Source organism: Enterobacter sp. HK-058-C-ECC (genome assembly GCF_047531125.1).
GTDB classification, from domain to species: Bacteria; Pseudomonadota; Gammaproteobacteria; order Enterobacterales; family Enterobacteriaceae; genus Enterobacter; species Enterobacter quasiroggenkampii.
The window spans coordinates 57,672-114,442 of record NZ_JBLKCH010000011.1; the positions used below are offsets into that span (position 1 = coordinate 57,672).

The window sequence follows — 56,771 nt, forward strand, 5'->3', positions numbered from 1 at the left end:
GCCTGAGACGGTCTACGCTCAGGTGCTCTACCAGATCGGCGCGCTGGAGGCGATGGTTCGCGCCGGGAAGGGCGTGCTGCGCCACGTGAAGCCGCACGGCATGCTCTATAACCAGGCGGCAAAAGATCCGGCGCTGGCGGAGGCGATTGCCCGCGCGGTACGCGATTGCAACCCGCAGCTGATCCTTGTGGGGCTGGCAGGCAGCGAGCTTATTCGCGCCGGCGAGCGTCTGGGGTTAAGCACGCGGCAGGAGGTCTTTGCCGACCGGGGTTATCAACCCGATGGCAGTCTTGTACCGCGTACGCAAGCTGGAGCGTTGATAACGGACGAAGGTCAAGCGCTGGCGCAGACGCTGGAGATGGTGCGCGCCGGGCGAGTGACCGCCGTGGATGGCACATCGGCGCACGTTCAGGCTGATACGGTATGTTTACATGGTGATGGCGAGCATGCGCTCCAGTTCGCGCGCCGCTTGCGCGCAGCGTTCTCTGAAGAGGGCATTCTTGTCAGCGCAGACTAATCATGAAAGGACAGAAAAATGCCAGAAGGCCCGGAGATCCGCCGCGCGGCGGATAGCCTCGAGGCGGCGATAAAGGGCAAACCCCTGACGGAGGTCTGGTTTGCTTTTCCTCAACTGAAACCGTTTGAATCACAGCTGGTGGGGCAGTCGGTAACGCATATTGAAACGCGCGGCAAAGCGCTGCTCACGCATTTTTCCCATAACCTGACGTTATATAGCCATAACCAGCTTTACGGCGTCTGGCGAGTAGTGGAGGCGGGTGAACAGCCGCAGACTACCCGCGTGCTGCGCGTCAGGCTGCAAACGGCCGATAAAGCGATCCTGCTCTATAGCGCCTCTGATATCGAAATGTTAACGCCGGAGCAACTCCTCACGCACCCGTTTCTACAGCGAGTGGGGCCGGACGTGCTGGATATGCGTCTGACGGCGAGCGATGTGAAGGCCCGACTGCTATCGCCCACATTCCGCAACCGGCAGTTTTCCGGCCTGTTTCTTGACCAGGCGTTTCTGGCCGGGCTTGGCAACTACCTGCGGGTGGAAATCCTCTGGGAAGTCGGGCTGGCGCCGCAGCATAAAGCCTCTCAGCTGAGCGATGAACAGCTGGAGGCGCTGTCCCACGCGCTGCTGGACATCCCGCGGCTGTCGTACAACACGCGCGGCATCGTAGATGAAAACAAGCACCACGGGGCGCTGTTCCGGTTCAAGGTGTTTCATCGGGCGGGGAAAAAGTGCGAGCGGTGCGGCGGCGTGATTGAGAAGGCTACGATCTCTTCCAGACCGTTTTACTGGTGTCCAGGGTGCCAGGTGTAAAAAAGCCGGGTGGCGGCTACGCCTTACCCGGCCTACGTTTCGCATTTAATTGTAGGCCCGGTAAGCGGTAGCGCCACCGGGCTTAACTTTTAGCGCTTCAGGTCAGACTTAAAATCACGCTGCTCGTAGCCGGTATACAGCTGACGAGGACGGGCGATCTTCATGCCTTCGCTGTGCATTTCGTTCCAGTGCGCAATCCAGCCTACGGTACGGGCCATCGCGAAGATGACGGTGAACATGGAAGACGGAATGCCCATCGCTTTCAGAATAATGCCAGAGTAGAAATCGACGTTCGGGTAGAGTTTCTTCTCGATGAAGTACGGGTCGTTCAGCGCGATGTGTTCCAGCTCCATCGCCACTTCCAGCAGGTCATCTTTGGTACCCAGCTCTTTCAGCACTTCGTGGCAGGTCTCACGCATCACGGTGGCGCGTGGGTCGTAGTTTTTGTAAACACGGTGACCGAAGCCCATCAGGCGGAAGGAGTCATTCTTGTCTTTCGCGCGACGCACGAACTCAGGAATATGCTCAACGGTGCTGATCTCTTCCAGCATCTTCAGCGCCGCTTCGTTCGCGCCGCCGTGCGCCGGTCCCCACAGGGAGGCGATGCCCGCAGCGATACAGGCGAACGGGTTCGCGCCTGAAGAGCCTGCGGTACGGACGGTGGAGGTCGAGGCGTTCTGTTCGTGGTCAGCGTGCAGGATCAGAATACGGTCCATCGCGCGTTCCAGAACCGGGTTCACTTCGTACTCTTCGCACGGCGTGGAGAACATCATGCGCAGGAAGTTGCCCGCGTAGGAGAGGTCGTTGCGCGGATACACAAACGGCTGACCGATGGAGTATTTGTAACACATCGCCGCCATGGTAGGCATTTTGGACAGCAGACGGTAAGCGGCGATTTCACGGTGACGCGGGTTATTCACGTCAAGGGAGTCGTGGTAGAACGCTGCCAGCGCACCGGTAATCCCGCACATCACCGCCATTGGGTGAGAGTCACGACGGAACGCATGGAACAGACGGGTAATCTGCTCATGGATCATGGTGTGACGGGTCACGGTGGTTTTAAATTCATCGAACTGGGCCTGCGTCGGTTTTTCGCCGTTCAGCAGGATGTAGCACACTTCCAGGTAGTTGGATTCGGTGGCTAACTGATCGATAGGGAAGCCGCGATGGAGCAGGATACCTTCGTCACCGTCGATAAAGGTGATTTTGGATTCGCAAGATGCGGTAGAGGTAAATCCAGGGTCAAAGGTAAACATCCCTTTGGAACCCAGCGTACGGATATCAATAACATCCTGACCGAGCGTGCCTTTTAGCACATCCAGTTCAATAGCAGTGTCACCATTTAGGGTGAGCGTTGCCTTTGTATCAGCCATTTACGGTCTCCTTAGCGCCTTATGCTTAAGACTGCGCTTTACCGGATTTGCTTTCAGCTGTTAATCACCGTTACCAGATTGTTATTTGGCTTACCGCTCAGCTCACGAGGACAAACCAGGGTACAGAGCTATGGCGCCTTGCAGGTAAACGAATGAAATATCAGTGAAACAACAGCAAATCAGCGTTTTTGCAGTCCGAATTATTCAAACCTGTATATCACTAATAACTGTCCTGATAACTTCGGTCAATACCATCACACTGTTACATAACTATTTGTCAGGTGAAAGAGAGACCTCATAACTTTTGCGCATTATATGCCTTTTCTGATGACGTTTGTAACAATATTGTTTAACATTTGTCAAATCAGATGATTAAAAATTAAAAAGATGTTGTTATCGTGACCCTGATCACTGTTCCAGAGAAAACCCGACAAACTGTATGTAGGTTAATTGTAATGATTTTGTGAACGGCCTATACTGCCGCCAGGTCTCCGGAACACCCTGCAATCCCGAGCCACCCAGCGTTGTAATGTGTCGTTTAAGCATCTGGAAGCACTGTTTTGCATGACGCGCAGTTATAGAAAAGGAACGCTGTCTGACCCGCATCGCAGTCCGGAGGAAGGAAACAATAAGAACAGCATGTGGGCGTTATTCATGATAAGAAATGTGAAAAAACAAAGACCTGTCAATCTGGATCTCAAAACGATCCGGTTCCCCGTAACAGCAATAGCGTCCATTCTGCACCGTGTTTCTGGTGTGATTACGTTTGTGGCGGTCGGTATTCTGCTGTGGTTACTGGGCACCAGCCTCTCTTCCCCTGAAGGATTCCTCCAGGCCTCAGCCATCATGAACAGCTTCTTCGTGAAATTCATCATGTGGGGCATTCTGACCGCACTGGCGTACCACGTTGTGGTGGGTGTTCGCCATATGCTGATGGACTTTGGCTACCTGGAAGAGACCTTCGAAGTAGGGATTCGCTCCGCTAACATTTCATTTGTGATTACAGTCGTGCTTTCACTTCTCGCAGGAGTTCTCGTATGGTAAGCAACGCCTCCGCATTAGGACGCAACGGCGTACATGACTTCATTCTGGTCCGTGCTACCGCCATCGTTCTCACCCTCTACATCATCTATATGATCGGTTTCTTCGCGACCAGCGGCACGCTGACGTGGGAAATCTGGAGTGGGTTCTTCGGATCCGCCTTCACCAAAGTGTTCACCCTGCTGGCCCTGTTCTCCATCCTTATTCATGCCTGGATTGGCATGTGGCAGGTGTTGACCGATTACGTTAAACCGCTGGCGATTCGCCTCCCACTGCAGTTGGCCATTGTCGTTGCACTGGTGGTTTACGTTATTTATGGATTCGTTGTGGTGTGGGGTGTGTAATGAAACTGCCAGTCAGAGAATTTGATGCTGTTGTGATTGGTGCCGGTGGCGCAGGTATGCGTGCCGCACTGCAAATTTCCCAGAGCGGCCAGAGCTGTGCGCTGCTCTCTAAAGTTTTCCCGACCCGTTCCCACACTGTGTCCGCGCAGGGCGGTATCACCGTTGCGCTGGGTAACTCCCATGAAGATAACTGGGAATGGCACATGTATGACACGGTAAAAGGTTCCGATTACATCGGCGACCAGGATGCCATCGAATATATGTGTAAAACCGGCCCGGAAGCGATTCTGGAGCTGGACCATATGGGTCTGCCGTTCTCCCGTCTGGAAAATGGCACCATCTATCAGCGTCCGTTTGGCGGCCAGTCGAAAAACTTCGGCGGTGAGCAGGCGGCACGCACCGCGGCGGCGGCTGACCGTACCGGTCACGCGCTGCTACACACCCTGTATCAGCAGAACCTGAAAAACCACACCACCATCTTCTCCGAGTGGTATGCGCTGGATCTGGTGAAAAACGCCGATGGCGCCATTGTTGGTTGTACCGCGCTGTGTATCGAAACCGGTGAAGTGGTTTACTTCAAAGCCCGCGCTACCGTGCTCGCGACTGGTGGTGCAGGCCGTATTTACCAGTCCACCACCAACGCCCACATCAACACCGGTGACGGTGTCGGTATGGCTATCCGCGCGGGCGTGCCGGTGCAGGATATGGAGATGTGGCAGTTCCACCCAACCGGTATCGCCGGTGCGGGCGTCCTGGTGACGGAAGGCTGCCGTGGTGAAGGTGGCTACCTGCTTAACAAACACGGCGAGCGCTTCATGGAGCGTTATGCTCCGAATGCGAAAGATCTGGCGGGTCGTGACGTGGTGGCGCGTTCCATCATGATCGAAATCCGTGAAGGCCGCGGCTGCGACGGCCCATGGGGTCCACACGCGAAGCTGAAACTCGACCATCTGGGTAAAGAAGTGCTGGAGTCCCGTCTGCCGGGCATCCTGGAACTGTCCCGCACCTTCGCGCACGTCGATCCGGTGAAAGAGCCGATTCCGGTTATCCCAACCTGCCACTACATGATGGGCGGTATTCCGACCAAAGTGACCGGTCAGGCGCTGACCGTGAACGAGCAGGGCGAAGACGTGGTCATTCCTGGCCTGTTCGCGGTGGGCGAAATTGCCTGCGTATCCGTACACGGCGCAAACCGTCTGGGCGGCAACTCGCTGCTGGATCTGGTGGTGTTTGGTCGTGCGGTGGGTCTGCATCTGCAGGAATCCATTGCCGAGCAGGGCGCGCTGCGTGACGCAACCGACGACGAAATTGATGCCTCTCTTGAGCGCCTCAACCGCTGGAACGGCAACCGTAACGGCGAAGATCCGGTGGAAATCCGCAAAGCGCTGCAGGAGTGCATGCAGCACAACTTCTCGGTATTCCGTGAAGGCGACGCGATGGCCAAAGGTCTTGAGCAGCTGAAAGCGATCCGCGAGCGTCTGAAAAATGCCCGTCTGGACGATACCTCCAGCGAGTTCAACACCCAGCGCGTTGAGTGCCTGGAGCTGGATAACCTGATGGAAACCGCGTTCGCGACCGCGATGTCGGCAAACTTCCGTACCGAAAGCCGTGGCGCGCATAGCCGCTTCGACTTCCCGGAGCGTGATGACGAAAACTGGCTGTGCCATTCCCTGTATCTGCCAGAGTCGGAAACCATGACGCGTCGTAGCGTCAATATGGAACCGAAACTGCGTCCGGCGTTCCCGCCGAAGATTCGTACTTACTAATGCGGAGACAGGATAATGAAACTCGAATTCTCAGTTTATCGTTATAACCCGGATGTAGACGACGCTCCGCGCATGCAGGATTACACGCTGGAAGCGGAAGAAGGTCGTGACATGATGCTGCTGGATGCCTTAATCCAGCTGAAAGAAAAAGATCCAACCCTGTCGTTCCGCCGCTCCTGCCGTGAAGGGGTATGTGGCTCTGACGGTGTGAACATGAACGGCAAAAATGGCCTGGCCTGCATCACGCCAATTTCAGCGTTGCAGCGTCCTGGTCAGAAAATTGTTATCCGTCCTCTGCCAGGCCTGCCGGTCGTGCGTGATTTGGTGGTAGACATGGGGCAATTCTATGCACAATATGAGAAGATTAAGCCTTACTTATTGAATAATGGGCAAAATCCACCGGCTCGTGAGCACTTACAGTCTCCTGAGCAGCGTGAAAAACTCGATGGTCTGTACGAGTGTATTCTCTGCGCATGCTGTTCTACGTCCTGCCCGTCGTTCTGGTGGAACCCGGACAAGTTTATCGGCCCGGCCGGTCTGCTGGCTGCCTATCGCTTCCTGATCGATAGCCGTGACACCGAAACCGACAGCCGTCTGGAAGGACTGAGTGACGCTTTCAGCGTATTCCGCTGCCATAGCATCATGAACTGCGTCAGTGTGTGTCCGAAGGGGCTGAACCCGACGCGCGCCATCGGCCATATTAAGTCGATGCTGCTGCAGCGCAGTGCGTAAGTAAATTTGCCGGATGGCGCTCGCTTATCCGGCCTACGAAACTGTAGGCCCGGTAAGCGTAGCGCCACCGGGCAAAATGCAGAAACCTTTAAAAACTGCCCTGAAGTCTAGACAGTTTCTAAAGGTTCCTTCGCGGGCCACAAAGAGCTCGCAGGTGAACCCCGGCACGTACACGTGGTGTGCGTGGTAGTTTCTACGGCGAAAGTAAGCATAAAAATGCTTAAGGGATCACGATGCAGAACGGCGCAATGAAAGCCTGGCTGGACTCTTCTTACCTCTCTGGTGCCAACCAGAGCTGGATAGAACAGCTCTATGAAGACTTCTTAACCGATCCTGACTCAGTGGACGCAAACTGGCGTTCCATGTTCCAGCAGTTGCCTGGTACAGGGGTCAAACCGGATCAATTCCATTCCAAAACACGTGATTATTTCCGTCGTCTGGCGAAGGATGCCTCACGTTACTCTTCTGCGATTTCCGACCCTGACACCAATGCGAAGCAGGTTAAAGTCCTGCAGCTTATCAACGCTTATCGCTTCCGTGGTCACCAGCATGCGAATCTCGATCCGCTGGGACTGTGGAAACAAGACCGTGTGGCCGATCTCGATCCGGCGTATCACGATCTGACCGAGGCCGATTTCCAGGAAAGCTTTAACGTAGGTTCCTTTGCCATCGGCAAAGACACGATGAAGCTGGGCGATCTGATTGACGCGCTCAAGCAAACCTACTGCGGCTCCATCGGCGCGGAATACATGCACATTACCTCTACCGAAGAGAAGCGCTGGATCCAACAGCGCATCGAATCCGTAGCGGGCCACGCGACCTTCTCGGCTGACGAGAAAAAACGCTTCCTCAGCGAACTGACCGCAGCGGAAGGCCTTGAGCGCTATCTGGGCGCGAAGTTCCCGGGCGCAAAACGCTTCTCGCTGGAAGGTGGTGACGCCCTGGTGCCGATGCTGAAAGAGCTGATTCGTCACGCAGGCAAGAGCGGCACCCGTGAAGTGGTGCTGGGCATGGCACACCGTGGTCGTCTGAACGTACTGGTCAACGTGCTGGGTAAAAAACCGCAGGACCTGTTCGACGAATTCGCGGGCAAACATAAAGAACACCTCGGCACCGGCGACGTGAAGTACCACATGGGCTTCTCGTCTGATATCGAAACCGAAGGCGGTCTGGTTCACCTGGCGCTGGCGTTTAACCCGTCACACCTGGAAATCGTCAGCCCGGTGGTTATCGGTTCCGTGCGCGCGCGTCTGGATCGTCTGGACGAGCCGAGCAGCAACAAAGTTCTGCCAATCACCATCCACGGTGATGCGGCGGTCACAGGGCAGGGCGTGGTGCAGGAAACCCTGAACATGTCGAAAGCGCGTGGTTATGAAGTGGGCGGTACCGTTCGCATCGTAATCAACAACCAGGTGGGCTTCACCACCTCTAACCCGCTGGATGCGCGTTCTACCCCGTACTGCACCGACATCGGTAAGATGGTGCAGGCGCCGATCTTCCACGTTAACGCGGATGACCCGGAAGCCGTGGCTTTCGTTACCCGTCTGGCGCTGGACTTCCGTAACACCTTCAAACGCGATGTGTTCATTGATCTCTTCTGCTACCGCCGTCACGGCCACAACGAAGCGGATGAGCCAAGTGCAACCCAGCCGCTGATGTACCAGAAAATCAAAAAACACCCGACCCCGCGCAAAATCTATGCTGACAAGCTGGAGAGCGACAAAGTGGCGACGCTGGAAGATGCGACCGAAATGGTCAACCTCTACCGCGACGCGCTGGATGCGGGTGAGTGCGTAGTGAAAGAGCTGCGCCCGATGAACATGCACTCCTTTACCTGGTCGCCGTACCTCAACCACGAGTGGGATGAGAGCTACCCGAACAAGGTGGAGATGAAGCGCCTGCAGGAGCTGGCTAAACGCATCAGCACCGTGCCGGACGCTATCGAGATGCAGTCTCGCGTAGCAAAAATTTATGCTGACCGTCAGGCCATGGCGGCAGGCGAGAAGCTGTTCGACTGGGGCGGCGCGGAAACGCTGGCTTACGCGACGCTGGTTGACGAAGGCATTCCTGTGCGTCTGTCCGGTGAAGATGCGGGCCGTGGAACCTTCTTCCACCGTCACGCGGTCGTTCACAACCAGTCTAACGGTTCAACCTACACCCCGCTGCAGCACGTGCACAACGGTCAGGGCCAGTTCAAGGTCTGGGACTCCGTGCTGTCTGAAGAAGCGGTACTGGCTTTCGAGTACGGTTACGCCACGGCAGAACCGCGCACCCTGACCATCTGGGAAGCGCAGTTCGGCGACTTCGCCAACGGTGCGCAGGTGGTTATCGACCAGTTCATCTCCTCCGGCGAGCAGAAGTGGGGCCGTATGTGTGGCCTGGTGATGCTGCTGCCGCACGGCTATGAAGGCCAGGGTCCGGAGCACTCCTCCGCGCGTCTGGAACGTTATCTGCAGCTCTGCGCCGAGCAGAACATGCAGGTTTGCGTGCCGTCGACCCCGGCGCAGGTTTACCACATGCTGCGTCGTCAGGCGCTGCGCGGTATGCGTCGTCCGCTGGTGGTCATGTCGCCGAAATCCCTGCTGCGTCACCCGCTGGCGGTGTCCAGCCTGGAAGAGCTGGCGAACGGTACCTTCCTGCCAGCCATCGGTGAAATTGACGAGCTGGATCCGCAGGCCGTGAAGCGTGTGGTGATGTGTTCTGGTAAGGTTTATTACGACCTGCTGGAACAGCGCCGTAAGAACGATCAGAAAGATGTCGCCATCGTGCGTATCGAACAGCTTTATCCGTTCCCGCACCAGGCGGTGCAGGAAGCGCTGAAACCGTACGCTCACGTTCATGATTTTGTCTGGTGCCAGGAAGAGCCGCTCAACCAGGGCGCATGGTACTGCAGCCAGCATCATTTCCGTGAAGTGATTCCATTTGGGTCAGCCCTGCGCTATGCAGGTCGCCCGGCCTCCGCCTCTCCGGCGGTAGGGTATATGTCCGTTCACCAGAAGCAGCAACAAGATCTGGTCAATGACGCGCTGAACGTCGATTAATTAAAGGATACATAATGAGTAGCGTAGATATTCTTGTTCCCGACCTGCCTGAATCTGTAGCAGATGCGACCGTCGCTACCTGGCACAAAAAACCAGGCGATGCCGTTAAGCGCGATGAAGTGCTGGTAGAAATCGAAACTGACAAAGTGGTACTGGAAGTACCGGCTTCGGCGGATGGCGTTCTGGACGCGGTGCTGGAAGATGAAGGTACCACCGTGACTTCTCGTCAGATCCTGGGTCGCCTGCGTGAAGGCAACAGCGCGGGCAAAGAGTCCAGCGCGAAATCTGAAGAGAAAGCGTCTACGCCAGCGCAGCGCCAGCAGGCCTCTCTGGAAGAGCAGTCCAACGACGCCCTCAGCCCGGCGATCCGTCGCCTGCTGGCGGAACACAGCCTTGACCCGGCAGCCATTAAAGGCACCGGTGTGGGCGGTCGTCTGACCCGCGAAGACATCGACAAGCATCTGGCGAAAGCGCCTGCTCAGGCAGAAGCGAAAGCCCCTGCGGCAGCACCGGCAGCACAGCCTGCGCTGGGCGCACGCAGCGAAAAACGCGTGCCAATGACCCGCCTGCGTAAGCGCGTGGCCGAGCGTCTGCTGGAAGCGAAAAACTCTACCGCGATGCTGACCACCTTCAACGAAGTAAACATGAAGCCAATCATGGACCTGCGTAAGCAGTACGGTGACGCGTTTGAAAAACGTCACGGTATCCGTCTGGGCTTTATGTCCTTCTACGTGAAGGCGGTGGTTGAAGCGCTGAAACGCTACCCGGAAGTGAACGCGTCCATCGATGGCGATGACGTGGTTTACCACAACTACTTCGACGTCAGCATGGCGGTTTCCACCCCACGTGGCCTGGTGACCCCGGTTCTGCGTGATGTGGATACCCTGGGTATGGCTGACATCGAGAAAAACATTAAAGAGCTGGCTGTGAAAGGCCGCGACGGCAAGCTGACCGTAGACGACCTGACCGGCGGTAACTTCACCATTACCAACGGCGGCGTATTCGGCTCGCTGATGTCTACCCCGATCATTAACCCGCCGCAGAGCGCGATCCTGGGTATGCATGCCATTAAAGATCGTCCTATGGCGGTAGACGGTAAAGTTGAGATCCTGCCGATGATGTACCTGGCGCTCTCTTACGACCACCGTCTGATCGACGGCCGCGAGTCCGTGGGCTTCCTGGTTGCCATTAAAGAGCTGCTGGAAGATCCAACGCGTCTGCTGCTGGACGTCTAGTCACGATTTAGCATCACCTGCCCCGTGGACCGGCACACGCTGCGCCGGTCTACAGGTTTGAAGATAACGATTACCCTGAAGGATGGATAGAACACATGAACTTACATGAATATCAGGCCAAACAGCTGTTTGCCCGGTATGGCTTACCGGCTCCGGTGGGTTATGCCTGTACTACCCCGCGTGAAGCAGAAGAAGCCGCATCTAAAATCGGTTCCGGCCCGTGGGTAGTTAAGTGTCAGGTTCACGCTGGTGGCCGTGGTAAAGCGGGCGGTGTGAAGGTTGTTAAGAGCAAAGAAGAGATTCGTGCGTTTGCTGAACATTGGCTCGGCAAGCGTCTGGTAACGTACCAGACAGATGCGAACGGCCAGCCGGTTAACCAGATCCTGGTTGAAGCGGCGACCGATATCGCGAAAGAACTTTATCTGGGCGCGGTGGTTGACCGTAGCTCCCGTCGCGTGGTGTTCATGGCGTCTACCGAAGGCGGCGTGGAAATCGAAAAAGTGGCGGAAGAAACCCCACACCTGATCCACAAAGTGGCTATCGATCCGCTGGCAGGCCCAATGCCTTACCAGGGTCGCGAGCTGGCGTTCAAGCTGGGTCTGGAAGGTAAACTGGTTCAGCAGTTCACCAAGATCTTCATGGGTCTGGCGACCATCTTCCTGGAGCGCGATCTGGCGCTGATCGAGATCAACCCGCTGGTGATCACGACCCAGGGCGATCTGATCTGCCTCGACGGCAAGCTGGGCGCTGACGGCAACGCGCTGTTCCGCCAGCCGGATCTGCGCGAAATGCGCGACCAGTCTCAGGAAGACCCGCGTGAAGCGCAGGCGGCACAGTGGGAACTGAACTATGTGGCGCTGGACGGTAACATCGGCTGCATGGTTAACGGTGCGGGCCTGGCAATGGGCACCATGGACATCGTTAAGCTGCACGGCGGTGAGCCAGCAAACTTCCTCGACGTGGGCGGTGGCGCAACCAAAGAGCGCGTAACCGAAGCGTTCAAAATCATTCTCTCCGACGACAACGTGAAGGCCGTTCTGGTTAACATCTTCGGCGGTATCGTCCGTTGTGACCTGATCGCCGACGGTATCATCGGCGCGGTAGAAGAAGTAGGTGTTAACGTTCCGGTGGTTGTGCGTCTGGAAGGTAACAACGCTGAACTCGGCGCGAAAAAACTGGCTGACAGCGGCCTGAATATTATTGCAGCGAAAAGTCTGACGGATGCAGCTCAGCAGGTTGTTGCCGCAGTGGAGGGGAAATAATGTCAGTTTTAATTAATAAAGATACCAAGGTTATCTGCCAGGGCTTCACCGGTAGCCAGGGGACTTTCCACTCCGAACAGGCGATTGCCTACGGCACGCAGATGGTTGGCGGCGTAACGCCAGGTAAAGGCGGCACCACGCATCTGGGCCTGCCGGTGTTCAACACCGTGCGTGAAGCCGTAGAAGCGACGGGCGCAACCGCGACCGTGATCTACGTTCCGGCGCCGTTCTGCAAAGACTCTATTCTGGAAGCGATCGACGCAGGCATCAAACTGATCATCACCATCACTGAAGGCATCCCGACGCTGGATATGCTGACCGTGAAGGTGAAGCTGGATGAAGCTGGCGTACGTATGATCGGCCCGAACTGCCCAGGCGTTATCACCCCGGGCGAATGCAAAATCGGCATCATGCCGGGCCACATTCACAAGCCGGGTAAAGTGGGCATCGTGTCCCGTTCCGGTACCCTGACCTATGAAGCGGTTAAGCAGACCACCGACTACGGTTTCGGCCAGTCCACCTGCGTGGGCATCGGCGGTGACCCAATCCCGGGTTCTAACTTCATCGACATCCTGAAGCTGTTCCAGGAAGATCCACAGACCGAGGCGATCGTGATGATCGGTGAGATCGGTGGTAGCGCGGAAGAAGAAGCGGCTGCTTACATCAAAGAACACGTGACCAAGCCAGTTGTGGGCTACATCGCGGGTGTGACCGCGCCGAAAGGCAAGCGTATGGGTCACGCAGGTGCGATCATTGCCGGTGGTAAAGGTACGGCTGATGAGAAATTCGCAGCGCTGGAAGCCGCAGGCGTGAAGACCGTTCGCAGCCTGGCGGACATCGGCGAAGCACTGAAATCCATCATTAAGTAAGTCCTCTCTGCTCCCCGAAAGGGGGGCGTTGCAGTATAAAAATGTCCGTTTCGACATGGTTGGCCGCTGTAAAGCGGCCTTTTTTATTGCCTGCCGGGTGTCATGCAATAGTCACAAAGTGGTGTTAATTACAGAGGATGCAAAAGTAAAATAATTGTTATTTATTTGCCTTTAAGAGGGCAGATGGAAAAAAATGAAAAACGCACTAAAATTTATGTCCTGAATAAATCAGTCATTAAGCGCTACTGAGTTAATAAAAATCACTTCTGTTTATATTCATCATTCGATTCGATAACCTTACTTGTATTTCATATACATATCTTTAACATGGTTTTTACCATGTTCACCACATCAAAACACAATTAACATAACGGATTGTTTTTGATTTAAATCAATGTTTAATCCTTGGAAAAAGGTGCTGAAAAGCGCTAAATTGTCCCCGATCAAAATGGCCGAAAAGTGGTAATTTTGCTATAAATTGATCACCGTCGAAAAACGTAAATGTGACTCTATAAAAACCTGTTTATTGTAAGGGTTTTGCAGCGTATTATATTTGCGGGATCAATTTGAGTTTTTTATTAACGTATTTGTAACCTCACGTCATCGTTTTTATCCTCCTTCAGGGTAATAACGACGACAAGGATGCGAATAATTTGTATTGGGGCATGCGTGTGGATCGCTTTGATGGGGTTCACTCTCGGAGTCTTCATGCGATGAGCAAGGAGTCATAATGTTAGATATAGTCGAACTGTCGCGCTTACAGTTTGCCTTGACCGCGATGTACCACTTCCTGTTTGTGCCACTGACGCTCGGTATGGCGTTCCTGCTGGCCATCATGGAAACGGTATACGTTCTCTCCGGCAAACAGATTTATAAAGATATGACCAAGTTCTGGGGCAAGTTGTTTGGTATCAACTTCGCACTGGGCGTGGCAACCGGTCTGACCATGGAGTTCCAGTTCGGGACTAACTGGTCTTACTATTCCCACTATGTCGGGGATATCTTCGGTGCGCCGCTGGCCATTGAAGGTCTGATGGCATTCTTCCTCGAATCCACCTTTGTAGGTCTGTTCTTCTTCGGTTGGGACCGTCTGGGTAAAGTCCAGCATATGGCGGTGACCTGGCTGGTGGCATTAGGTTCGAACCTGTCCGCGCTGTGGATCCTGGTCGCGAACGGCTGGATGCAGAACCCTATCGCGTCTGATTTTAACTTCGAAACCATGCGTATGGAGATGGTCAGCTTTGCCGAGCTGGTCCTGAACCCGGTTGCTCAGGTTAAATTCGTTCACACCGTCGCTTCTGGCTATGTGTGCGGCGCGATGTTTGTACTGGGCATCAGTTCTTACTATATGCTGCGCGGTCGTGACTTCGCGTTTGCTAAGCGCTCCTTTGCTATCGCTGCAAGCTTCGGTATGGCTGCCATCCTCTCCGTTATCGTTCTGGGTGATGAATCCGGTTACGAAATGGGTGACGTGCAGAAAACCAAACTGGCCGCCATCGAAGCCGAATGGGAAACCCAGCCGGCGCCTGCTGCCTTTACGCTGTTCGGTATTCCCGATCAGGACGCGCAGGAAAACCGCTTCGCCATTCAAATCCCTTACGCGCTGGGTATCATTGCCACCCGTTCTGTTGATAAGCAGGTGACGGGTCTGAAAGAGCTGATGGTGCAGCACGAAGAGCGTATCCGTAACGGTATGAAAGCCTACTCGCTGCTGGAACAGCTGCGTGCCGGTTCTACCGACCAGGCCGTTCGCGACCAGTTCAACGATGTGAAGAAAGATCTGGGTTACGGTCTGCTGCTCAAGCGTTATACCCCGAACGTGTCTGATGCGACGGAAGCGCAGATCCAGATGGCAACCAAAGACTCGATTCCTCGCGTTGCGCCACTGTACTTCGCATTCCGTATCATGGTGGGCTGCGGCATCATCATGCTGCTGATCATTGCGGCGTCCTTCTGGTCCGTGATTCGCAACCGTATCGGCGAGAAAAAATGGCTGCTGCGCACTGCGCTGTACGGTATTCCACTGCCGTGGATCGCAATTGAATCCGGCTGGTTTGTGGCGGAGTATGGCCGTCAGCCATGGGCGATCGGTGAGGTGCTGCCAACGGCGGTAGCGAACTCGTCCCTGACCGCAGGTGACCTGATCTTCTCCATGCTGCTGATTTGTGGTCTGTACACCCTGTTCCTGGTGGCTGAACTGTTCCTGATGTTCAAGTTCGCGCGCCTTGGCCCAAGCAGCCTGAAAACCGGTCGCTATCACTACGAGCAGTCCACTGCGACTACTCAGCCGGCACGCTAAGACAGGAGTCATCAAATGATCGATTATGAAGTATTGCGTTTTATCTGGTGGCTGCTGGTTGGCGTTCTGCTGATCGGTTTCGCCGTCACGGATGGTTTCGACATGGGGGTGGGGATGCTCACCCGTTTCCTCGGTCGTAATGACACCGAGCGTCGAATCATGATCAACTCCATCGCCCCACACTGGGACGGTAACCAGGTGTGGCTGATCACCGCAGGCGGCGCGCTGTTCGCTGCCTGGCCGATGGTCTACGCGGCTGCGTTCTCCGGTTTCTATGTGGCGATGATTCTGGTGCTGGCCTCTTTATTCTTCCGTCCGGTCGGTTTCGACTACCGTTCCAAGATTGAAGATACCCGCTGGCGCAACATGTGGGACTGGGGCATCTTCATCGGTAGCTTCGTTCCACCGCTGGTGATTGGCGTGGCGTTCGGTAACCTGCTGCAGGGTGTGCCGTTCCACCTGGACGAATACATGCGTCTTTATTACACCGGAAACTTCTTCCAGCTGCTGAATCCGTTTGGTCTGCTGGCCGGTGTCGTGAGCGTGGCGATGATCATCACTCAGGGTGCAACCTATCTGCAGATGCGTACCGTGGGTGAGCTGCATCTGCGTTCGCGCGCGACGGCTCAGGTTGCTGCGCTGGTTACGCTGGTCTGCTTCGCGCTGGCCGGTGTGTGGGTGGTGTACGGCATTGATGGTTACGTGGTGACGTCAGCGATCAACCACACCGCACCGTCTAACCCGCTGACCAAAGAAGTGGCGCGTCAGGCGGGGGCATGGCTGGTGAACTTCAACAATACCCCTGTGCTGTGGGCGATCCCGGCGCTGGGCGTGTTGCTGCCGCTGCTGACCGTGCTGACGTCTCGTCTGGAAAAAGGCGCGCTGGCGTTCGTGTTCTCTTCACTGACCCTGGCATGCATTATCCTGACGGCGGGTATTGCGATGTTCCCATTCGTTATGCCATCCAGCACCATGCTGAATGCTAGCCTGACCATGTGGGATGCAACGTCCAGCCATATGACGCTGAACCTGATGACGTATGTTGCTTGCGTGTTCGTTCCGATCGTTCTGGCCTACACCATCTGGTGTTACTGGAAAATGTTCGGTCGTATCACGAAAGAACATATCGAAAGCAACACCCACTCTATGTACTAAGTAAGGAGCTGAATATGTGGTATTTCGCATGGATTTTAGGGACGCTTCTTGCCTGTGCATTTGGTGTCATCACTGCCCTGGCGCTTGAGCACGTAGAAGCGACCAAAGCGGGTGAAGAAAAACACTGATGAATATTATCGCGAAACTTTACGCGGTAATGGACAAGCGCCCGTTACGGGCGCTTTCTTTAGTGATGGCATTACTGCTGGCAGGTTGTATCTTCTGGGACCCTTCGCGCTTTGCAGCGAAAACCAGCGAGCTTGAAATCTGGCACGGCTTCCTCATTATGTGGGCGGTGTGCGCAGGTGTGATCCACGGCGTGGGCTTTCGTCCGAAAGCCGTTCACTGGCAGGGAATTTTCTGCCCGCTGATTGCCGATCTGGTGCTTCTCGCCGGTTTGATTTTCTTCTTCTTCTGAATAAGAAATGTCCGTTAACGTTATGGGCTTACCCGAGCCCATAAAAATTTACTCTCCGTTTACTTTCCCCCATTCCAAACCATCTTTCCCGCGCGTATAGTAGCGAAGTTTAAAAGCTCTAACTTTTGTTGCATTACTGGGATGTAAAGTGAATACAACGCTGTTTCGATGGCCGGTTCGTGTCTATTACGAAGATACCGATGCCGGTGGTGTGGTTTACCACGCCAGCTACGTTGCTTTTTATGAACGGGCACGCACAGAGATGCTGCGCCATCATCACTTTAGTCAACAGGTGCTGTTGGCTGAGCGAGTTGCCTTTGTGGTACGCAAGATGACGCTTGAGTATTTTGCGCCTGCCAGACTCGACGATATGCTCGAAGTCCAAACTGAAATTACATCAATGCGCGGAACCTCACTGGTTTTCACGCAGCGGATAGTCAACGCAGAGAACACCGTACTGAACTCAGCTGAAGTACTGATTGTTTGTGTTGATCCAACCATAATGAAGCCTCGTGCGCTTCCTAAGTCTATTGTCGCGGAGTTTAAGCAGTGACTGACATGAATATCCTTGATTTGTTCCTGAAGGCAAGCCTTCTGGTTAAACTTATCATGTTGATTTTGATTGGTTTTTCAATCGCATCCTGGGCCATCATCATCCAGAGAACGCGTATCCTCAATGCCGCTGGCCGTGAAGCAGAAGCGTTCGAAGATAAGTTCTGGTCGGGCATTGAGCTTTCTCGTCTGTATCAGGAGAGCCAGGGACGTCGTGAAAACCTGACCGGCTCCGAGCAAATTTTCTATAGCGGTTTCAAAGAGTTCGCCCGTCTGCATCGTGCAAACAATCATGCGCCGGAAGCGGTGGTGGAAGGTGCCTCGCGTGCGATGCGCATCTCGATGAACCGCGAGCTGGAAAACCTTGAAACGCATATTCCTTTCCTCGGTACTGTCGGTTCCATCAGCCCGTATATTGGTCTGTTTGGGACAGTGTGGGGGATCATGCACGCCTTTATCGCGCTGGGCGCGGTGAAGCAGGCGACGTTGCAGATGGTTGCACCGGGTATCGCTGAAGCACTGATTGCGACCGCTATCGGTCTGTTTGCGGCAATTCCGGCAGTTATGGCCTATAACCGTCTGAACCAGCGCGTGAACAAACTGGAACTGAACTACGACAACTTTATGGAAGAGTTCACTGCGATTCTGCACCGTCAGGCGTTTACCAGCACCGAGAGCAACAAGGGGTAAACCATGGCCAGATCGCGTGGACGAGGTCGTCGCGAGCTCAAGTCCGAAATCAATATCGTTCCACTGCTGGACGTCCTGCTGGTACTGCTGCTGATCTTCATGGCAACAGCGCCAATTATTACCCAGAGCGTGGAAGTGGATCTGCCGGATGCGACAGAATCACAGGCGGTGAGCACCAATGACGATCCTCCGGTTATCATTGAGGTTTCCGGCGTAGGGCAATACAGCGTCGTGGTAGAGAAGGATCGTATGGATCAGCTGCCACCTGAGCAGGTTATTGCCGAAGCGCAGCGTCGCCTGGAGTCAAATCCGAAAACGGTCTTCTTAATCGGTGGCGCGAAAGACGTACCCTACGATGAAATTATTAAAGCGCTGAACTTGCTACATAGTGCGGGTGTTAAGTCAGTTGGCTTAATGACCCAACCTATTTGATCATCCGCGTAGTTTTTGGGAACCGATAGTGTCAAAGGCAACCGAACAGAACGACAAGCTTAAGCGAGCGATAATCGTCTCCGCAGTGCTGCACGTTATTCTTTTTGCAGCGCTGATCTGGAGTTCGTTCGACGAGCATATTGATGCATCAGCCGGCGGCGGTGGAGGGTCTTCCATTGACGCCGTGATGGTGGATCCCGGTGCGGTAGTACAGAACTATAATCGCCAACAACAGCAGAAGGCGAGTGCAAAACGGGCTGAAGAGCAGCGTGAAAAACAGGCGCAACAGCAAGCGGAAGAGCTGCGTGAAAAGCAGGCCGCAGAGCAGGAGCGTCTGAAGCTGCTCGAGAAAGAACGTTTGCAGGCGCAGGAAGCCGCGAAAGCGCAGGCAGAACAGCAGAAACAAGCCGAAGAGGCCGCGAAAAAAGCACAGGAACAGCAAAAGCAGGCGGAAGAGGCGGCAGCAAAAGCCGCAGCGGACGCGAAAGCACAGGCTGATGCCCAGGCGAAATTAGCGGCAGAAGCGGCGAAGAAAGCGGCTGCTGATGCCCAGAAGAAAGCGGAAGCCGAAGCCGCGAAGAAAGCCGCCGCTGATGCTCAGAAGAAAGCGGAAGCCGAAGTCGCTAAGAAAGCCGCAACTGATGCTCAGAAGAAAGCAGAAGCGGAAGCCGCGAAGAAGGCCGCTCAGGAAGCAGAGAAGAAAGCTGCTGCCGAGGCCGCGAAGAAAGCGGCTGCTGCCGAGAAAGCAGCAGCAGAAAAAGCCGCGGCAGAAAAAGCGGCAGCCGCCGAAAAAGCCGCTGCTGACAAAAAAGCTGCAGCTGAGAAGGCCGCTGCCGATAAGAAAGCAGCTGCTGAAAAAGCGGCTGCTAAAAAGGCTGCCGCCGCTGAAAAAGCCGCTGCTGCCGCAGGGGTTGACGATCTGCTGGGCGATTTGAGCTCCGGTAAGAATGCGCCGAAAACGGGCGGTGGGGCGAAAGGAAGTGGTCAGCCGTCTAAAGATAGCGGTACTTCGGGTGCCAACGGCGGTGCTACGGGGGCAGATATCAGCGCTTACGCTAGGCAGATTCAGGTGGCTATTCAGAGTCGCCTGTTTGATGCGAGCCTTTATCAGGGCAAACAGTGCGTGCTGCATATCAACCTTGCGCCAGATGGCCGATTGAAAAATGTGACGTCTGAAGGGGGCGATCCTGCGCTTTGTCAGGCAGCATTGGCCGCAGCAAGATCGGCGAACATTCCTAAACCGCCTAGTGAGGCTGTTTATGAAAAGATAAAAGATGCCAAACTGGACTTTAAGCTGTAATCGACTCTCCTTACGGAAGTATGAAAAACAGTCTATTGTCGTAACCGGGCTTTGTAGTTTTGTCTATTTGAGTTTGTTAACATTCTGCTAAATTATCGTGGGTAAGGTTACCCGGATAAGGGAGATATGATGAAGCAGGCATTACGTGTAGCATTTAGTTTTTTAATGCTGTGGGCAGCAGTACTGCACGCAGAAGTACGTATCGAGATCACCCAGGGGGTGGACTCGGCACGCCCAATCGGTGTTGTTCCGTTCCAGTGGGCCGGTCCTGGCGCTGCACCTGAAGATGCCGGTGGCATCGTGGCGGCTGACCTGCGTAACAGCGGTAAATTTAACCCGTTAGATCGTTCTCGTCTGCCTCAGCAGCCGGGTAGCGCGCAGGAAGTACAGCCTGCAGCATGGTCTGCACTGGGTATTGATGCCGTGGTTGTGGGTCAGGTTACCCCTAATCCAGACGGTTCTTACAACGTGGCCTGGCAACTGGTGGATACCGGCGGTGCACCAGGTACCGTTCTGGCCCAGAACTCTTACAAGGTCACTAAGCAGTACCTGCGCTACGCGGCACACGCTGCCAGCGATGCGGTATTTGAAAAACTGACCGGCATTAAAGGTGCGTTCCGTACCCGTATCGCATACGTGGTGCAGACCAACGGCGGTCAATTCCCGTATGAGCTGCGCGTATCTGATTACGATGGCTACAACCAGTTCCTGGTGAAACGCTCTTCGCAGCCACTGATGTCTCCAGCCTGGTCTCCGGACGGTTCTAAGCTGGCGTATGTCACCTTCGAAAGCGGCCGTTCTGCGCTGGTTATCCAGACGCTGGCAAACGGTGCGGTTCGTCAGGTCGCATCTTTCCCACGTCACAACGGTGCGCCTTCGTTCTCTCCAGATGGCTCTAAACTGGCGTTTGCGTTGTCTAAAACCGGTAGCCTGAACCTGTACGTGATGGACATTGGCTCTGGCCAGATCCGTCAGGTGACCGATGGTCGTAGCAACAACACCGAACCTTCATGGTTCCCGGACAGTCAAAACCTGGCGTTTACCTCTGACCAGGCCGGCCGTCCACAAATCTATAAAGTCAACATCAACGGCGGTGCTCCGCAGCGTATTACCTGGGAAGGTTCACAGAACCAGAACTCAGACGTGAGCAGCGACGGTAAATTTATGGTAATGGTCAGCTCTAACGGTGGGCAGCAGCACATTGCCAAACAAGATCTGGTAGCGGGTGGCGTTCAAGTTCTGTCGTCAACGTTCCTGGATGAAACGCCAAGTCTGGCACCTAACGGCACGATGGTAATCTACAGCTCTTCTCAGGGGATGGGATCTGTGCTGAATCTGGTTTCTACAGATGGGCGTTTCAAAGCGCGTATTCCGGCTACTGATGGACAGGTAAAATCACCTGCCTGGTCGCCGTATCTGTAAATAATAATTAATTGATTACTAAAGGAATCATAGAAATGCAACTGAACAAAGTGCTGAAGGGGCTGATGATCGCTCTGCCTGTAATGGCAATCGCAGCGTGTTCTTCTAACAAGAACGCCAGCAATGACCAGAGCGGCGAAGGCATGATGGGTGCCGGCACCGGTATGGACGCGAACGGCAATGGCAACATGTCTTCTGAAGAGCAGGCGCGTCTTCAGATGCAGCAGCTGCAGCAGAACAACATCGTTTACTTCGATCTGGATAAATACGACATCCGTTCTGACTTCGCTGCGATGCTGGATGCGCACGCTAACTTCCTGCGTAGCAACCCATCTTACAAAGTCACCGTAGAAGGTCACGCGGACGAACGTGGTACTCCAGAGTACAACATCTCCCTGGGTGAACGTCGTGCTAACGCTGTTAAAATGTACCTGCAGGGTAAAGGCGTTTCTGCTGACCAGATCTCCATCGTTTCTTACGGTAAAGAAAAACCTGCAGTACTGGGTCACGACGAAGCGGCTTACTCCAAAAACCGTCGTGCCGTACTGGTTTACTAAGAGAATTGCATGAGCAGTAACTTCAGACATCATCTGTTGAGTCTGTCGTTACTGGTTGGAATAGCGGCCCCCTGGGCCGCTTTTGCTCAGGCACCAATCAGTAGTGTCGGCTCAGGCTCGGTAGAAGACCGGGTCACTCAACTCGAGCGTATTTCTAACGCTCACAGCCAGCTTTTAACCCAACTCCAGCAACAACTTTCCGATAACCAGAATGATATTGACTCTCTCCGCGGTCAGATTCAGGAAAGCCAGTATCAGCTTAACCAGGTTGTGGAACGTCAGAAGCAAATCTTGTTGCAGATCGATAGCCTGAGCAGTGGTGGTGCAGCAGCACAGCCAGCCGCAGGCGATCAGAGCGGTGCGGCGACGTCTACGCCAGCGCCATCTGCTGATACGTCAGCCTCAACAGGCGCGCCTGTACAGAGCGGTGACGCGAATACGGACTACAATGCGGCCATTGCCCTGGTGCAGGATCAATCTCGTCAGGATGACGCGATTGCTGCGTTTCAGAGCTTTGTTAAGAAATACCCTGATTCCACTTATCAGCCAAATGCCAATTACTGGCTCGGTCAGTTGAATTACAACAAGGGTAAAAAGGACGATGCGGCGTTTTATTTTGCCTCCGTGGTGAAAAATTACCCAAAATCGCCGAAAGCGCCAGATGCGATGTATAAGGTTGGCGTGATCATGCAGGACAAAGGCGACACCGCGAAAGCCAAAGCGGTTTATCAGCAGGTGGTTGCAAAATTCCCGGGTACCGAAGGTGCTAAGCAGGCGCAAAAACGTCTGAATTCGATGGGATGATTATCGCATGACCAGAAATCGCGTTATTTCTGGTCGTGCAGCATGATTACTAAGCAGTTAAGTGATCTTCATCGAAATTTTTGTTGCGCAGAATTCTTAAATCAGTAATATATGCCGCCGTTGCCACGGGATATCAAACAACGTGAAAGCAGCATAAAAGTGGGTCGTTAGCTCAGTTGGTAGAGCAGTTGACTTTTAATCAATTGGTCGCAGGTTCGAATCCTGCACGACCCACCACTAAGTCAGGTGGAAGTAGTAGTAAAACGTGAAGGATAACGTTGCGTCAGCAACGGCCCGTAGGGCGAGGCGAAGCCGAGTCATCCTGCACGACCCACCACTTAACGCAGTTCCGGCAGTACAGAGTGGGTGATTAGCTCAGTTGGTAGAGCATCTCCTTTACACGGAGGGGGTCGGCGGTTCGAGCCCGTCATCACCCACCACTCGGGTCGTTAGCTCAGTTGGTAGAGCAGTTGACTTTTAATCAATTGGTCGCAGGTTCGAATCCTGCACGACCCACCACTTTAAAGTGGTACCGAGTAAAAATCTTCGAAGTCAGCACCCGAATGGGTCGTTAGCTCAGTTGGTAGAGCAGTTGACTTTTAATCAATTGGTCGCAGGTTCGAATCCTGCACGACCCACCACTTCGAAGAAAAAATCCCGCAAGGGGTCGTTAGCTCAGTTGGTAGAGCAGTTGACTTTTAATCAATTGGTCGCAGGTTCGAATCCTGCACGACCCACCAGTGTAGAAAGGCGCCCTAAAGGCGCCTTTTTGCTATCTGCGGTACAACAAATGCTCCGCCCATCTATTCCCGGTGACTTTTCACGCCAGATTCGCTATCTTGTTTAGTATACAAAACACAATTGCCACGCGTTTTGCTATGTCAGGCAAATGAAAGGCAATATTGTTAAGCCCGTAAAACGAGAAGCCATAATGAGTGTGATGTTTGATCCTGAAGCCGCAATCTATCCGTTTCCGCCAAAGCCTGTCCCGTTGAGCCAGGACGAAAAGCAATTCTACCGCGAGAAGATCAAACGTCTTCTTAAAGCGCGCGATGCGGTAATGGTGGCCCATTACTACACCGACCCGGAAATCCAGCAGCTGGCGGAAGAGACCGGCGGCTGCATTTCTGACTCACTGGAGATGGCGCGCTTCGGTGCACGGCATCCCGCTTCCACGCTGCTGGTTGCCGGCGTGCGTTTTATGGGCGAGACGGCAAAGATTCTGAGCCCGGAAAAAACCATTCTGATGCCCACGCTTAACGCGGAGTGTTCCCTGGATCTCGGCTGTCCGATTGACGAATTCACGGCCTTCTGTGACGCTCACCCTGACCGGACCGTGGTGGTCTACGCTAACACCTCTGCGGCGGTAAAAGCGCGGGCTGACTGGGTGGTTACGTCGAGCATCGCCGTTGAGCTGATTGAACATCTGGACAGCCTGGGGGAGAAAATTATCTGGGCGCCTGATCGTCATCTCGGCAATTATGTTCAGAAGCAGACGGGGGCTGACGTTCTTTGCTGGCAGGGTGCCTGCATTGTGCATGATGAATTCAAAACTCAGGCGCTGGCGCGAATGAAGGCGCTTTATCCTGACGCCGCCATTCTTGTTCACCCCGAGTCACCGCAGTCAATTGTCGACATGGCGGATGCCGTGGGCTCAACCAGCCAGCTTATTAACGCGGCCAGGACGTTGCCTCACAAGCAGCTCATTGTCGCGACCGATCGCGGTATCTTCTATAAGATGCAGCAGGCCGTGCCGGAGAAAGAGCTTCTTGAAGCACCAACGGCGGGCGAGGGCGCAACGTGCCGCAGCTGCGCGCATTGTCCCTGGATGGCGATGAACGGCCTGAAAGCGATTGCTGAAGGGTTAGAAACCGGTGGTGCGGCGCATGAAATCCACGTGGATGCCGCCCTGCGTGAAGGCGCGTTAATTCCGCTTAACCGCATGCTGGATTTTGCGGCTACACTACGTACTTAATTCAACTCGCCCCGGGGAAAAGATGGATTTTTTTAGCACACATAACATTCTGGTTCATATACCGATTGGTGCAGGTGGCTATGACCTGTCATGGATTGAGGCCGTAGGTACGCTGGCGGGCTTATTGTGTATCTGGCTGGCAAGCCTGGAGAAGATCAGTAACTACGCGTTCGGGCTGATTAACGTCACGCTGTTTGCGATTATCTTCTTCCAGATCCAGCTGTACGCCAGCCTGCTTTTGCAGCTGTTCTTCTTTGCCGCCAATATTTACGGCTGGTATGCCTGGTCGCGTCAGAACAGCCAGCAGGAGGCCGAGTTGCAGATCCGCTGGCTGCCCCTGCCGAAAGCCATCGCCTGGTTCGTCGCCTGCGTGGTGGCCATTGGCTTAATGACCGTTTACATCAACCCGGTGTTTGCCTTCCTGACCCGCGTTGCTGTTTCGGTCATGTCCGGCATCGGCCTGAACGTAACGATGCCAGAACTCCAGCCGGATGCTTTCCCGTTCTGGGATTCCTGCATGATGGTGCTGTCGATTGCGGCAATGATTCTGATGACCCGTAAATACGTTGAGAACTGGCTGCTGTGGGTCATTATCAACGTGATCAGCGTGGCGATCTTCGCCCTGCAGGGCGTCTATGCCATGTCGCTGGAATATCTGCTGCTGACCTTCATCGCGCTGAACGGCAGCCGAATGTGGATTAACAGCGCGCGTGAGCGAGGCTCTCGCGCGCTTTCCAGCTAGTGGTCATGATGATGTGAATGACCGGACTGCGCCTCGTTAAGGTGGCAGTCCGGTCCGCTACAGGGCTGATACTCCATCTGAACGGTAGCGTGGCTAATGTCGTAGTGGTGCTCCAGGAAGTGCTGGATGCGATCGAGCAGCGCATCGTGGTCGTGAGGTGGGATCACCTGGACATGTAGCGTCATGACCGGTTTCTCTCCCACCAGCCAGACGTGCACGTGATGGACATTACGGACTTCCGGGACAGTACGGCGCAGGTTGCGCTTCAGCTCATCGATGTCCATGGATGCTGGCGCCCCTTCAAGCAGTTCGTTCACGCTCTCCTTCAGCAGTCGCCAGGCGCTGCGCAAGACCAGACACGACACCAGCACGGACAGAATCGGATCGACAGGCGTCCAGCCGGTATAGAGGATCACCAGCGCGGCGACAATCGCCCCGACTGAACCGAGCAAATCCCCCAGCACATGCAGTGCCGCCGCGCGCACGTTGAGGTTCTTTTCCCCGCTCCCGCGGTGCAGGATCCAGAAGGCCAGAATATTCGCCAGCAACCCTGCCACGGCAATGACCATCATTGTCGCCCCAGCGATCGGCTGTGGATGCCGAAAGCGCTGTATGGCTTCCCAGACGATAAGCACAGTAATGACCACCAGCGCAATGGCGTTAACAAACGCGGCCAGGGTGGTCAGCCTCAGCCAGCCGAAGGTGTGGCGCGCATTCGGTGGGCGGCGCGCAAACTGCACGGCCAGCAGGGCGAAGAGCAGGGCGGCGGCATCGGTCAGCATATGTCCGGCATCGGCCAAAAGCGCCAGAGAGCCGGAAACCAGGCCGCCAATGACCTCGATAATCATAAACGTTGCCGTGACGCCAAAGGCCAGCATCAGTCGTTTAGCGTTGTCGTTTCCGGGTGCATGCGAGTGGGAATGGGAGTGCGCCATGTCTGCTTTCCTGAAGTGTTATTGTTTTTAGTGTAGCGTTTTTAATAGGTTACTCCAAAAAGAAAGGAGAGCCTGGGCTCTCCTTTTTCTGACGGTACATACAAATTACTGGGTGGTACCATCCGTTTTGGTATTGGCGTCGTCACCCACTTTGTCGTTAGGGTCCGGGCATTTGCCGTCCTTACACATGGAGTTCTTGTGGACCTCGTCTGAACTCATATTGTCATGGTTCATGGTGCCGGAACCGCTACCGTCTGGATGCAGCATGGTGCCGCCCGTGTTGGTATTACCGGTATTGATCTGGCCGTTGTCGACGTTATTCGGGGCAATATTCTGTTTTGCATCAGGCGCAGGCTGACCTGCCGCCGCAGCCGCATTCGCGTCACCGTTGCTCTCTGAGGTGCCCGTTTCGGCGGCCAGGACGCTGCCGCTGGCAAGGGTAAGGGTGGCGGTCAGGAAGAGGGTTGCCAGTTTTGTCATTTTCATCATGGTGCTCCTGTTCTTGTCGTTACGCTGGATAACATTCTCCAACAGTGCATCTTTTTTGAGGCGAAAGATTCCGCCATACGGACTTACGTCAGTAGGGAATCGCGTTTAAGCGTTTAAAATTGTTTGTTACAGTTAAAAAGCTTAGGTTAGATCTCATTTTTCGCTATTTTGTGGCGATTTTTAGGCGAATTCCAGGAATTATCTGCGTGAAGTGTAAAACCGTGTTTACACTTCCTGGTCGACAAGATAGATTGAAAGGATTGCTTTCATTACTAAAGATATGGCAGAGCTGGAAAGAAAATGAATTATCAGAACGACGATTTACGCATTAAAGAGATCAATGAGTTATTACCTCCTGTAGCACTCCTTGAGAAATTCCCCGCCACTGAAAATGCCGCAAACACGGTTTCTCATGCTCGTAAAGCGATCCATAAGATCCTGAAAGGTAATGACGATCGTCTTCTGGTGGTGATTGGCCCGTGCTCGATTCACGATCCTGCTGCCGCGAAAGAATACGCTGCCCGTTTGCTCACCCTGCGTGAAGAGCTGAAGGATGAGCTGGAAATCGTCATGCGCGTCTACTTTGAAAAACCGCGCACCACCGTGGGCTGGAAAGGACTGATTAACGATCCGCACATGGATAACAGCTTCCAGATCAACGACGGTCTGCGCATTGCGCGCAAGCTGCTGCTGGAGATCAACGACAGCGGCCTGCCTGCGGCCGGTGAATTCCTGGACATGATTACGCCGCAATACCTTGCAGACCTGATGAGCTGGGGGGCAATTGGTGCCCGCACTACTGAATCTCAGGTTCACCGCGAGCTGGCGTCCGGTCTCTCTTGTCCGGTGGGCTTCAAAAACGGCACTGACGGCACCATTAAGGTGGCTATCGACGCCATCAACGCAGCGGGCGCACCGCACTGCTTCCTGTCCGTGACCAAGTGGGGTCACTCTGCCATCGTTAACACCAGCGGTAACGGTGACTGCCATATCATTCTGCGCGGCGGCAAAGAGCCTAACTACAGCGCAAAACATGTGGCCGAAGTCAAAGTCGGGCTGGAAAAAGCCGGGCTGCCACCGCAGGTGATGATCGATTTCAGCCACGCCAACTCCAGCAAGCAGTTTAAAAAGCAGATGGAAGTGGGCGCAGACGTCTGTCAGCAGATTGCCGGCGGTGAGAAGGCGGTGATTGGGGTGATGATCGAAAGCCATCTGGTTGAAGGTAACCAGAACCTGGAAGGCAGCGAGCCGCTGGTGTATGGCAAGAGCGTGACCGATGCCTGCATCGGCTGGGACGATACCGACGCCATCCTGCGCCAGCTGGCTAACGCAGTGAAAGCGCGTCGCGGTTAATTCTGACGGCTCAAATAAAAAAGCGCGGACGGTTCCGCGCTTTTTTTATGGTCAGCGAAATTACTTCGCTTTACCCTGGTTCGCAACGGCCGCCGCTTTCGCTGCGATTTCGTCCGCGTTACCCAGGTAGTAGTGTTTGATTGGCTTGAAGTTTTCGTCGAACTCATACACCAGCGGTACGCCAGTTGGGATGTTCAGTTCGAGGATCTCGTCTTCACCCATGTTGTCCAGGTATTTCACCAGCGCACGCAGGGAGTTACCATGAGCCGCGATAATCACGCGCTCGCCGCTTTTCAGACGTGGCAGAATGGTTTCGTTCCAGTAAGGCACAACGCGGTCGATGGTCAGCGCCAGGCTCTCGGTGGTTGGCAGCTCAGCGTCGGTCAGTTTCGCGTAACGCGGGTCGTGGCCCGGGTAGCGCTCGTCATCTTTGGTCAGCTCTGGTGGGGTGACCGCGAAGCCGCGACGCCACTGTTTAACCTGCTCGTCACCGTATTTCTCAGCGGTTTCCGCTTTGTTCAGGCCCTGCAGCGCACCGTAGTGACGCTCGTTCAGTTTCCAGGATTTCTCAACCGGCAGCCAGGCCTGGTCCAGTTCGTCCAGCACGTTCCACAGGGTGTGGATGGCACGTTTAAGCACAGAGGTGTAAGCAAAATCAAAGCTGAAGCCTTCTTCCTTCAGCAGTTTACCTGCTGCTTTTGCTTCGCTTACGCCTTTCTCAGACAGATCAACGTCGTACCAACCGGTAAAGCGGTTTTCGTTGTTCCACTGGCTTTCGCCGTGACGCACCAGAACCAGCTTAGTAATAGCCATCTCTTACTCCTCAAGCATTTTTAGAATGATAACAATTCTCATTATATTGCTGTGGCCGTGCCAGCAGCAACGCTTAACCCTAACCATAGCGAAAATAGTCTCTGAGTGTAAGATGCTTGTGAATCCAGGGTTATGATTTTGTCTGCGATCGGCGCTATTTTCAGCAAGGCGCGCAGAAAAAAGCCCTCCAGAGGGAGGGCTGAAGATTAATGTGGAATAAAATGATATTCCGTCACGCTAACGTACTCTTCACCCGGGCGCAGCACGCAGTCCGGCTGCGGCCATTCCGGATGATTCGGGCTGTCCGGCAGGAACTCGCTCTCCAGCGCCAGGCCTTGCCAGTCGCTATACTCTTCGTGTTCGCGCGCCGTTATGCCGCCGAGATAGTTACCTGAGTAAAACTGCAGGGCAGGAGCGGTGGTATAAACCGTCATCTGCAGCTTCTCATCCGCAGACCAGACCTGTGCGGCAGGTTGTTTCACATCACCTTTAGCTTGCAGCAGGAACGCGTGGTCGTAACCTTTCACCTTGCGCTGATCGTCATCGCTCAGGAAATCCTGGGTGATCGTTTTCGCGCGGCGGAAATCAAAGCTGGTCCCGCTCACGTCTTTGAGCCCCTGATACGGAATGCCCATTTCGTCAACCGGCAGATACGCATCCGCCAGGATCTGCAGCTTGTGCTCACGCACGTCGCACTGGTTGCCGTCCAGATTGAAGTACGCGTGATTGGTCAGGTTGACCGGACACGGCTTGTCGACCGTCGCACGGTATTCAATGGCGATACGGTTATCGTCCGTCAATGTAAAGCGCGCGGAGGCGATAAGGTTACCCGGGAAGCCCTGATCGCCGTCCTGCGAATCCAGCGAGAACAGCACTTCGCCGTCGTTTTGACGAACAATTTTCCAGCGACGTTTATCAAAGCCTTCCGGGCCGCCGTGCAGCTGGTTTTCACCCTGGCTTGGAAGCAGGGTGTACTGCACGCCGTCGAGCTCAAAGCGGCTCTTCGCGATGCGGTTAGCATAGCGTCCTACGGATGCGCCCAGATAGGCGGACTGATTAACATACTGCTCGGGCGATGCGCAGCCGAGCAGGGTTTCGCGCACGCTGCCGTCCGGCATCGGTACGCGGGCTGAAAGCAGAGTTGCACCCCAGTCCATAAGCGTAACCACCATCCCCGCGCGGTTGCGCAGGGTTAACAGGCGATACGGCAGACCATCCGGTGCGAGGGTAGGTGTTTCGTTTAGCACTGTCCGGCTCCTTGTGATGCTTTGCAAACATAGAAGGTTTCTTTAATACCTGTTTTCGCTTCGTACTGCTTCGCCACGGCGTCCTGTACGGCAGGGACCAGCTCTTCCGGAACCAGCGCAACGATGCAGCCGCCAAAACCGCCGCCCGTCATGCGTACGCCGCCTTTGTCGCCAATGACCGCTTTGACGATCTCCACCAGGGTGTCGATTTGCGGAACGGTGATCTCAAAATCATCACGCATGGAGGCGTGAGATTCTGCCATCAGCTCACCCATGCGTTTCAGGTCACCTTTCGCCAGTGCGGAGGCGGCTTCAACGGTACGGGCATTTTCCGTCAGCACGTGACGAACACGTTTGGCGACAATCGGATCCAGCTCGTGCGCCACTTTGTTAAATTCATTGAGCGTCACGTCGCGCAGGGCGGGCTGCTGGAAGAAGCGGGCGCCGGTTTCGCACTGCTCGCGGCGGGTGTTGTACTCGCTGCCCACCAGCGTGCGCTTAAAGTTGCTGTTGATGATCACGACAGCCGCGCCTTTTGGCAGGGGAACGGCTTTGGTGCCAAGCGAGCGGCAGTCGATCAGCAGCGCGTGTTCTTTTTTGCCCAGCGCGGAGATCAGCTGGTCCATGATGCCGCAGTTGCAGCCCACGAACTGGTTTTCCGCTTCCTGACCGTTCAGGGCGATTTGTGCGCCATCCAGCGGTAAATGATAGAGCTGCTGGAACACGGTGCCCACGGCGACCTCCAGAGACGCAGAGGAGCTTAAGCCCGCCCCCTGCGGCACGTTGCCGCTGATGACCAAATCGGCGCCGCCGAAGTTTTTATTACGCTTCTGCAGATGCTTCACCACGCCGCGCACGTAGTTAGACCACTGCTGGCTGTCGTGCGTCACAATCGGGGCATCGAGGGAAAACGCGTCCGTCTCATTACCGTAATCCGCCGCAATCACGCGAACCTGGCGGTCGTCGCGCTTCGCGCAGCTGATGACCGTCTGGTAATCGATGGCGCACGGCAGCACAAAACCGTCGTTGTAGTCAGTGTGTTCACCGATCAGGTTAACGCGACCAGGTGCCTGAATAATGTGGGTGGCAGGGTAACCAAATTTCTCAGCAAACAGGGATTGTGTTTTATCTTTCAGACTCATTTTTTAGACTCCTGATTCGCGATAGTGGACGTCGCTAACGGCACGCAGACGTTCTGCCGCCTGTTCCGCCGTCAGATCACGCTGGGTTTCCGCCAGCATTTCGTAGCCCACCATAAATTTACGTACCGTCGCAGAGCGCAGCAGCGGCGGATAGAAATGGGCATGCAGCTGCCAGTGCGGATTCTCTTCCCCGTTAAACGGTGCGCCGTGCCAGCCCATGGAGTACGGGAAGGAGCACTGGAACAGGTTGTCGTAACGGCTGGTCAGTTTTTTCAGCGCCAGGGCAAGGTCGTCGCGCTGCGCGTCGCTGAGTTCGGTGATGCGCAGCACGTGTGCTTTCGGCAGCAGCAGCGTCTCAAACGGCCAGGCGGCCCAGTAAGGGACGACGGCCAGCCAGTGTTCGGTTTCCACCACGGTACGGCTGCCGTCTGCCTGCTCACGCTGTGCGTAATCCACCAGCATCGGCGAGCCGTTTTCCGCGTAATACGCTTTTTGCAGACGGTCTTCACGCTCGGCTTCGTTAGGCAGGAAGCTGTTCGCCCAGACCTGGCCATGCGGATGCGGGTTGGAGCAGCCCATTGCCGCACCTTTATTTTCAAACACCTGCACCCATGGGTAAGTTTGACCCAGCTCGGCAGTTTGCGCCTGCCAGGTGCTGACCACCTCTTTCAGTGCCTCAACGCTCAGCTCCGGCAGCGTTTTGCTGTGATCGGGAGAGAAGCAGATCACGCGGCTGGTACCGCGCGCGCTTTCACAGCGCATCAGCGGATCGTGGCTTTCCGGCGCGTCCGGCGTGTCGGTCATCAGGGCGGCAAAATCGTTGGTAAACACGAAGGTGCCTTTGTAGTCCGGGTTTTTATCCCCGGTCACGCGAGTGTTGCCCGGACAGAGGAAGCAGTCCGGGTCGTGCTGCGGCAGGGTCTGTTTTGCAGGCGTCTCCTGCGCCCCCTGCCAGGGGCGCTTGGCGCGATGCGGAGAAACTAAAATCCATTGCCCGCTTAACGGGTTAAAGCGACGATGCGGATGATCGACGGGATTAAATTGCGTCATGACGGATCCTTAGTCCGGATAGCCTTGCGGGTGGCGTGACTGCCAGTGCCAGGTATCCTGTGCCATTTCATCAAGCGTGCGCGTAACACGCCAGTTAAGCTCTTTGTCGGCTTTGGTGGCGTCGGCCCAGTAAGCAGGCAGATCGCCCTCACGACGCGGTGCGAAGTGGTAGTTCACCGGCTTGCCGCAGGCTTTGCTGAAAGCATTGACCACGTCCAGCACGCTGCTGCCGACCCCGGCGCCGAGGTTGTAAATATGCACGCCAGGTTTATCCGCCAGCTGCTGCATGGCGGCAACGTGGCCATCTGCCAGATCCATCACGTGGATATAGTCGCGCACGCCAGTGCCATCTTCGGTGGGGTAGTCATTGCCAAAAATCGCCAGCGAATCGCGACGACCGACGGCAACCTGCGCGATATACGGCATCAGGTTGTTCGGAATGCCCTGCGGATCTTCACCCATATCGCCAGACGGATGGGCACCGACCGGATTGAAGTAGCGCAGCAGCGCGATGCTCCACTCCGGCTGGGCTTTTTGCAGGTCGGTCAGGATCTGCTCCACCATCAGCTTGCTTTTGCCGTACGGGCTCTGCGGCGTCCCGGTCGGGAAGCTTTCAACGTAAGGAATTTTGGGCTGATCGCCATAGACGGTGGCGGAAGAACTAAAGATGAAGTTTTTGACGTTAGCCGCACGCATGGCGGAGATGAGACGCTGGGTACCGTTGACGTTGTTGTCATAATACTCGAGCGGTTTTGCAACGGACTCCCCGACGGCTTTCAGACCCGCGAAGTGGATCACCGCTTCAATAGCGTGGTCGTGAAGGATCTCGGTCATCAACGCTTCGTTGCGGATGTCGCCTTCCACGAAAGTCGGTTGTTTACCGCCAAGACGTTCAATCACAGGCAGCACGCTGCGCTTACTGTTGCACAGGTTGTCGAGAATGATGACGTCATGGCCGTTTTGCAGCAGCTGCACGCAGGTATGACTACCGATGTAACCGCTACCACCTGTTACCAGAACTCGCATATTTCGCTCCATTGGGCTTATGGTATGTAATAACCATAGCATAACAGAGACGCAAAAAGTGTGACATGGGATAAAATAGTGGAATCGTTTACACTGTTTTTAAAATCCGATTTTCAGCTGCTATGAGGCATTGTAGATCAACGGGATAGCAATGTATTAGTGCAGGTTATCTGAAAAACGGAGGGCGGTACCCTCCGGAGGTCAATCGATTTTGCTTTGCAGATAACGATAGTGCTCACCATCCGGAACAAACTCCAGGCGATGCGTGATGCAGGAGGGGGCATCTTCGGCATGATGTGAAACAAACAGCAGCTGCGTTTCACCTTCGCTAATCAGCACGTCCACAAAGCGGCGAATAAGCTGTCGGTTTAGCGGGTCGAGTCCCTGCAGGGGTTCGTCGAGGATCAGCAGCGTAGGGTGTTTCACCAGCGCGCGAACGATCAGTGCCAGACGCTGTTGCCCCCACGACAGGCTATGAAACGGCGCGTCAGCGACCCGGTTGTCCATGCCCAGGATATCCAGCCACTGCTGGGCCAGCTCGTGCTGTTTGTCCGACACCGCCTGATAAATGCCGATCGAGTCAAAATACCCGGAGAGGATCACGTTGCGTACCGTGGTACTGACCCGATAATCCAGATGCAGGCTGCTGCTGACATAGCCGATATGTTTTTTAATATCCCAGATGGTTTCGCCGCTGCCGCGACGCCGACCGAACAGCGTCAGATCGTTGCTATAGCCCTGCGGGTGATCGCCGGTGATCAGGCTCAGCAGCGTGGATTTCCCCGCGCCGTTGGGGCCGACAATCTGCCAGTGCTCGCCCGGATTGACCGTCCAGCTGAGGCGGTTAAGGATCGGGCGATCGTCATAAGAGACCACCCCGTCACGCAGCACGATGCGCGGCTGGTGGGGGTCAAGCGCATGGCGGGCCGAAGGGGCGTCAGGTTCCGGCAGGGTAATACCGTCGAGCTGTTCGCTGTGGGCGAGCTGGGCAATCAGCGCCTGCTTAAGCAGCGCGGTTTTTTCGCCGGTCTCTGTCAGGTTACAGTCGGCCAGGACGCCCGCGTGCTGGATAAAGTCCGGAATTTCATCGAAGCGGTTAAGCACAAGCACGAGGGTATATCCCTGCTGATTAAGCGACGCCAGCAGACACGCCAGCTGCGCCCGGGACTGCACGTCAAGACCGTCGAACGGTTCGTCCAGAATAAGCAGTTCAGGTTGGCTCATCAGCGCCTGACAAAGCAGCGTTTTTCGCGTCTCGCCGGTCGAAAGGTATTTAAAGCGCCGGTTCAGCAGAGGGGTGATACCGAACTGTTCTGCCAGGCGCTCACAGCGGGCGGGGTCTTTCACCTCATCCTGTATAATTTCTGCGGTCGTACGACCGGTATCGTCTTCGCCAGGGCTGAGCAAATCGGTGTTGTTGCGCTGCCACTCGTCGCTGACCAGCTTTTGCAGTTGTTCAAACGACAGGCGCGTCAGGCGCGTAAAGTCGCTCTGGTATTCGCCCTTGAGGAGGTTGAGCTCTCCCGCCAGCGCACGGGCCAGCGCAGATTTACCGCTGCCGTTGGTGCCGACAAACGCCCAGCTTTCACCCGCGCGTAGTGTCAAATCAGCAATCGTCAGCGTTCGGGTATCGCTAAGACGAAACGTGCCTTGCGAAATATGCAATGATGACATGATTTATCCCTGTTTTTGCAGCAATAGATATCAGGGATACGCACTGTCGGTACGATTGTCAATGCGCTCAGCACAAAGTGGCGATAATCACCCGGTCCGCGTTGAAATACGCGGTGACGACAGCACCTTCTTCTAAGTCGTCCGACTCGCTGAGCGGTAGGGTCGCGCAAAGCGGTTGCCCGTCTGCCAGGGTCATGAGCACTTCGCACTGCGCCTGGCCGCGTTCGATGTGGCTGATTGTGCCCTGCAGCTGGTTATCTGCTGCCTTTGCCGCATCGGGATCGCGCGTGATAGTGACCCACGGCGCCTTCAGCAGCACCAGCACCTCTTTACCTTCATCCAGTTCAAGACGTTCCGCGCTTTGCGCCGTTATGGCGGCTTTCAGGCGGGTGGTGCCATCGGCAAGCAGGATCTCAATATGCTGCTGTATCTGCAGATTATCGCGCGCCGTCACCGTTCCAAACCACTGGTTGCGGGCGCTGGTTTGTAGCGAGAAGCGGGAAATGGCGGCCAGCAGACTGTCCAGTGGCACGTTATCGTCATCGCTTAACACATCGAACGCTTTTTGCTGAATCTGGGCCAGCAGATCGTAAAGCTGAATAAGGCGCTGTCCATAACGCGTCACGATCGCACCGCCGCCACCTTTGCCGCCCGTGGCTCTGTCCACCAGCGGCTGTTCGCTCAGGGTGTTCATTTCGTTGATGGCGTCCCAGGCGCTTTTATAGCTGATGCCCGCGTTTTTCGCCCCCTGGCTAATCGAGCCTGTTTGTTCTATTTGTTTAAGCAGGGCGATACGTCGCGGATCGGCGAAAAGCTTTTGCTGAAGTCGGAGTGTGAGGAGAATTTCGGCCTGCATAACAGTGTCCTGGCAAAAAGAGTATTGTGACCCAAATGGTGCAGGGCGCAAAGGGTACCGCACAAAAGGGGATGTTTTTCTCAGTTGAAAGGGTAGAATACGCTATTCACAATATCTGGAGAAAACCATGTTAGAGTTGTTGAAAAGTCTGGTATTCGCCGTGATCATGGTACCAGTAGTGATGGCCATCATCCTCGGTGCCATCTACGGCCTGGGTGAAGTGTTCAACGTCTTTTCGAACATTGGTCACAGAGACCAGGCTAAAAAGCAGCATTGATTCCCCCCAAAACGCCCGGCTTGCCCGGGCGTTTTGCTCTCAAGATTTTCCCGTTTTCGCCGATAATATTTAACGTATCACACCGGTTTACCTCTTCAGCGGTACGATTTAACGCTGGGATCTCCCTGACGTTACCGTTATATTAATGTGTATATAACGCTACTCACAGGAGTTAAAAATGGCACGTACCTGGGTACGCCTTTTCGCAGGGGCAACGCTGACGCTTTCACTTACCGGCCACGCGCTGGCGGACGAGGGTAAAATCACGGTCTTTGCGGCGGCGTCGCTGACCAACGCGCTGCAGGATATCGCGGCGGCGTATAAACAAGAGAAAAACGTCGAGGTGGTCTCCTCGTTTGCCTCTTCCTCGACGCTGGCGCGCCAGATAGAAGCGGGCGCACCGGCGGATCTGTTCATCTCGGCTGATCAGAAGTGGATGGATTACGCGGTGGAGAAGAAAGCGATTGATGCGGCAACCCGCGAAACGCTGCTTGGGAATAGCCTGGTTGTCGTGGCGCCAAAAGCCAGCACCCAGGCTGACTTCACCATCAACAAAGAGACCCACTGGATAAGTCTGCTGAACGGCGGGCGTCTGGCAGTGGGCGATCCGGAGCACGTTCCGGCCGGGATCTACGCCAAAGAAGCGCTGCAAAAGCTGAGCGCGTGGGAGACATTGTCGCCGAAGCTGGCTCCGGCGGAAGATGTCCGCGGCGCGCTGGCGCTGGTGGAACGCAACGAAGCCCCGCTGGGCATTGTGTATGGCTCTGATGCCGTCGCCAGTAAGGGTGTGAAAGTGGTGGCAACGTTCCCGGAAGACTCCCACAAGAAAGTGGAATATCCTGTTGCGATTGTTGATGGACATAAAAATGCGACCGTGACGGCTTTCCGCGATTATCTGAAGGGGCCGGAAGCGTCCGCAATCTTTAAACGTTACGGATTTACGACTCACTGATGATATTGACCGATCCTGAATGGCAGGCTGTTCTGCTGAGCCTTAAAGTCTCTTCCCTGGCGGTTGCGCTGAGTTTGCCCTTTGGGATCTTCTTTGCCTGGTTACTGGTTCGCTGTCAGTTTCCCGGTAAAGCGCTGCTCGACAGCGTGCTTCATCTTCCGCTCGTGTTGCCGCCCGTGGTGGTCGGCTATCTGCTGCTGGTTTCGATGGGGCGGCGCGGTTTTATCGGCGAGAAGCTCTACGACTGGTTTGGGCTGACGTTCGCTTTTAGCTGGCGCGGTGCGGTACTGGCGGCAGCGGTAATGTCATTCCCGCTGATGGTGAGGGCGATCCGCCTCGCGCTGGAAGGCGTGGACATGAAGCTTGAACAGGCGGCGCGTACGCTGGGTGCCGGGCGCTGGTGCGTCTTTTTCACCATCACGCTTCCCCTGACGTTACCCGGCATTATTGTCGGGACGGTACTGGCCTTCGCCCGCTCGCTGGGCGAGTTTGGCGCGACAATCACCTTTGTCTCGAACATTCCCGGCGAGACGCGAACCATTCCATCGGCCATGTATACCCTGATTCAAACGCCGGGCGGAGAGGGCGCGGCGGCGCGGCTGTGTATCATCTCAATCGTATTAGCCCTGGTATCGCTGCTGGTGTCGGAATGGCTGGCGCGGCTCAGCCGTGAGCGGATGGGGAAATAAGCATGCTGGAACTGAATTTCTCCCAGACGCTGGGAAACCATACCCTGACGCTTAACGAGACGCTGCCGGCAAGCGGTATCACCGCCATTTTCGGCGTGTCGGGGGCGGGAAAAACGTCGCTGATAAATGCCATCAGCGGCCTGACGCGCCCGCAGTCAGGACGGATTGTATTGAATAACCGCGTTCTGAATGACGTGGAAAACAAGGTGTATCTGTCGCCGGATAAACGCCGCATTGGCTATGTTTTCCAGGACGCGCGCTTATTCCCGCACTACAGCGTGCGCGGCAACCTGCGTTACGGCATGGCGAAAAGCATGGCCGGACAGTTTGATAAGCTGGTGACGCTTTTAGGCATTGAGCCACTGCTCGACAGGCTGCCATCCTCGCTTTCCGGCGGAGAAAAACAGCGCGTGGCCATTGGCCGCGCGTTGCTGACCGCGCCCGAACTGCTGCTGCTCGACGAACCGCTGGCCTCGCTGGATATTCCGCGCAAACGTGAGCTCCTGCCCTACCTGCAGCGCCTGACGCGGGAAATTAATATTCCAATGCTCTACGTCAGCCATTCGCTGGATGAGATCCTGCATCTGGCCGACAAAGTGCTGGTGCTGGAAGAGGGCAGCGTCAAGGCCTTCGGCAACCTTGAAGAGGTCTGGGGCAGCAGCGTGATGCACCCGTGGTTACCCCGGGAACAGCAGAGCAGCATTCTGAAGGTGAGCGTGCTGGAACACCACCCGCACTACGCGATGACGGCGCTGGCGCTGGGCGATCAGCATCTGTGGGTCAATAAGATCGACAAGCCATTACAGTCCGCGCTGCGTATCCGTATTCAGGCTTCTGACGTTTCGCTGGTGCTGCAGCCGCCGCTGCAAACCAGTATTCGAAATATCCTGCGCGCCAAAGTCGCGGAGTGTTTTGATGATAACGGCCAGGTGGAAGTGAAGCTCGAGGTGGGAAGCAGAACGCTCTGGGCACGCATCAGCCCGTGGGCCAGGGATGAGTTAGGGATCAAACCTGGCCTGTGGCTCTACGCGCAAATCAAGAGCGTCTCGATCACCGCCTGATTACAGCAGGTGGGTATAAATGTACTGCGCGATGCTGTCGGTGGTGTTGTCGCCAATCACCACGTTAGCGCGCGCTTTTACCGCGTCGTCGGCATTGCCCATCGCCACGCCCGTACCGACGGCTTCCAGCATGCTGATGTCGTTGTAGTTGTCACCGAAGGCGATCGCGTCCTGCATTGACCAGCCCTGCGATTCCACATACTGCGTCAGACGCTTGCCTTTGCTATTGCCTTTGCGGGCAATATCCACCTGATCGTGCCAGGACCACTCGCACTCCAGACCCAGCGTCTGTTCCACGTGTTTCGCGAAGGCATTCAGTTTGGTGGTGTCTTCATCCGTCAGGGCGAATTTCCAGATAGCCTCAACGTCCTGGGCTGCCTGACGCAGGGAAGATACCTGAGTAAAGACCGGACGCTGCGCTTCAGGCAGGGACAACGCCCAGTTGCTGGTGCGCACCACATGGCCGGTTGGGCGCTCGTACACCATCGCGTTATCCACGTACATCAGGCCGTGAATGGCATGCTCATCCAGCAGATCAATCAGTTGCAGCGCCTGGGGAACCGGCAGCGGGTCGGAGGCTAAAACCTTTTTTGCCTGATAATCATACAAATAAGTGCCATTACAACAAATTGCAGGTGTATCTAACGCCAGTGCCTGATAAAAAGGGTGAATGGCAACGTGATGTCGACCCGTTACGATAAGGAGTTGATATCCCGCTTCCTGTGCGCGTTTAAGCGCTTCCAGAGAAGAGGGGAGAAGGGTTTTTTGCGGCGTCAGTAAGGTACCGTCTAAATCCAGAGCAATCACACGCGAGGTCATTTGTTTTTCCAGGTTAATATTGAATTTACGTTTTGATGGGATGGTACACCGAGAGGCGAACGCTTCAAAACTCCTGTCGACAATTCAGCATTCACCGTCAAAAGTTAACTACTTTCATGCGCAGTGAGGAGTGAATATTCATGAAACAAACCGTTTATACCGCCAGTCCTGAAAGCCAGCAGATTCACGTCTGGCGTTTAAATACCGAGGGGACACTCACGCTGGTTCAGGTTGTTGATGTACCAGGTCAGGTGCAACCGATGGTTATCAGCCCGGATAAACGTTTCTTGTACGTGGGTGTGCGCCCGGAGTTCCGCGTGCTGGCCTATCGCATCTCTCCGGACGACGGCGCGCTGACTTACACTGCCGAAGCCCCGTTGCCGGGCAGCCCAACCCATATCTCAACCGATCGTAAAGGCAACTTTGTCTTCAGCGGCTCTTATAACGCGGGCTGCGTCAGCGTAACCCGTCTTGAAGATGGCATTCCGGTCGAAACCGTGGATGTGGTGGAAGGGCTTGAAGGCTGCCACTCGGCGAATATCTCTCCGGATAACCGCACGCTGTGGGTGCCTGCGCTGAAGCAGGATCGTATCTGCCTGTTCACCCTGAGCGACGATGGTCACCTGGTGGCGCAGAATCCAGCTGAAGTCACGACGGTAGAAGGCGCAGGTCCGCGTCATATGGTCTTCCATCCGAACCAGCAGTACGCCTACGTGGTCAACGAACTGAACAGTTCTGTGGACGTATGGGAACTGAAAGATCCAAACGGTCAGATTGAGTGCGTGCAGACGCTGGACATGATGCCGTCTGATTTCTCCGACACCCGCTGGGCGGCAGATATCCACATTACGCCAGATGGCCGTCATCTGTACGCCTGTGACCGTACCTCCAGCCTGATTACCGTGTTTAGCGTTTCCGAAGACGGCAGCGTGCTGGCGGTTGAAGGCTTCCAGCCGACGGAAACCCAGCCGCGCGGCTTTAATATCGATCACAGCGGCAAATACCTGATTGCAGCGGGGCAGAAATCCCACCATATCGCGCTGTATGAAATTAAAGGCGAGCAGGGTCTGCTCGAAGAGAAAGGGCGCTACGCCGTAGGCCAGGGGCCGATGTGGGTGGTGGTTAACGCTCACTAAGCGGCTTAAAACAAAAAACCTCGCGAATGCGAGGTTTTTTTATGCCCGGTGGTAGCCGGGTGAGCACATCAAAACGTAACCAACATGGTCATCATAATGTCGACTCAACGTGAAGTAAATTCATCGTCAACGAAGGACAAAGAACATAGAATGACTAGCGGTTGTTATTTTTAGAATAATCAGTTGGTTAGATGCATTTTCTTTATAAATTCCTAAACTGATTTTATCTGTTTTTATGTACAGTAGTGATTTGATATCATTCTGTCCGTTGGCTTGATGTGTTGCAGTTCCGCAATTCAGGATCCGTATTCAGTCCTGGCTGTCGGGTGGTGCCGACAGTGCCTAAACTGCGGAGCACATCAAAACATAACCAACACACCTCTGATGACAGGCAGCGGAAAGGTAAATCAGGGGAGAAGTGCTCTATACCAAAGGAGTGGCGTATGAGCGGTGTGGAATGGGCAATTCTGTTCCTGCAACTCATGGTTGCGATTATGCAACTATTGGATGCGTATCTTAAGTTTGGAGCCTGACGCATTCAGTCGCAGTAAAAAGGGGGATTAAACTCCCCCTTTTACTCTCATCTTATTACTGCTTCGGCTCAGCAACCACTTTGCTACCCAGACCGCGGTTGTTGTACTCCCACATGCGGTTGAAGTTAGCGTCGTTCAGGTTACGCTGCACGTTCCCTTTATCGTCCACCGCACCGGTATTGCCGGAGAACGGACGTTTGGAGATCGCCGCATCCGCCCACGGCTTCGCCATGTTGAAGCCTTCGTTGATCACGCTGTCGCGGATCACAACCTGACCGTTGGTCGCAGCGTCCACGTCCAGGGAGCGTCCCAGTTGCGCCACGCCGTCACCGGCAGCGTTAAAGCGGCTGTTCACGGCCAGGAAGCCGAAGAAGAGGTTCGACTGGGTTGCCGGAGCAAACACGTAACCTTCCTGCTGAGTGCGTGAGTTCACCACGCGGAAATCGGTGTTATCAAAGACCACCGCGCCGCGGCCGGACACCAGATCCACATCACCTTCAACGTAGCTGTTGGTCACCAGCGTACGGGTCAGACGGTTATTCTGCAGCGTGTTCTGTACACCGCTGTTGGTCACGAAGAAGGTGTTCTGACGACCCAGAATGTTGACGTTGTTAATCTGCACCTTATCGCCATCGCTGCGCAGCGCGACAGCCTGGTGGTTACCGGCGTCAACGCTGTCACCCAGGGTATTCTGGATGGTCAGGTTCTGCAGCTGCAGACCGTTATTCTGGGACCAGAACACCGCAGAGCACATCACGCCAATGGTGGCGGCACGCTTGCTCTGGCAGTTATCGAACATGTACCACGCCGGTTTACCCGGCATATATTTACCGGCCGGGTTCACCAGGTGACGCCAGGTGTTGCTGTCGATTTCGGAATCAATCGCCAGGCCAATTTTTACGTCGATCGCTTTTTCGCCCAGACCGTAAAGCGTAATGCTGCCCGGTGCCGCCGGAACATAGACGGTGCCTTCATATTCACCTGGCAGGATCGCGATGTACTGGCGAGACGCGCTGTGTTTCGTGATGGCAGCATCTACCGCAGCCTGAATCGAGGTATGCGTTACGCCCTGCGCACCCGCCGGGCCAACCACGAAGTCAGGCTGTTTCGGCAGGTTAATCGAAGACGGGGTCCACGGCGCAGCGTTAGGATCCATCGACGAGAAGTAGTGCGCACGGTCAAAGTTCTTCGCTTCATCAGCAGACAAAATCGGGCGGGAGGCCGTACCGGGCGCGACCTGCTCAGAAGGCCGCTGATCCGGTGGGGTTGAACTGCATGCGGATAATGTCACGCCAAAGGCGAGTGCTAACGCCAGACGGGAAATCCTGGAAATGTTCAAGGTGAAGCTCCTGGGTATGCAAGTCTTTACGGGATAGACGAAATAGCCTGCTTTTTTATACTAAGTTGAGCGAAACGGGAAGATAAAAAGGGTAAAAGTTGCATTTTTAGCCCAGGGGCGGCGGGTAAGTGATCACAAATAAATAACATTTTCCGCAAAGTCGGTTGACAGCAGACAACAGATGAAAATAAATGTCTATACAACCTATGACAAGTGGAATGCCCATGCAGCAGATTCATCCCGACGATGTGATATGGCGAAATGCGCGACTGGCTACGATGGCACCGGACGTCTGTGCGCCCTATGGACTTAAAGAGCAACACGCCCTGGTCGTACGCGGCCACACCCTTCTGGCCGTGATCCCTGAATCTGACATTCCGGCCGGGCACCGTCACTGTGTCGATCTTCAGGGACGTCTGGTCACGCCGGGCCTGATTGACTGCCATACCCACCTGGTGTTTGGCGGCGATCGCGCGGCGGAGTGGGAGCAGCGTCTGAACGGTGTCTCTTATCAAACCATCAGCGCTCAGGGGGGCGGGATTAACGCTACCGTGACGGCGACGCGCAGCAGCTCACCCGAAACCCTGCTTAAGCTGGCGCAGCAGCGGCTTCAGCGTCTGATGAATGAAGGTGTCACCACGGTTGAAATCAAATCCGGATACGGTCTCAACGCCGAGGCCGAAGAGAAGATGCTGCAGGTTGCGCGCCAGCTGAGCCTCAATAATCCGGTTGATATCAGCCCAACGCTGCTGGCGGCTCATGCGGTTCCGCCGGAATACCGACAGGATCCGGATGCGTACCTCACGCTGGTCTGTGAGCAGATATTGCCCACGCTGTGGCAAAAAGAGTTATACGAATCAGTAGACGTGTTCTGCGAAAACGTCGGCTTTACCCCGTCGCAAACCGAGCGCCTCTTTAAGGCGGCAACCGCGCTCGGTATCCCGGTGAAAGGGCATGTCGAGCAGCTGTCGAATCAGGGCGGTGCGGCGCTGGTCAGCCGGTATAAGGGACTCTCCGCCGATCATATCGAATATCTTGACGACGCAGGCGTTCAGGCGATGGCGCAAAGCGGCACTGTTGCGGTCCTGTTGCCGGGCGCGTTCTATTTTCTGCAGGAGCGCCAGCGTCCGCCGGTTGAACAGCTCAGAAAACAGGGCGTGCCGATGGCGGTCGCCACCGACTATAACCCCGGTACCAGCCCGTTTGCGAGCCTGCATCTGGCGATGAACATGGCCTGCGTCCAGTTTGGCCTGACGCCTGAAGAGGCCTGGGCTGGCGTCACGCGGCATGCCGCGCAGGCGCTGGGCCGCGGCGCAACCCACGGACAGCTCAGGGCCGGGTTTGTCGCTGATTTCATCGTCTGGGATGCATACCATCCGGTAGAGATGGTCTACGAGCCGGGACGCAATCCGCTGTATCAACGTGTTTTCCGTGGGGAGGCAGTATGAGGTTATGGCGGCCCGTAGCCGAAACGGTCTGGCAGGGGCGCGACGACAGCGCTGAGGCCAGCAACGCAACGCGCATTTTCCAGACGATACGGCAGCAGGGAGCGTTCACGCCGCTATCATCCGGCATTGCGCTGATAGGTTTTGAATGTGATGCAGGGGTAAAACGCAATCAGGGCAGGCCCGGCGCCGTGCAGGCGCCTGATATGCTGCGAAAGGCGCTGGCGAATATGGCAAGCCATCAGGGACACGATCGGCTGGCGGATATGGGGTCGGTCTACGTTGAAGGTGACGAGCTTGAGGCGGCGCAGCAGACGTTAAGCGATGCCGTGACAGCCTGCCAGCGCTCCGGGATGCGCACGCTGGTCTTTGGCGGCGGACACGAAACCGCGTGGGCGCACGGTCGCGGCGTGCTGGACGCCTTCCCGAACGAGCGGGTTGTCATCATCAACCTTGATGCCCATCTCGATCTGCGCAAGGCCGAGCGGGCGACGTCCGGCACGCCGTTTCGCCAGCTGGCGCACTACTGCGATGAGCGCGGGCGGGCATTTCAGTACGCCTGCTTTGGCGTGAGCCGGGCGGCAAACACGCAGGCGCTGTGGGATGAGGCTGAACGCCTGAACGTCACGCTGGTGGAAGATCTCCATTTCAGGCGCGATGCACTGTCTGCGCTGGAAAGTGTGCTGGCGCAGGCCGATCGCGTTTACCTGACGATCGATCTGGACGTGCTGCCCGCCAGCGAGATGCCTGCCGTTTCCGCTCCGGCTGCGTTAGGCATTCCGGCACTGGATCTCCTCCCCGTCATCGAACATATCTGCCGTAGCGGTAAGCTCCAGGCCGCCGATCTGGTAGAGTTTAATCCGCAGTACGATCGGGACGGGCAGGGCGCTAAGCTCGCCGCCCGCCTGGCCTGGCAAATTGCTCACTGGTGGGCATAACACTATTCAAGGAGTCACGATGTTTTCACGCTCACCCCTGCCGCAGTCGAGCTCTCCCGCACCTTTCTACGAAAAGGTGAAGCAGGCGATCAGCGAAAAAATCGCCACCGGCGTCTGGCGGCCGCACGACCGCATTCCCTCGGAGGCCGAACTGGTGGCACAGTTTGGTTTTAGCCGGATGACCGTCAACCGGGCGCTGCGCGAGCTGACCGACGAAGGGCTTCTGGTGCGCCTGCAGGGCGTCGGGACGTTTGTGGCGGAACCGAAAGGGCAATCCGCCCTGTTTGAAATCCGCAGTATTGCGGACGAAATTGCCGCGCGTAATCATCAGCACCGCTGTGAGGTGCTGGTGCTCGAAGAGACCCAGGCCAGCGCCGAGCAGGCGGTAGAGCTGAATGTCAAAGAGGGAAGCCGCATCTTCCACTCCGTGATGGTGCATTTCGAAAACGACATTCCGGTGCAGATTGAAGATCGCTGCGTTAACGCCGAACGGATACCGGACTATCTGAACCAGGATTACACCCACACCACGCCGCATGCCTATCTGTCGCTTGTCGCACCGCTGACGGAAGGGGAGCACATTGTGGAAGCCGTGCGCGCCACGCCGCAGGAGTGCGAGCGGCTGCGCATTAAAGAGCACGACCCGTGCCTGCTGATCCGCCGTCGAACCTGGTCCTCGTCGCACATTGTGTCGCATGCCCGGCTGCTTTTCCCGGGTAACCGTTACCGGCTGCAGGGCCACTTTATGTCATAAGTTTTATAAGCGTGATCGCTAACGCAATATAATAAAATTGTATCTTTTTTGTTAAATCCGACCTTGTGTGTGCTTGTCTATACAAGTATATCTAAATGCATCATCTGTCCCGTATAGGAGCACACAATGTCGTCAGGTAAATACCGCCAGCAGGACGTCCGCGCCGCGCGCGGCACCACCCTTACCGCCAAAAGCTGGCTCACCGAAGCCCCGCTGCGCATGTTGATGAACAACCTTGATCCTGAGGTAGCGGAGAACCCCCACGAGCTGGTGGTTTACGGCGGCATAGGCCGCGCCGCGCGCAACTGGGAATGCTATGACGCAATTGTAAAATCCCTGACCGAACTCGAACACGACGAAACCCTGCTGGTGCAGTCCGGCAAGCCGGTGGGCGTGTTTAAAACGCACAAAAACGCCCCGCGCGTGCTGATTGCCAACTCTAACCTCGTGCCGCACTGGGCAACGTGGGAACACTTCAACGAACTGGACGCGAAAGGGCTGGCGATGTATGGCCAGATGACCGCCGGGAGCTGGATCTACATCGGCAGCCAGGGGATCGTGCAGGGCACCTACGAAACCTTCGTGGAAGCCGGTCGCCAGCACTACAACGGCTCGCTGAAAGGCCGCTGGGTATTGACCGCCGGTCTGGGCGGCATGGGCGGCGCGCAACCGCTGGCCGCCACGCTGGCCGGCGCGTGCTCTTTGAACATTGAGTGCCAGCAGAGCCGCATTGATTTCCGTCTGCGCACCCGTTACGTCGATGAGCAGGCTACCAGCCTGGACGATGCGCTGGCGCGCATCAAAAAATACACGTCCGAAGGCAAAGCTGTGTCGATTGCTCTGTGCGGCAACGCGGCAGATATTCTTCCTGAACTCGTCGCCCGCGGCGTGCGTCCGGATCTGGTCACCGACCAGACCAGCGCCCATGACCCGTTGCACGGTTACCTGCCAAAAGGCTGGACGTGGGAAGCCTACCAGCAAAAAGCGGAAACCGATCCGGAAGGCACGGTGCTTGCCGCGAAACGCTCCATGGCGGAACACGTCTCCGCCATGCTGGCCTTCAGCCAGATGGGTATTCCGACCTTTGATTACGGCAACAACATTCGCCAGATGGCGAAAGAGATGGGCGTGAATAACGCCTTCGACTTCCCCGGCTTCGTCCCGGCCTATATCCGCCCGCTGTTCTGCCGCGGCATCGGGCCGTTCCGCTGGGTTGCCCTGTCCGGTGACCCGGAGGACATCTACAAAACCGACGCTAAAGTGAAGGAGATCGTCGCCGATGACGAACACCTGCACCACTGGCTGGACATGGCCCGCGAGCGCATTAACTTCCAGGGGCTGCCAGCGCGTATCTGCTGGGTAGGGCTGGAGTGGCGTCAAAAACTCGGCCTCGCCTTTAACGAAATGGTGCGCAGCGGTGAAGTTTCCGCACCGATTGTGATTGGCCGCGACCACCTGGACTCCGGCTCCGTTGCCAGCCCGAACCGTGAAACGGAAGCCATGCGCGACGGCTCGGATGCGGTGTCCGACTGGCCATTGCTGAACGCCCTGCTGAATACCGCCAGCGGCGCGACCTGGGTGTCGCTGCACCACGGCGGTGGCGTGGGGATGGGCTTCTCCCAGCATTCCGGGATGGTTATTGTCTGTGACGGAACGGATGAAGCCGCCGCGCGTATCGCTCGCGTGCTCCATAACGACCCGGCCACCGGCGTGATGCGTCACGCGGATGCGGGTTACGAGATTGCCATTGACTGTGCCAAAGAGCAGGGCCTTAACCTGCCGATGATCCCTGCCACACAAGGAAAGCATGAATGAACGCATTAACCCTCACTCCCGGCTCACTGACGCTCAAACAGCTGCGTAACGTCTGGCGTCAGCCGGTCACCCTTTCGCTGGATGAAAGCGCCCACGCCGCCATTAACGACAGCGTGGCCTGCGTTGAAGCCATCGTTGCCGAAGGGCGCACGGCTTACGGGATTAATACCGGCTTTGGGCTGCTGGCGCAGACCCGCATCGCGACGCACGATCTGGAAAACCTGCAGCGTTCGCTGGTGCTGTCGCATGCGGCGGGCGTCGGCCAGCCGCTTGACGATGAGATTGTCCGTCTGATGATGGTGCTCAAAATCAACAGCCTGGCGCGCGGTTTCTCCGGCATCCGCCTGAGCGTGATCCAGGCGCTGATGGCGCTGGTTAATGCGGAGGTCTATCCGTGGATCCCGGCGAAGGGTTCCGTCGGGGCCTCCGGCGATCTCGCACCGCTGGCGCACATGTCGCTGCTGCTGCTGGATGAAGGCAAAGCGCGCTGGCAGGGGGAGTGGCTTCCGGCGAAAGAGGCGCTGAAAAAGGCTGGCTTAACGCCGATCACGCTGGCGGCGAAAGAGGGGCTGGCGCTGCTGAACGGCACCCAGGCGTCGACCGCCTTCGCGCTGCGCGGCCTGTTTGAAGCGGAAGATCTGTTTGCCTCGGCGGTGGTGTGCGGTGCGCTGACCACCGAAGCGGTGCTGGGCTCGCGTCGCCCGTTCGATGCCCGCATCCACGCGGTGCGCGGTCAGCGTGGGCAGATTGATGCTGCCGCGATGTACCGTCACGTGCTTACCGACACCAGCGAGATCGCGGATTCACACCACAACTGTGAAAAGGTGCAGGATCCGTATTCCCTGCGCTGCCAGCCGCAGGTGATGGGCGCGTGCCTGACGCAGCTGCGCCAGGCGGCGGAGGTGCTGCTGGTGGAGGCCAACGCGGTGTCCGATAACCCGCTGGTGTTCGCTCAGGAAAACGAGGTGGTCTCCGGCGGTAACTTCCACGCCGAGCCTGTGGCAATGGCGGCGGATAATATCGCGCTGGCGATTGCCGAAGTCGGCGCGTTGTCCGAGCGCCGCATCGCGCTGATGATGGATAAACACATGTCCCAGCTGCCACCGTTCCTGGTGCGTAACGGCGGCGTCAACTCGGGCTTTATGATTGCTCAGGTGACGGCCGCAGCGCTGGCAAGCGAGAACAAGGCGCTGTCGCATCCGCACAGCGTGGACAGCCTGCCAACCTCGGCGAATCAGGAAGATCACGTTTCGATGGCACCGGCTGCCGGGCGTCGTCTCTGGGAAATGGCCTCCAACACCCGCGGCGTGCTGGCGGTGGAATGGCTGGCGGCAAGTCAGGGTATCGATCTGCGTGAGGGGCTCAAATCCAGCCCGCTGCTGGAGCAGGCGCGTCAGGTGCTGCGCGAGCACGTCACGCATTACGATGACGACCGCTTCTTTGCCCCGGATATTGATAAGGCGATGCAGCTTCTGGAAGAAGGGCGGCTGTTAGGACTGCTACCTTCAGTGCTGTGATTTTTGCCCGGTGGCGCTGCGCTTACCGGGCCTACGAATGCGAAATCCAGGCCGGGTAAGGCGTTGCCGCCCCCCGGCTTTTTTCAGGAATACATCGCTGTAATCGATGCGCTCCCAAGGGAATGGAAATGCACGTTAAACCCGACCATTGCGCCGCTCGCGCCTTCATCGACCTCAATCTTCTCCACATCCAGCGCGTGCACCGTGAAGATATAGCGGTGGGTTTCCCCTTTTGGCGGCGCCGCGCCGCCGTAGCCCGCTTTACCAAAGTCAGTGCGCGTCTGAATGGCACCTTCAGGCAGGGCAACCAGGTCTGAACCGGAACCCTGCGGTAGTACGCGCGTGTCGGCAGGCAGGTTCGCCACAATCCAGTGCCACCAGCCGGAGCCAGTTGGCGCATCCGGGTCGTAGCAGGTCACGACAAAGCTTTTGGTGCCTGCCGGAACCTCATCCCACGCCAGGTGCGGGGAGATATTGTCTCCCTGATAACCCATGCCGTTAAAAACGTGACGTTCCGGCAGTTTTTCACCGTCGCGCAGATCTTTACTGATGATTTTCATACGGTTTACCCTCGTTGATCGCTCGTTCAGCAAGTGTAATGCATAGGGTTAAATCGTGAAATGCGCGGGAATGTTAACGGCTGTTACGACCGCATCAGTTAATTTACGCAGCTGCTCCGGCGTAATGCTGTACGGCGGCATCAGGTAGATAAGCTTGCCGAAAGGCCGTACCCACACGCCCTGATCCACGAAGAAACGCTGCAGCGCCGCCATATTCACCGGATGAGTGGTTTCAATCACCCCGATGGCGCCCAGCACGCGCACGTCCGCCACGAAATTCGCGCCCGAGGCGGCGCTCAGTTCCGCTTTCAGCTGCGCCTCAATCGCCGCAACCTGCGTCTGCCACTCGCCGCTCGCCAGAATCGCAAGGCTTTCACTCGCCACGGCGCAGGCCAGCGGGTTACCCATAAACGTCGGGCCGTGCATAAAGCAGCCTGCTTCGCTGTCGCTGATGGTGTCGGCGACCTGGCGGGTCGTGAGCGTGGCGGAGAGCGTCATGGTGCCGCCGGTCAGCGCTTTGCCGAGGCACAGAATATCCGGGGCGATACCCGCATGTTCGCAGGCAAACAGCTTGCCGGTGCGGCCAAAGCCGGTGGCGATCTCATCGGCAATCAGCAGAATGCCCTCGCGGTCGCACATCCTGCGAATACGCCTCAGCCATTCCGGATGGTACATCCGCATTCCGCCCGCGCCCTGCACGATCGGTTCAAGAATGACGGCAGCAATTTCGTGACGATGTGCCGCCATCAGCCGCGCGAAGCCGACCATGTCCATCTCGTTCCACTCGCCGTCGAAGCGGCTCTGCGGCGCAGGGGCGAACAGGTTTTCCGGCAGATACCCCTTCCACAGGCTGTGCATGGAGTTATCCGGATCGCACACCGACATCGCCCCGAAGGTATCCCCGTGATAGCCGTTGCGGAAGGTGAGGAAACGCTGGCGCGCTTCGCCCTTCGCGTGCCAGTACTGCAGCGCCATTTTCATCGCCACTTCCACCGCCACGGAGCCGGAATCCGCCAGGAATACGCACTCCAGCGAGTCAGGCGTCATCGCTACCAGACGTCGGCATAAATCCACCGCGGGCTGATGGGTGATCCCGCCAAACATCACGTGCGACATCTGGTCAATCTGGGCCTTCATCGCCGCATTCAGGCGCGGGTGGTTGTACCCGTGAATCGCCGCCCACCAGGAGGACATCCCGTCAACGAGCCGCTCGCCGCTGGCGAGGTGCAGCTCGCAGCCGTGGGCGGAGGCCACCGGATAGACGGGAAGGGGGCGGGTCGTGGAGGTGTAAGGGTGCCAGATATGCTGCTTGTCGAAGGCGAGATCGTCCTGGGTCATAATCGACTTGTAAACCATTTTGAAAAGTTTTAGGTTTACGAGTATAAACCGAACCGAAAATTAACAAAACCCTTTGGAGAAGCCCGATGGCTCACCACGCACGCTGGACGATGTCGCAAGTTACTGAATTATTTAACAAACCTTTCCTTGAGCTGATGTTCGAAGCCCAACAGGTGCATCGTCAGCACTTCGATCCCCGCCATGTTCAGGTCAGCACGCTGCTGTCGATCAAGACCGGCGCCTGCCCCGAAGACTGCAAATATTGCCCGCAGAGCGCGCGCTACAAAACCGGTCTGGAGTCAGAGCGCCTGATGGAAGTGGAGCAGGTCCTTGACTCCGCGCGCAAGGCGAAAAACGCTGGATCAACCCGCTTCTGCATGGGCGCGGCGTGGAAGAACCCGCACGATCGCGACATGCCGTACCTGGAGCAGATGGTGAAGGGCGTGAAGGAGATGGGCCTCGAAGCCTGTATGACCCTCGGTACGCTCAACGAAGAGCAGGCGCAGCGCCTCTCGGCCGCGGGGCTGGATTACTACAACCACAACCTCGACACCTCGCCGGAATTTTACGGCAATATCATCACCACGCGTACCTACCAGGAGCGTCTGGATACGCTGGATAAAGTGCGTGACGCGGGGATCAAGGTCTGTTCCGGCGGCATCGTGGGCTTAGGCGAAACGGTGAAAGACCGCGCGGGCCTGCTGCTGCAGCTGGCGAACCTGCCGACTCCGCCGGAAAGCGTGCCGATCAACATGCTGGTGAAGGTCAAGGGCACGCCGCTGGCGGATAACGAGGACGTGGATGCGTTTGATTTTATCCGCACCATCGCGGTGGCGCGCATCATGATGCCAACGTCTTACGTTCGCCTCTCGGCGGGCCGCGAGCAGATGAACGAGCAGACCCAGGCGATGTGCTTTATGGCCGGGGCCAACTCCATCTTCTACGGCTGCAAGCTGCTGACCACGCCTAACCCGGAAGAGGACAAAGACGTTCAGCTGTTCCGTAAGCTGGGGCTGAACCCGCATCAAACCGAAGTGCTGACGGGCGATAACGAGCAACAGCAGCAGCTGGAGCAGCAGATTTTCAATGCCGACACCGACCAGTTCTACAACGCGGCAGCCGTATGACCTGGCAGGCACGTATCAACTCTGCGCTCGACGACCGTCGGGCGGCAGAGGCATTTCGCGTTCGCAGGGTGGTGGAAAACGGCGCGGGTCGTTTTCTTACCCGTGAAGACCAGCGGTTCTGCAATTTCTCCAGCAACGACTATCTCGGGCTGAGCCAGCATCCGGCCATTATCCGCGCCTGGCAGCAGGGCGCGGAGCGGTTTGGCGTGGGCAGCGGCGGATCGGGACACGTCAGCGGATACACCACGGCGCATCAGGCGCTGGAAGAGGAACTGGCTGACTGGCTCGGCTACCCGCGCGCGCTGCTGTTTATCTCCGGCTTTGCCGCCAACCAGGCGGTCATCACGGCCCTGATGGGGAAGGCGGACCGCATTGTCGCCGATCGCCTGAGCCACGCCTCCCTGCTGGAGGCGGCAAATTTAAGCCCGGCGCAGCTGCGGCGTTTTGCCCATAACGATGCGGGACAGCTTGCTGCGCTGCTGGATAAACCCTGCGAAGGACAACAGCTGGCGGTCACGGAAGGGGTGTTCAGCATGGACGGCGACAGCGCGCCGCTTGCCGCGCTGCACGAGGCCGCGAAGCGGCAGCATGCCTGGCTGCTGGTCGACGATGCCCACGGCACTGGCGTGATGGGCGACGAAGGGCGCGGGAGCGCGTATCAGCAAAACGTGAAGCCGGAACTGCTGATTGTCACCTTCGGCAAAGGCTTTGGCGTTAGCGGTGCCGCCGTGCTGTGCAGTGAATCCGTCGCCGACTACCTGCTGCAGTTTGCCCGCCACCTGATTTACAGCACCAGCATGCCTCCGGCGCAGGCCGTGGCGCTATCAGCGTCGCTGGCGGTGATACGCAGCGCGGAAGGGGATGAGCGTCGCCAGCGGCTGGCAGAGCATATCTCCCGCTTCCGTCAGGGACTCGCGACGCTGCCCTTCCGCAGCACCGATTCGCAGAGCGCTATCCAGCCGGTGATTGTCGGTGAAAATGCCCGCGCGCTGGCCCTGGCACAGGCGCTGCGCCAGCGCGGCATGTGGGTGACCGCCATCCGCCCGCCCACCGTCCCACCAGGCACGGCGCGGCTGCGCTTAACCCTGACGGCGGCGCATGAACGACAGGATATTGAGACGTTGCTGGAGGCGCTCCATGATGCCGGTGAATAAGCAGGCCATCGCGGCCGCATTTGGCCGCGCCGCGCAGAGCTATTCGCAGCATGATGAGCTGCAGCGTCTGAGCGCGCAGGGGCTTCTGGCCGCGCTTGGCGAGAACCGTTTTCCCCAGGTGCTGGACGCCGGCTGTGGTCCCGGCAGCAACAGCCTCTACTGGCGCGGGGCGGGAAGCCAGGTGACGGCTATCGATCTCTCAGCACAGATGCTGGAAGAGGCGCGCCAGCGGCAGGCTGCAGATCGTTATCTGCTGGCCGATATCGAGGCGATCCCGCTGGCGGACGCGCAGTTTGATCTGGTCTGGAGCCATCTGGCGGTTCAGTGGTGCAGCAGCCTGCCGCAGGCCCTGCGCGAGCTTTATCGCGTGGCGCGACCGGGCGGGAAGGTGGCGTTTACCACCTTGCTGGAAAGTTCGCTGCCGGAGCTGAATCAGGCCTGGAAAGCGGTGGATGAACAGCCGCACGCTAACCGGTTTTTATCGCATGAGCAGGTGATGCAGGCGCTAGCAGGCTGGCGCGCTTGCAGCGTGGTGCAGACCATCACGCTCAATTTTAGCGATGCGTTCAGCGCCATGCGTTCGCTGAAGGGCATAGGCGCCACGCACCTGCATACCGGACGCGAGAAAAAACCGCTCACCCGCGGTCAGCTGCAGCGCCTTGAGCTGGCCTGGCCGCAGCAGCGGGGTCAATTCCCGCTCTCCTATCAACTTTTTCATGGGATTATCGAACGTGACTGAACGTTATTTTGTCACCGGCACGGACACAGAAGTGGGTAAAACGGTGGCCAGCTCGGCGCTGCTGCAGGCGGCACGGCTGCTCGGGAAAAACACTGCCGGGTATAAGCCCGTGGCGTCCGGCAGCGAGATGACGGCGGAAGGGTTACGCAACACCGACGCGCTGGCGCTCCAGCGTAACAGCACGCGTGAACTCGCCTATTCCGCGGTGAATCCGTACACCTTTGCCGAGCCGACCTCGCCGCACATTATCAGCGCCGATGAAGGTCGTCCGATTGATTTCGCTGTGTTGTCTGCCGGACTGCGGACGCTGGAAAATCAGGCCGACTGGGTGCTGGTAGAAGGGGCTGGCGGCTGGTTTACGCCGCTTTCTGACACGCAGACGTTTGCTGACTGGGTGCAGGCCGAGCAGCTTCCGGTCATTCTTGTCGTCGGCGTCAAGCTGGGCTGCATCAATCACGCCATGTTGACCGCGCAGGCCATACAGCAGGCCGGACTGCGTCTGGCGGGCTGGATAGCCAACGACGTGGTTGCGCCGGGTAAACGACACCTGGAGTATCTGGCGACGCTCAGGCGCGTCCTGCCCGCCCCGTGCCTCGGGGAGATCCCCTGGCTTGCTGACGGCGCGGAAAATGCCGAAACCGGACGTTATCTCGATCTCAGCGTTTTGCTTCCCGCGACATCCAGTGAGCGATAAGCTCGTCATCCAGTTCGTTAACGTGGCCCTGCGCCACGTTACGCCCGCGATAGAGCATACAGAAACGGTCCGCCACCCGACGGATAAACGACAGCTGCTGCTCCGCTAACAGCACCGTCATACCCAGCTCCCGGTTTAATCGCCCCAGCAGTTGCACCAGCTTCTGGGCAACGCTGTGCCCCGCGCCGTGCAGAGGTTCATCCAGGATCAGCAGGTGAGGGCGGTTTACCAGCGCATTAGCCAGCGCCAGCTGATACTGGTCGTCCGGAGAGAGCGTGTTGGCGCGGGTTTGCCGCACCCCATAGAGCGTCGGAAACAGGTCGTAAACGTCATTTTTCGCCTCCGGATTAGGTTTCCCCGTCGCCCGCATGGCGATATGCAGGTTCTCCTCAATCGTTAGCTGAGAGAAGATCCGCCTGTCCTGCGAGACATAGCCAATCCCCGGCACGGAGCGCTGTTCTGACGGCGGGTGGAGCAAATCACGCGGCGGCGCGCCCGCCTCATACCAGATGATGCTGCCGCTTTCGACAGGCACTTTCCCGGCGATGCAATTCATGAGGGTGGTTTTCCCCATGCCCGGCAGACCAACGACGCCTGTACACATCCCTTGCGGAAAATCTAAATCCACATTCCATAGCGTATGTTGACTTCCGTAAAACTGATTCACTGCACGCAGACTCAACATCTTTCTCTCCTTAAAAATGTGTGTAGGTGTGGCTCGTGGATGAATCTGCAAAACCCCTGCCATAAAGCGGAAAGTGGTTAAAAAAGCGACTTTTTTAGGAATAAGTCACAGAAGCGCGGCGGATAAAAACCGGGCTTGCACATCGACGGTGCTGGCGGTGGTGAGTTGTGGTGCAGAGCCCGAAAGGGTGAAAATGTGAGCAAGATCGCATCGGTTGGTTATGAATGACGCAACTGTTAATCAGCAAAAAATAGCTATAAAAATTTTTTGCCGCCGTCTCGTGGGAAAATCCGGGAATTTGCGGAGCGCCAGTCTGTATGGGCTGGAAGCAGTTATCCACTATTCCTGTGGATAACCATGTGCATTAGAGTTAGAAAACACGCGATAAGCGAGAGAAGACGCGGCTTACGCCCAAATTGACGCGAAACGCGGCTTTAGAAAATATCGTTTAGTTTTTAATTGCTTAGATAAAAGCAATTCCCGTCATGAAAGTGTCACCGGTTGCCACAAAACTATCATTACCTGGCTTGACAAATGTTAAAAAAGAAAAAGTTCTGGGGATAACCTGACCTGACTGGTGTTTTATGTTGTCACAGTCCAAATTTTGGTCGCTATCGCGCTAATCATTCAGGCGCTACTCTAAATATCCTGACATGCTACTGGTTTTTCATCCAGTGTTTTTTACTGGCATTCCTGGCAACAAGGAGTAAAATTACTCACCTGCCGCTTATAATGTCATCAGGTTGTCGCCCATGAGTAAACCGTTCAAATTGAATTCTGCTTTCCGTCCATCTGGCGATCAGCCTGAGGCGATCCGTCGTCTGGAAGAAGGACTGGAGGATGGGCTGGCGCACCAGACGCTGCTGGGGGTCACCGGCTCGGGTAAAACATTTACCATTGCCAACGTGATTGCGGATCTCCAGCGCCCAACGATGGTGCTGGCGCCCAATAAAACCCTGGCGGCGCAGCTTTACGGCGAGATGAAAGAGTTCTTCCCGGAAAACGCGGTAGAGTATTTCGTCTCCTACTACGATTACTACCAGCCTGAAGCCTATGTGCCGAGCTCTGACACCTTCATTGAGAAAGATGCCTCGGTGAACGAACACATCGAGCAGATGCGACTGTCGGCCACGAAGGCGCTTCTGGAGCGTCGTGATGTGATCGTCGTGGCCTCGGTTTCCGCGATCTACGGTCTGGGCGATCCGGATCTCTATCTCAAGATGATGCTGCACCTGACGCAGGGGATGATCATTGACCAGCGCGCGATTTTGCGTCGCC

Annotated in this window: 55 protein-coding genes and 5 tRNA genes (2 of these 60 cut by a window edge); 45 read left to right on the forward strand and 15 right to left on the reverse strand. The window is 56.3% G+C overall.

Annotated features, from left to right (window positions below; genetic code table 11):
- Both pxpA and nei read left to right on the forward strand, forming a co-directional pair.
- Positions 1-517 carry the 3' portion of a 5-oxoprolinase subunit PxpA gene (gene pxpA, locus ACMWJS_RS18730; protein ID WP_414747406.1) on the forward strand. The gene continues 224 nt to the left of window position 1, outside the view, so the window shows 517 of its 741 coding nt (coding positions 225-741); its start codon lies beyond the left edge, outside the window; its stop codon occupies positions 515-517.
- Between the two features lie 18 nt (positions 518-535).
- The gene (gene nei / locus ACMWJS_RS18735; protein WP_414747407.1) at positions 536-1,327 is read left to right on the forward strand and encodes an endonuclease VIII; all 792 of its coding nucleotides are present in this window, start codon (positions 536-538) and stop codon (positions 1,325-1,327) included.
- An 89-nt stretch (positions 1,328-1,416) separates the two neighbouring features.
- Here the strand turns inward: nei and ACMWJS_RS18740 are convergent, their stop codons facing one another.
- On the reverse strand, positions 1,417-2,700 hold the full coding sequence (locus ACMWJS_RS18740; RefSeq protein ID WP_045909567.1) for a citrate synthase: 1,284 nt from the start codon (positions 2,698-2,700) through the stop codon (positions 1,417-1,419).
- 639 nt (positions 2,701-3,339) lie between these two features.
- Between ACMWJS_RS18740 and sdhC the strand changes: the two genes are divergently transcribed.
- The 26 genes from sdhC to pnuC all read left to right on the forward strand — a co-directional run bounded on the left by sdhC (position 3,340) and on the right by pnuC (position 25,336).
- Positions 3,340-3,744, forward strand: coding sequence for a succinate dehydrogenase cytochrome b556 subunit (gene sdhC, locus ACMWJS_RS18745; RefSeq protein WP_348959404.1), 405 nt, complete (start codon positions 3,340-3,342; stop codon positions 3,742-3,744).
- The gene (sdhD, locus tag ACMWJS_RS18750) at positions 3,738-4,085 is read left to right on the forward strand and encodes a succinate dehydrogenase membrane anchor subunit (protein WP_008501088.1); all 348 of its coding nucleotides are present in this window, start codon (positions 3,738-3,740) and stop codon (positions 4,083-4,085) included. Before sdhC ends, sdhD begins: the two co-directional genes overlap by 7 nt.
- A complete protein-coding gene (sdhA, locus tag ACMWJS_RS18755; protein WP_008501089.1) occupies positions 4,085-5,851 on the forward strand; it encodes a succinate dehydrogenase flavoprotein subunit in 1,767 nt (588 codons plus the stop codon). The genes sdhD and sdhA overlap by 1 nt, the downstream gene beginning before the upstream one ends.
- A 15-nt stretch (positions 5,852-5,866) precedes the next feature.
- Entirely contained in the window at positions 5,867-6,583 is a 717-nt protein-coding gene (gene sdhB / locus ACMWJS_RS18760; RefSeq protein ID WP_008501090.1) for a succinate dehydrogenase iron-sulfur subunit SdhB, read from the forward strand.
- 233 nt (positions 6,584-6,816) lie between these two features.
- Positions 6,817-9,624: a 2-oxoglutarate dehydrogenase E1 component gene (gene sucA / locus ACMWJS_RS18765; protein ID WP_008501092.1), complete on the forward strand. Its 2,808-nt coding sequence runs from the start codon at positions 6,817-6,819 to the stop codon at positions 9,622-9,624.
- Positions 9,625-9,638: 14 nt separating this feature from the next.
- Entirely contained in the window at positions 9,639-10,859 is a 1,221-nt protein-coding gene (gene odhB / locus ACMWJS_RS18770) for a 2-oxoglutarate dehydrogenase complex dihydrolipoyllysine-residue succinyltransferase (protein ID WP_008501093.1), read from the forward strand.
- Between the two features lie 95 nt (positions 10,860-10,954).
- Positions 10,955-12,121: an ADP-forming succinate--CoA ligase subunit beta gene (sucC, locus tag ACMWJS_RS18775; RefSeq protein WP_006809579.1), complete on the forward strand. Its 1,167-nt coding sequence runs from the start codon at positions 10,955-10,957 to the stop codon at positions 12,119-12,121.
- A complete protein-coding gene (gene sucD, locus ACMWJS_RS18780) occupies positions 12,121-12,990 on the forward strand; it encodes a succinate--CoA ligase subunit alpha (protein WP_008501094.1) in 870 nt (289 codons plus the stop codon). The genes sucC and sucD overlap by 1 nt, the downstream gene beginning before the upstream one ends.
- 730 nt (positions 12,991-13,720) lie before the next feature.
- Positions 13,721-15,289 (forward strand): cytochrome ubiquinol oxidase subunit I, encoded by a 1,569-nt coding sequence (gene cydA, locus ACMWJS_RS18785; protein ID WP_008501098.1) that lies wholly within the window; start codon positions 13,721-13,723, stop codon positions 15,287-15,289.
- 15 nt (positions 15,290-15,304) lie between these two features.
- Complete coding sequence (gene cydB / locus ACMWJS_RS18790) at positions 15,305-16,444, forward strand: cytochrome d ubiquinol oxidase subunit II (RefSeq protein ID WP_048226125.1); 1,140 nt, start codon at positions 15,305-15,307, stop codon at positions 16,442-16,444.
- Positions 16,445-16,458: 14 nt separating this feature from the next.
- Entirely contained in the window at positions 16,459-16,572 is a 114-nt protein-coding gene (gene cydX, locus ACMWJS_RS18795) for a cytochrome bd-I oxidase subunit CydX (RefSeq protein ID WP_003858598.1), read from the forward strand.
- Positions 16,572-16,862: a cyd operon protein YbgE gene (ybgE, locus tag ACMWJS_RS18800; RefSeq protein ID WP_008501100.1), complete on the forward strand. Its 291-nt coding sequence runs from the start codon at positions 16,572-16,574 to the stop codon at positions 16,860-16,862. Before cydX ends, ybgE begins: the two co-directional genes overlap by 1 nt.
- 148 nt (positions 16,863-17,010) lie before the next feature.
- Positions 17,011-17,415 (forward strand): tol-pal system-associated acyl-CoA thioesterase, encoded by a 405-nt coding sequence (gene ybgC, locus ACMWJS_RS18805; protein WP_003858593.1) that lies wholly within the window; start codon positions 17,011-17,013, stop codon positions 17,413-17,415.
- Positions 17,412-18,104 carry a Tol-Pal system protein TolQ gene (tolQ, locus tag ACMWJS_RS18810; protein ID WP_008501101.1) on the forward strand — a complete coding sequence of 231 codons (693 nt, stop codon included), beginning with the start codon at positions 17,412-17,414 and terminating at the stop codon, positions 18,102-18,104. The genes ybgC and tolQ overlap by 4 nt, the downstream gene beginning before the upstream one ends.
- A gap of 3 nt (positions 18,105-18,107) precedes the next feature.
- Entirely contained in the window at positions 18,108-18,536 is a 429-nt protein-coding gene (tolR, locus tag ACMWJS_RS18815) for a colicin uptake protein TolR (RefSeq protein ID WP_003858589.1), read from the forward strand.
- 28 nt (positions 18,537-18,564) lie between these two features.
- Complete coding sequence (tolA, locus tag ACMWJS_RS18820) at positions 18,565-19,836, forward strand: cell envelope integrity protein TolA (RefSeq protein WP_414747408.1); 1,272 nt, start codon at positions 18,565-18,567, stop codon at positions 19,834-19,836.
- 129 nt (positions 19,837-19,965) lie between these two features.
- Positions 19,966-21,258 (forward strand): Tol-Pal system beta propeller repeat protein TolB, encoded by a 1,293-nt coding sequence (tolB, locus tag ACMWJS_RS18825; protein WP_008501103.1) that lies wholly within the window; start codon positions 19,966-19,968, stop codon positions 21,256-21,258.
- 35 nt (positions 21,259-21,293) lie between these two features.
- The gene (pal, locus tag ACMWJS_RS18830; RefSeq protein WP_003858578.1) at positions 21,294-21,815 is read left to right on the forward strand and encodes a peptidoglycan-associated lipoprotein Pal; all 522 of its coding nucleotides are present in this window, start codon (positions 21,294-21,296) and stop codon (positions 21,813-21,815) included.
- Positions 21,816-21,824: 9 nt separating this feature from the next.
- A complete protein-coding gene (cpoB, locus tag ACMWJS_RS18835) occupies positions 21,825-22,619 on the forward strand; it encodes a cell division protein CpoB (RefSeq protein WP_025912850.1) in 795 nt (264 codons plus the stop codon).
- A gap of 161 nt (positions 22,620-22,780) precedes the next feature.
- Positions 22,781-22,856, forward strand: a tRNA-Lys gene (locus tag ACMWJS_RS18840).
- Between the two features lie 127 nt (positions 22,857-22,983).
- Positions 22,984-23,059: transfer RNA gene (locus tag ACMWJS_RS18845), tRNA-Val, on the forward strand.
- Positions 23,060-23,062: 3 nt separating this feature from the next.
- Positions 23,063-23,138, forward strand: a tRNA-Lys gene (locus tag ACMWJS_RS18850).
- 46 nt (positions 23,139-23,184) lie between these two features.
- Positions 23,185-23,260, forward strand: a tRNA-Lys gene (locus ACMWJS_RS18855).
- 23 nt (positions 23,261-23,283) lie between these two features.
- Positions 23,284-23,359 (forward strand) — tRNA-Lys (locus ACMWJS_RS18860).
- A gap of 191 nt (positions 23,360-23,550) precedes the next feature.
- A complete protein-coding gene (gene nadA / locus ACMWJS_RS18865; protein ID WP_104949096.1) occupies positions 23,551-24,594 on the forward strand; it encodes a quinolinate synthase NadA in 1,044 nt (347 codons plus the stop codon).
- A gap of 22 nt (positions 24,595-24,616) precedes the next feature.
- Entirely contained in the window at positions 24,617-25,336 is a 720-nt protein-coding gene (gene pnuC / locus ACMWJS_RS18870) for a nicotinamide riboside transporter PnuC (protein ID WP_048026975.1), read from the forward strand.
- Here pnuC and zitB read toward each other — a convergent pair.
- A complete protein-coding gene (zitB, locus tag ACMWJS_RS18875) occupies positions 25,333-26,271 on the reverse strand; it encodes a CDF family zinc transporter ZitB (protein WP_048026976.1) in 939 nt (312 codons plus the stop codon). The genes pnuC and zitB overlap by 4 nt on opposite strands.
- Before the next feature lie 105 nt (positions 26,272-26,376).
- Positions 26,377-26,757: a protein YbgS gene (locus ACMWJS_RS18880; protein ID WP_045909461.1), complete on the reverse strand. Its 381-nt coding sequence runs from the start codon at positions 26,755-26,757 to the stop codon at positions 26,377-26,379.
- A 303-nt stretch (positions 26,758-27,060) separates the two neighbouring features.
- Here ACMWJS_RS18880 and aroG point away from each other — a divergent pair, with 303 nt between their 5' ends.
- On the forward strand, positions 27,061-28,113 hold the full coding sequence (gene aroG / locus ACMWJS_RS18885; RefSeq protein ID WP_008501110.1) for a 3-deoxy-7-phosphoheptulonate synthase AroG: 1,053 nt from the start codon (positions 27,061-27,063) through the stop codon (positions 28,111-28,113).
- Between the two features lie 60 nt (positions 28,114-28,173).
- Here aroG and gpmA read toward each other — a convergent pair whose 3' ends face one another.
- The 7 genes from gpmA to modE form a co-directional block, all read right to left on the reverse strand.
- The gene (gpmA, locus tag ACMWJS_RS18890; RefSeq protein WP_008501111.1) at positions 28,174-28,926 is read right to left on the reverse strand and encodes a 2,3-diphosphoglycerate-dependent phosphoglycerate mutase; all 753 of its coding nucleotides are present in this window, start codon (positions 28,924-28,926) and stop codon (positions 28,174-28,176) included.
- Between the two features lie 206 nt (positions 28,927-29,132).
- Positions 29,133-30,173 carry a galactose-1-epimerase gene (gene galM, locus ACMWJS_RS18895; protein WP_414747409.1) on the reverse strand — a complete coding sequence of 347 codons (1,041 nt, stop codon included), beginning with the start codon at positions 30,171-30,173 and terminating at the stop codon, positions 29,133-29,135.
- Positions 30,167-31,315 (reverse strand): galactokinase, encoded by a 1,149-nt coding sequence (gene galK, locus ACMWJS_RS18900; RefSeq protein WP_196352127.1) that lies wholly within the window; start codon positions 31,313-31,315, stop codon positions 30,167-30,169. Before galK ends, galM begins: the two co-directional genes overlap by 7 nt.
- 3 nt (positions 31,316-31,318) lie before the next feature.
- Positions 31,319-32,365 carry a galactose-1-phosphate uridylyltransferase gene (gene galT, locus ACMWJS_RS18905; protein WP_045909465.1) on the reverse strand — a complete coding sequence of 349 codons (1,047 nt, stop codon included), beginning with the start codon at positions 32,363-32,365 and terminating at the stop codon, positions 31,319-31,321.
- 9 nt (positions 32,366-32,374) lie between these two features.
- Complete coding sequence (gene galE / locus ACMWJS_RS18910; protein ID WP_414747410.1) at positions 32,375-33,391, reverse strand: UDP-glucose 4-epimerase GalE; 1,017 nt, start codon at positions 33,389-33,391, stop codon at positions 32,375-32,377.
- A 201-nt stretch (positions 33,392-33,592) separates the two neighbouring features.
- A complete protein-coding gene (modF, locus tag ACMWJS_RS18915; RefSeq protein ID WP_414747411.1) occupies positions 33,593-35,065 on the reverse strand; it encodes a molybdate ABC transporter ATP-binding protein ModF in 1,473 nt (490 codons plus the stop codon).
- Positions 35,066-35,132: 67 nt separating this feature from the next.
- Positions 35,133-35,921: a molybdenum-dependent transcriptional regulator gene (gene modE / locus ACMWJS_RS18920; protein WP_069719590.1), complete on the reverse strand. Its 789-nt coding sequence runs from the start codon at positions 35,919-35,921 to the stop codon at positions 35,133-35,135.
- Positions 35,922-36,048: 127 nt separating this feature from the next.
- Between modE and ACMWJS_RS18925 the strand changes: the two genes are divergently transcribed.
- The 4 genes from ACMWJS_RS18925 to modC all read left to right on the forward strand — a co-directional run bounded on the left by ACMWJS_RS18925 (position 36,049) and on the right by modC (position 38,900).
- Complete coding sequence (locus ACMWJS_RS18925; protein ID WP_008501118.1) at positions 36,049-36,198, forward strand: AcrZ family multidrug efflux pump-associated protein; 150 nt, start codon at positions 36,049-36,051, stop codon at positions 36,196-36,198.
- Between the two features lie 178 nt (positions 36,199-36,376).
- Complete coding sequence (gene modA / locus ACMWJS_RS18930; protein ID WP_414747412.1) at positions 36,377-37,150, forward strand: molybdate ABC transporter substrate-binding protein; 774 nt, start codon at positions 36,377-36,379, stop codon at positions 37,148-37,150.
- Positions 37,150-37,839: a molybdate ABC transporter permease subunit gene (modB, locus tag ACMWJS_RS18935; RefSeq protein ID WP_414747413.1), complete on the forward strand. Its 690-nt coding sequence runs from the start codon at positions 37,150-37,152 to the stop codon at positions 37,837-37,839. The genes modA and modB overlap by 1 nt, the downstream gene beginning before the upstream one ends.
- Positions 37,840-37,841: 2 nt before the next feature.
- Positions 37,842-38,900, forward strand: coding sequence for a molybdenum ABC transporter ATP-binding protein ModC (gene modC, locus ACMWJS_RS18940; RefSeq protein WP_048026984.1), 1,059 nt, complete (start codon positions 37,842-37,844; stop codon positions 38,898-38,900).
- On the opposite strand, the gene ACMWJS_RS18945 is transcribed toward modC, so the two are convergent.
- Positions 38,901-39,719, reverse strand: coding sequence for a pyridoxal phosphatase (locus ACMWJS_RS18945; RefSeq protein ID WP_047073877.1), 819 nt, complete (start codon positions 39,717-39,719; stop codon positions 38,901-38,903).
- A gap of 140 nt (positions 39,720-39,859) precedes the next feature.
- Between ACMWJS_RS18945 and pgl the strand changes: the two genes are divergently transcribed.
- The gene (gene pgl, locus ACMWJS_RS18950; protein WP_045909472.1) at positions 39,860-40,855 is read left to right on the forward strand and encodes a 6-phosphogluconolactonase; all 996 of its coding nucleotides are present in this window, start codon (positions 39,860-39,862) and stop codon (positions 40,853-40,855) included.
- 443 nt (positions 40,856-41,298) lie between these two features.
- Positions 41,299-41,388, forward strand: coding sequence for a type I toxin-antitoxin system toxin TisB (gene tisB, locus ACMWJS_RS18955; RefSeq protein WP_023332440.1), 90 nt, complete (start codon positions 41,299-41,301; stop codon positions 41,386-41,388).
- Positions 41,389-41,443: 55 nt separating this feature from the next.
- Here the strand turns inward: tisB and ACMWJS_RS18960 are convergent, their stop codons facing one another.
- Positions 41,444-42,727, reverse strand: a complete 1,284-nt coding sequence (locus tag ACMWJS_RS18960; RefSeq protein ID WP_045909473.1) for a putative acyl-CoA thioester hydrolase — start codon at positions 42,725-42,727, stop codon at positions 41,444-41,446.
- A 224-nt stretch (positions 42,728-42,951) separates the two neighbouring features.
- Between ACMWJS_RS18960 and hutI the strand changes: the two genes are divergently transcribed.
- The 5 genes from hutI to hutH all read left to right on the forward strand — a co-directional run bounded on the left by hutI (position 42,952) and on the right by hutH (position 49,196).
- Positions 42,952-44,175 (forward strand): imidazolonepropionase, encoded by a 1,224-nt coding sequence (hutI, locus tag ACMWJS_RS18965; protein ID WP_414747414.1) that lies wholly within the window; start codon positions 42,952-42,954, stop codon positions 44,173-44,175.
- Positions 44,172-45,110 (forward strand): formimidoylglutamase, encoded by a 939-nt coding sequence (hutG, locus tag ACMWJS_RS18970; protein WP_048222112.1) that lies wholly within the window; start codon positions 44,172-44,174, stop codon positions 45,108-45,110. Before hutI ends, hutG begins: the two co-directional genes overlap by 4 nt.
- A gap of 19 nt (positions 45,111-45,129) precedes the next feature.
- Complete coding sequence (locus ACMWJS_RS18975; protein ID WP_111967050.1) at positions 45,130-45,864, forward strand: histidine utilization repressor; 735 nt, start codon at positions 45,130-45,132, stop codon at positions 45,862-45,864.
- 126 nt (positions 45,865-45,990) lie between these two features.
- Positions 45,991-47,679, forward strand: coding sequence for a urocanate hydratase (gene hutU / locus ACMWJS_RS18980; RefSeq protein ID WP_234081570.1), 1,689 nt, complete (start codon positions 45,991-45,993; stop codon positions 47,677-47,679).
- A complete protein-coding gene (gene hutH, locus ACMWJS_RS18985; protein ID WP_414747415.1) occupies positions 47,676-49,196 on the forward strand; it encodes a histidine ammonia-lyase in 1,521 nt (506 codons plus the stop codon). Before hutU ends, hutH begins: the two co-directional genes overlap by 4 nt.
- Positions 49,197-49,279: 83 nt before the next feature.
- Here the strand turns inward: hutH and ACMWJS_RS18990 are convergent, their stop codons facing one another.
- Entirely contained in the window at positions 49,280-49,756 is a 477-nt protein-coding gene (locus tag ACMWJS_RS18990) for a kinase inhibitor (protein WP_008501131.1), read from the reverse strand.
- A gap of 48 nt (positions 49,757-49,804) precedes the next feature.
- Positions 49,805-51,094: an adenosylmethionine--8-amino-7-oxononanoate transaminase gene (gene bioA / locus ACMWJS_RS18995; RefSeq protein ID WP_414747416.1), complete on the reverse strand. Its 1,290-nt coding sequence runs from the start codon at positions 51,092-51,094 to the stop codon at positions 49,805-49,807.
- An 86-nt stretch (positions 51,095-51,180) separates the two neighbouring features.
- Between bioA and bioB the strand changes: the two genes are divergently transcribed.
- The 4 genes from bioB to bioD are packed head-to-tail and all read left to right on the forward strand — an operon-like array spanning position 51,181 to position 54,808.
- Complete coding sequence (gene bioB, locus ACMWJS_RS19000) at positions 51,181-52,221, forward strand: biotin synthase BioB (RefSeq protein ID WP_008501133.1); 1,041 nt, start codon at positions 51,181-51,183, stop codon at positions 52,219-52,221.
- Complete coding sequence (bioF, locus tag ACMWJS_RS19005; protein WP_414747417.1) at positions 52,218-53,375, forward strand: 8-amino-7-oxononanoate synthase; 1,158 nt, start codon at positions 52,218-52,220, stop codon at positions 53,373-53,375. Before bioB ends, bioF begins: the two co-directional genes overlap by 4 nt.
- Complete coding sequence (gene bioC, locus ACMWJS_RS19010) at positions 53,359-54,114, forward strand: malonyl-ACP O-methyltransferase BioC (protein WP_414747418.1); 756 nt, start codon at positions 53,359-53,361, stop codon at positions 54,112-54,114. Before bioF ends, bioC begins: the two co-directional genes overlap by 17 nt.
- Positions 54,107-54,808: a dethiobiotin synthase gene (bioD, locus tag ACMWJS_RS19015; protein ID WP_074180315.1), complete on the forward strand. Its 702-nt coding sequence runs from the start codon at positions 54,107-54,109 to the stop codon at positions 54,806-54,808. Before bioC ends, bioD begins: the two co-directional genes overlap by 8 nt.
- Here the strand turns inward: bioD and ACMWJS_RS19020 are convergent.
- Complete coding sequence (locus tag ACMWJS_RS19020) at positions 54,771-55,493, reverse strand: ABC transporter ATP-binding protein (protein WP_414747419.1); 723 nt, start codon at positions 55,491-55,493, stop codon at positions 54,771-54,773. The two genes, bioD and ACMWJS_RS19020, sit on opposite strands and share 38 nt — an antisense overlap.
- A gap of 752 nt (positions 55,494-56,245) precedes the next feature.
- Between ACMWJS_RS19020 and uvrB the strand changes: the two genes are divergently transcribed.
- Positions 56,246-56,771, forward strand: the 5' end (the start) of a protein-coding gene (gene uvrB, locus ACMWJS_RS19025) for an excinuclease ABC subunit UvrB (RefSeq protein ID WP_045909484.1). 1,490 nt of this gene lie beyond the right edge of the window; only the first 526 of its 2,016 coding nucleotides appear in the window; the start codon lies at positions 56,246-56,248; the stop codon falls past the right edge of the window.

Excerpts from the sequence above, each read along its gene's own strand:
- nei (WP_414747407.1), top strand. The coding sequence starts at position 536 with ATGCCAGAAGGCCCGGAGATCCGCCGCGCGGCGGATAGCCTCGAGGCG.
- ACMWJS_RS18740 (WP_045909567.1), bottom strand. The coding sequence starts at position 2,700 with ATGGCTGATACAAAGGCAACGCTCACCCTAAATGGTGACACTGCTATT.
- sdhC (WP_348959404.1), top strand. The coding sequence starts at position 3,340 with ATGTGGGCGTTATTCATGATAAGAAATGTGAAAAAACAAAGACCTGTC.
- sdhD (WP_008501088.1), top strand. The coding sequence starts at position 3,738 with ATGGTAAGCAACGCCTCCGCATTAGGACGCAACGGCGTACATGACTTC.
- sdhA (WP_008501089.1), top strand. The coding sequence starts at position 4,085 with ATGAAACTGCCAGTCAGAGAATTTGATGCTGTTGTGATTGGTGCCGGT.
- sdhB (WP_008501090.1), top strand. The coding sequence starts at position 5,867 with ATGAAACTCGAATTCTCAGTTTATCGTTATAACCCGGATGTAGACGAC.
- sucA (WP_008501092.1), top strand. The coding sequence starts at position 6,817 with ATGCAGAACGGCGCAATGAAAGCCTGGCTGGACTCTTCTTACCTCTCT.
- odhB (WP_008501093.1), top strand. The coding sequence starts at position 9,639 with ATGAGTAGCGTAGATATTCTTGTTCCCGACCTGCCTGAATCTGTAGCA.
- sucC (WP_006809579.1), top strand. The coding sequence starts at position 10,955 with ATGAACTTACATGAATATCAGGCCAAACAGCTGTTTGCCCGGTATGGC.
- sucD (WP_008501094.1), top strand. The coding sequence starts at position 12,121 with ATGTCAGTTTTAATTAATAAAGATACCAAGGTTATCTGCCAGGGCTTC.
- cydA (WP_008501098.1), top strand. The coding sequence starts at position 13,721 with ATGTTAGATATAGTCGAACTGTCGCGCTTACAGTTTGCCTTGACCGCG.
- cydB (WP_048226125.1), top strand. The coding sequence starts at position 15,305 with ATGATCGATTATGAAGTATTGCGTTTTATCTGGTGGCTGCTGGTTGGC.
- cydX (WP_003858598.1), top strand. The coding sequence starts at position 16,459 with ATGTGGTATTTCGCATGGATTTTAGGGACGCTTCTTGCCTGTGCATTT.
- ybgE (WP_008501100.1), top strand. The coding sequence starts at position 16,572 with ATGAATATTATCGCGAAACTTTACGCGGTAATGGACAAGCGCCCGTTA.
- tolR (WP_003858589.1), top strand. The coding sequence starts at position 18,108 with ATGGCCAGATCGCGTGGACGAGGTCGTCGCGAGCTCAAGTCCGAAATC.
- tolB (WP_008501103.1), top strand. The coding sequence starts at position 19,966 with ATGAAGCAGGCATTACGTGTAGCATTTAGTTTTTTAATGCTGTGGGCA.
- pal (WP_003858578.1), top strand. The coding sequence starts at position 21,294 with ATGCAACTGAACAAAGTGCTGAAGGGGCTGATGATCGCTCTGCCTGTA.
- cpoB (WP_025912850.1), top strand. The coding sequence starts at position 21,825 with ATGAGCAGTAACTTCAGACATCATCTGTTGAGTCTGTCGTTACTGGTT.
- nadA (WP_104949096.1), top strand. The coding sequence starts at position 23,551 with ATGAGTGTGATGTTTGATCCTGAAGCCGCAATCTATCCGTTTCCGCCA.
- pnuC (WP_048026975.1), top strand. The coding sequence starts at position 24,617 with ATGGATTTTTTTAGCACACATAACATTCTGGTTCATATACCGATTGGT.
- zitB (WP_048026976.1), bottom strand. The coding sequence starts at position 26,271 with ATGGCGCACTCCCATTCCCACTCGCATGCACCCGGAAACGACAACGCT.
- ACMWJS_RS18880 (WP_045909461.1), bottom strand. The coding sequence starts at position 26,757 with ATGAAAATGACAAAACTGGCAACCCTCTTCCTGACCGCCACCCTTACC.
- aroG (WP_008501110.1), top strand. The coding sequence starts at position 27,061 with ATGAATTATCAGAACGACGATTTACGCATTAAAGAGATCAATGAGTTA.
- gpmA (WP_008501111.1), bottom strand. The coding sequence starts at position 28,926 with ATGGCTATTACTAAGCTGGTTCTGGTGCGTCACGGCGAAAGCCAGTGG.
- galK (WP_196352127.1), bottom strand. The coding sequence starts at position 31,315 with ATGAGTCTGAAAGATAAAACACAATCCCTGTTTGCTGAGAAATTTGGT.
- galT (WP_045909465.1), bottom strand. The coding sequence starts at position 32,365 with ATGACGCAATTTAATCCCGTCGATCATCCGCATCGTCGCTTTAACCCG.
- galE (WP_414747410.1), bottom strand. The coding sequence starts at position 33,391 with ATGCGAGTTCTGGTAACAGGTGGTAGCGGTTACATCGGTAGTCATACC.
- modF (WP_414747411.1), bottom strand. The coding sequence starts at position 35,065 with ATGTCATCATTGCATATTTCGCAAGGCACGTTTCGTCTTAGCGATACC.
- modE (WP_069719590.1), bottom strand. The coding sequence starts at position 35,921 with ATGCAGGCCGAAATTCTCCTCACACTCCGACTTCAGCAAAAGCTTTTC.
- ACMWJS_RS18925 (WP_008501118.1), top strand. The coding sequence starts at position 36,049 with ATGTTAGAGTTGTTGAAAAGTCTGGTATTCGCCGTGATCATGGTACCA.
- modA (WP_414747412.1), top strand. The coding sequence starts at position 36,377 with ATGGCACGTACCTGGGTACGCCTTTTCGCAGGGGCAACGCTGACGCTT.
- modB (WP_414747413.1), top strand. The coding sequence starts at position 37,150 with ATGATATTGACCGATCCTGAATGGCAGGCTGTTCTGCTGAGCCTTAAA.
- modC (WP_048026984.1), top strand. The coding sequence starts at position 37,842 with ATGCTGGAACTGAATTTCTCCCAGACGCTGGGAAACCATACCCTGACG.
- ACMWJS_RS18945 (WP_047073877.1), bottom strand. The coding sequence starts at position 39,719 with ATGACCTCGCGTGTGATTGCTCTGGATTTAGACGGTACCTTACTGACG.
- pgl (WP_045909472.1), top strand. The coding sequence starts at position 39,860 with ATGAAACAAACCGTTTATACCGCCAGTCCTGAAAGCCAGCAGATTCAC.
- tisB (WP_023332440.1), top strand. The coding sequence starts at position 41,299 with ATGAGCGGTGTGGAATGGGCAATTCTGTTCCTGCAACTCATGGTTGCG.
- hutI (WP_414747414.1), top strand. The coding sequence starts at position 42,952 with ATGCAGCAGATTCATCCCGACGATGTGATATGGCGAAATGCGCGACTG.
- hutG (WP_048222112.1), top strand. The coding sequence starts at position 44,172 with ATGAGGTTATGGCGGCCCGTAGCCGAAACGGTCTGGCAGGGGCGCGAC.
- ACMWJS_RS18975 (WP_111967050.1), top strand. The coding sequence starts at position 45,130 with ATGTTTTCACGCTCACCCCTGCCGCAGTCGAGCTCTCCCGCACCTTTC.
- hutU (WP_234081570.1), top strand. The coding sequence starts at position 45,991 with ATGTCGTCAGGTAAATACCGCCAGCAGGACGTCCGCGCCGCGCGCGGC.
- hutH (WP_414747415.1), top strand. The coding sequence starts at position 47,676 with ATGAACGCATTAACCCTCACTCCCGGCTCACTGACGCTCAAACAGCTG.
- ACMWJS_RS18990 (WP_008501131.1), bottom strand. The coding sequence starts at position 49,756 with ATGAAAATCATCAGTAAAGATCTGCGCGACGGTGAAAAACTGCCGGAA.
- bioA (WP_414747416.1), bottom strand. The coding sequence starts at position 51,094 with ATGACCCAGGACGATCTCGCCTTCGACAAGCAGCATATCTGGCACCCT.
- bioB (WP_008501133.1), top strand. The coding sequence starts at position 51,181 with ATGGCTCACCACGCACGCTGGACGATGTCGCAAGTTACTGAATTATTT.
- bioF (WP_414747417.1), top strand. The coding sequence starts at position 52,218 with ATGACCTGGCAGGCACGTATCAACTCTGCGCTCGACGACCGTCGGGCG.
- bioC (WP_414747418.1), top strand. The coding sequence starts at position 53,359 with ATGATGCCGGTGAATAAGCAGGCCATCGCGGCCGCATTTGGCCGCGCC.
- ACMWJS_RS19020 (WP_414747419.1), bottom strand. The coding sequence starts at position 55,493 with ATGTTGAGTCTGCGTGCAGTGAATCAGTTTTACGGAAGTCAACATACG.